The 53,791-nt window shown below is 66.1% G+C and carries 63 protein-coding genes and 1 pseudogene (1 of these 64 only partly in view); 35 read left to right on the top strand and 29 right to left on the bottom strand.

The genetic code is table 11. The features are described from left to right. The 6 genes from MYCSM_RS30890 to MYCSM_RS30865 form a co-directional block, all read left to right on the top strand. Window positions 1-1,302: the final stretch of an ATP-binding protein gene (locus tag MYCSM_RS30890; RefSeq protein ID WP_015310124.1), read on the top strand. The gene continues 1,482 nt to the left of window position 1, outside the view; the window shows 1,302 of its 2,784 coding nt (coding positions 1,483-2,784); its start codon lies off the left edge, out of view; its stop codon occupies window positions 1,300-1,302. Between the two features lie 118 nt (window positions 1,303-1,420). Further along, entirely contained in the window at window positions 1,421-2,086 is a 666-nt protein-coding gene (locus tag MYCSM_RS30885; RefSeq protein WP_015310123.1) for a nitroreductase family protein, read from the top strand. A 136-nt stretch (window positions 2,087-2,222) separates the two neighbouring features. Beyond that, window positions 2,223-2,813 (top strand): sigma-70 family RNA polymerase sigma factor, encoded by a 591-nt coding sequence (locus MYCSM_RS30880; protein WP_015310122.1) that lies wholly within the window; start codon window positions 2,223-2,225, stop codon window positions 2,811-2,813. A gap of 15 nt (window positions 2,814-2,828) precedes the next feature. Further along, window positions 2,829-3,239, top strand: coding sequence for a cupin domain-containing protein (locus tag MYCSM_RS30875; RefSeq protein ID WP_015310121.1), 411 nt, complete (start codon window positions 2,829-2,831; stop codon window positions 3,237-3,239). Window positions 3,240-3,248: 9 nt separating this feature from the next. Next, window positions 3,249-4,109 (top strand): hypothetical protein, encoded by an 861-nt coding sequence (locus tag MYCSM_RS30870; protein WP_015310120.1) that lies wholly within the window; start codon window positions 3,249-3,251, stop codon window positions 4,107-4,109. 22 nt (window positions 4,110-4,131) lie between these two features. Then, entirely contained in the window at window positions 4,132-4,791 is a 660-nt protein-coding gene (locus MYCSM_RS30865; RefSeq protein ID WP_015310119.1) for a hypothetical protein, read from the top strand. A 6-nt stretch (window positions 4,792-4,797) separates the two neighbouring features. Here MYCSM_RS30865 and MYCSM_RS30860 read toward each other — a convergent pair whose 3' ends face one another. Then, window positions 4,798-5,493, bottom strand: a complete 696-nt coding sequence (locus MYCSM_RS30860) for a cutinase family protein (protein ID WP_442928551.1) — start codon at window positions 5,491-5,493, stop codon at window positions 4,798-4,800. A gap of 74 nt (window positions 5,494-5,567) precedes the next feature. Beyond that, window positions 5,568-6,323, bottom strand: coding sequence for an alpha/beta hydrolase family protein (locus tag MYCSM_RS30855; protein ID WP_015310117.1), 756 nt, complete (start codon window positions 6,321-6,323; stop codon window positions 5,568-5,570). A 54-nt stretch (window positions 6,324-6,377) separates the two neighbouring features. On the opposite strand from MYCSM_RS30855, the gene MYCSM_RS30850 reads away from it, so the two are divergent. Beyond that, on the top strand, window positions 6,378-7,295 hold the full coding sequence (locus MYCSM_RS30850) for an HpcH/HpaI aldolase/citrate lyase family protein (RefSeq protein ID WP_015310116.1): 918 nt from the start codon (window positions 6,378-6,380) through the stop codon (window positions 7,293-7,295). Here the strand turns inward: MYCSM_RS30850 and MYCSM_RS30845 are convergent. Continuing rightward, window positions 7,292-8,746 (bottom strand): protein adenylyltransferase SelO, encoded by a 1,455-nt coding sequence (locus tag MYCSM_RS30845; protein ID WP_041315355.1) that lies wholly within the window; start codon window positions 8,744-8,746, stop codon window positions 7,292-7,294. The two genes, MYCSM_RS30850 and MYCSM_RS30845, sit on opposite strands and share 4 nt — an antisense overlap. 49 nt (window positions 8,747-8,795) lie before the next feature. Here MYCSM_RS30845 and MYCSM_RS38775 point away from each other — a divergent pair, with 49 nt between their 5' ends. Further along, window positions 8,796-8,921 (top strand): hypothetical protein, encoded by a 126-nt coding sequence (locus MYCSM_RS38775; protein ID WP_257720721.1) that lies wholly within the window; start codon window positions 8,796-8,798, stop codon window positions 8,919-8,921. A gap of 23 nt (window positions 8,922-8,944) precedes the next feature. Here MYCSM_RS38775 and MYCSM_RS30840 read toward each other — a convergent pair whose 3' ends face one another. After that, window positions 8,945-9,397 (bottom strand): hypothetical protein, encoded by a 453-nt coding sequence (locus MYCSM_RS30840; RefSeq protein ID WP_442928550.1) that lies wholly within the window; start codon window positions 9,395-9,397, stop codon window positions 8,945-8,947. Between the two features lie 137 nt (window positions 9,398-9,534). After that, window positions 9,535-9,747, bottom strand: a complete 213-nt coding sequence (locus MYCSM_RS30835) for a hypothetical protein (protein ID WP_015310113.1) — start codon at window positions 9,745-9,747, stop codon at window positions 9,535-9,537. 286 nt (window positions 9,748-10,033) lie between these two features. Between MYCSM_RS30835 and MYCSM_RS30830 the strand changes: the two genes are divergently transcribed. Further along, window positions 10,034-10,927 carry a mycobacterial-type methylenetetrahydrofolate reductase gene (locus MYCSM_RS30830; protein WP_041315349.1) on the top strand — a complete coding sequence of 298 codons (894 nt, stop codon included), beginning with the start codon at window positions 10,034-10,036 and terminating at the stop codon, window positions 10,925-10,927. 10 nt (window positions 10,928-10,937) lie between these two features. Further along, window positions 10,938-14,903, top strand: a complete 3,966-nt coding sequence (gene hrpA, locus MYCSM_RS30825; protein ID WP_015310111.1) for an ATP-dependent RNA helicase HrpA — start codon at window positions 10,938-10,940, stop codon at window positions 14,901-14,903. 3 nt (window positions 14,904-14,906) lie between these two features. Here the strand turns inward: hrpA and MYCSM_RS30820 are convergent, their stop codons facing one another. Further along, window positions 14,907-16,169 carry a carboxylesterase family protein gene (locus MYCSM_RS30820; RefSeq protein WP_015310110.1) on the bottom strand — a complete coding sequence of 421 codons (1,263 nt, stop codon included), beginning with the start codon at window positions 16,167-16,169 and terminating at the stop codon, window positions 14,907-14,909. 168 nt (window positions 16,170-16,337) lie between these two features. On the opposite strand from MYCSM_RS30820, the gene MYCSM_RS37925 reads away from it, so the two are divergent. Together MYCSM_RS37925 and MYCSM_RS30815 are read left to right on the top strand one after the other, a co-directional pair. Next, window positions 16,338-16,505 (top strand): hypothetical protein, encoded by a 168-nt coding sequence (locus tag MYCSM_RS37925; RefSeq protein WP_015310109.1) that lies wholly within the window; start codon window positions 16,338-16,340, stop codon window positions 16,503-16,505. A gap of 67 nt (window positions 16,506-16,572) precedes the next feature. Next, a complete protein-coding gene (locus MYCSM_RS30815; RefSeq protein ID WP_041312886.1) occupies window positions 16,573-17,697 on the top strand; it encodes an FAD-dependent oxidoreductase in 1,125 nt (374 codons plus the stop codon). Here MYCSM_RS30815 and MYCSM_RS30810 read toward each other — a convergent pair. Then, a pseudogene (locus MYCSM_RS30810) lies at window positions 17,694-17,987 on the bottom strand (cytochrome b); the annotation flags it as partial. The gene MYCSM_RS30815 and the pseudogene MYCSM_RS30810 overlap by 4 nt on opposite strands. A 274-nt stretch (window positions 17,988-18,261) precedes the next feature. Next, window positions 18,262-18,528 carry a hypothetical protein gene (locus MYCSM_RS30805; RefSeq protein ID WP_015310107.1) on the bottom strand — a complete coding sequence of 89 codons (267 nt, stop codon included), beginning with the start codon at window positions 18,526-18,528 and terminating at the stop codon, window positions 18,262-18,264. Between the two features lie 188 nt (window positions 18,529-18,716). Between MYCSM_RS30805 and MYCSM_RS30800 the strand changes: the two genes are divergently transcribed. The 3 genes from MYCSM_RS30800 to MYCSM_RS30790 are packed head-to-tail and all read left to right on the top strand — an operon-like array spanning window position 18,717 to window position 21,936. Then, on the top strand, window positions 18,717-19,925 hold the full coding sequence (locus tag MYCSM_RS30800) for a PP2C family protein-serine/threonine phosphatase (protein WP_015310106.1): 1,209 nt from the start codon (window positions 18,717-18,719) through the stop codon (window positions 19,923-19,925). After that, window positions 19,922-21,481: a sensor histidine kinase gene (locus MYCSM_RS30795; protein WP_015310105.1), complete on the top strand. Its 1,560-nt coding sequence runs from the start codon at window positions 19,922-19,924 to the stop codon at window positions 21,479-21,481. Before MYCSM_RS30800 ends, MYCSM_RS30795 begins: the two co-directional genes overlap by 4 nt. Then, window positions 21,478-21,936 (top strand): response regulator, encoded by a 459-nt coding sequence (locus MYCSM_RS30790; protein WP_015310104.1) that lies wholly within the window; start codon window positions 21,478-21,480, stop codon window positions 21,934-21,936. Before MYCSM_RS30795 ends, MYCSM_RS30790 begins: the two co-directional genes overlap by 4 nt. Here MYCSM_RS30790 and MYCSM_RS30785 read toward each other — a convergent pair. The 4 genes from MYCSM_RS30785 to MYCSM_RS30770 all read right to left on the bottom strand — a co-directional run bounded on the left by MYCSM_RS30785 (window position 21,933) and on the right by MYCSM_RS30770 (window position 24,584). Continuing rightward, complete coding sequence (locus MYCSM_RS30785) at window positions 21,933-22,328, bottom strand: ATP-binding protein (protein ID WP_051073842.1); 396 nt, start codon at window positions 22,326-22,328, stop codon at window positions 21,933-21,935. The two genes, MYCSM_RS30790 and MYCSM_RS30785, sit on opposite strands and share 4 nt — an antisense overlap. A gap of 77 nt (window positions 22,329-22,405) precedes the next feature. Continuing rightward, the gene (locus MYCSM_RS30780; protein ID WP_015310102.1) at window positions 22,406-22,768 is read right to left on the bottom strand and encodes an STAS domain-containing protein; all 363 of its coding nucleotides are present in this window, start codon (window positions 22,766-22,768) and stop codon (window positions 22,406-22,408) included. Between the two features lie 86 nt (window positions 22,769-22,854). Continuing rightward, a complete protein-coding gene (gene lipE / locus MYCSM_RS30775) occupies window positions 22,855-24,102 on the bottom strand; it encodes a lipase LipE (RefSeq protein ID WP_015310101.1) in 1,248 nt (415 codons plus the stop codon). Next, entirely contained in the window at window positions 24,099-24,584 is a 486-nt protein-coding gene (locus MYCSM_RS30770) for a peroxynitrite isomerase (RefSeq protein ID WP_015310100.1), read from the bottom strand. Before MYCSM_RS30770 ends, lipE begins: the two co-directional genes overlap by 4 nt. 50 nt (window positions 24,585-24,634) lie before the next feature. On the opposite strand from MYCSM_RS30770, the gene MYCSM_RS30765 reads away from it, so the two are divergent. After that, the gene (locus tag MYCSM_RS30765) at window positions 24,635-25,066 is read left to right on the top strand and encodes a PPOX class F420-dependent oxidoreductase (protein ID WP_015310099.1); all 432 of its coding nucleotides are present in this window, start codon (window positions 24,635-24,637) and stop codon (window positions 25,064-25,066) included. On the opposite strand, the gene MYCSM_RS30760 is transcribed toward MYCSM_RS30765, so the two are convergent. Together MYCSM_RS30760 and MYCSM_RS30755 are read right to left on the bottom strand one after the other, a co-directional pair. Next, window positions 25,063-25,509, bottom strand: coding sequence for a hypothetical protein (locus tag MYCSM_RS30760; protein ID WP_015310098.1), 447 nt, complete (start codon window positions 25,507-25,509; stop codon window positions 25,063-25,065). The genes MYCSM_RS30765 and MYCSM_RS30760 overlap by 4 nt on opposite strands. An 83-nt stretch (window positions 25,510-25,592) precedes the next feature. Next, a complete protein-coding gene (locus tag MYCSM_RS30755) occupies window positions 25,593-25,991 on the bottom strand; it encodes a heme-binding protein (RefSeq protein WP_015310097.1) in 399 nt (132 codons plus the stop codon). A gap of 413 nt (window positions 25,992-26,404) precedes the next feature. On the opposite strand from MYCSM_RS30755, the gene MYCSM_RS30750 reads away from it, so the two are divergent. Genes MYCSM_RS30750 through MYCSM_RS30740 form a run of 3 tightly spaced genes read left to right on the top strand, consistent with a single transcriptional unit; the run spans window position 26,405 to window position 28,200 of the window. Continuing rightward, entirely contained in the window at window positions 26,405-26,809 is a 405-nt protein-coding gene (locus MYCSM_RS30750; RefSeq protein WP_015310096.1) for a VOC family protein, read from the top strand. Beyond that, complete coding sequence (locus tag MYCSM_RS30745; RefSeq protein ID WP_015310095.1) at window positions 26,806-27,669, top strand: rhomboid family intramembrane serine protease; 864 nt, start codon at window positions 26,806-26,808, stop codon at window positions 27,667-27,669. The genes MYCSM_RS30750 and MYCSM_RS30745 overlap by 4 nt, the downstream gene beginning before the upstream one ends. A gap of 51 nt (window positions 27,670-27,720) precedes the next feature. Continuing rightward, window positions 27,721-28,200 carry a GtrA family protein gene (locus tag MYCSM_RS30740; RefSeq protein ID WP_015310094.1) on the top strand — a complete coding sequence of 160 codons (480 nt, stop codon included), beginning with the start codon at window positions 27,721-27,723 and terminating at the stop codon, window positions 28,198-28,200. Here the strand turns inward: MYCSM_RS30740 and MYCSM_RS30735 are convergent. Next, window positions 28,189-29,136: a sigma-70 family RNA polymerase sigma factor gene (locus MYCSM_RS30735; protein WP_015310093.1), complete on the bottom strand. Its 948-nt coding sequence runs from the start codon at window positions 29,134-29,136 to the stop codon at window positions 28,189-28,191. The two genes, MYCSM_RS30740 and MYCSM_RS30735, sit on opposite strands and share 12 nt — an antisense overlap. A gap of 107 nt (window positions 29,137-29,243) precedes the next feature. Between MYCSM_RS30735 and MYCSM_RS30730 the strand changes: the two genes are divergently transcribed. After that, complete coding sequence (locus tag MYCSM_RS30730; protein WP_015310092.1) at window positions 29,244-29,960, top strand: SDR family NAD(P)-dependent oxidoreductase; 717 nt, start codon at window positions 29,244-29,246, stop codon at window positions 29,958-29,960. Between the two features lie 10 nt (window positions 29,961-29,970). Continuing rightward, window positions 29,971-30,285, top strand: coding sequence for a hypothetical protein (locus MYCSM_RS30725; RefSeq protein WP_015310091.1), 315 nt, complete (start codon window positions 29,971-29,973; stop codon window positions 30,283-30,285). 3 nt (window positions 30,286-30,288) lie between these two features. Here MYCSM_RS30725 and MYCSM_RS30720 read toward each other — a convergent pair whose 3' ends face one another. Beyond that, entirely contained in the window at window positions 30,289-32,199 is a 1,911-nt protein-coding gene (locus MYCSM_RS30720; protein ID WP_015310090.1) for a potassium transporter Kup, read from the bottom strand. Between the two features lie 200 nt (window positions 32,200-32,399). Here MYCSM_RS30720 and MYCSM_RS30715 point away from each other — a divergent pair, with 200 nt between their 5' ends. Together MYCSM_RS30715 and MYCSM_RS30710 are read left to right on the top strand one after the other, a co-directional pair. After that, window positions 32,400-33,200 carry a hypothetical protein gene (locus tag MYCSM_RS30715; RefSeq protein WP_015310089.1) on the top strand — a complete coding sequence of 267 codons (801 nt, stop codon included), beginning with the start codon at window positions 32,400-32,402 and terminating at the stop codon, window positions 33,198-33,200. Between the two features lie 9 nt (window positions 33,201-33,209). Then, the gene (locus tag MYCSM_RS30710) at window positions 33,210-33,929 is read left to right on the top strand and encodes an enoyl-CoA hydratase/isomerase family protein (RefSeq protein ID WP_015310088.1); all 720 of its coding nucleotides are present in this window, start codon (window positions 33,210-33,212) and stop codon (window positions 33,927-33,929) included. Here MYCSM_RS30710 and MYCSM_RS30705 read toward each other — a convergent pair. Next, window positions 33,922-34,587, bottom strand: coding sequence for an O-methyltransferase (locus MYCSM_RS30705; protein WP_041315336.1), 666 nt, complete (start codon window positions 34,585-34,587; stop codon window positions 33,922-33,924). The genes MYCSM_RS30710 and MYCSM_RS30705 overlap by 8 nt on opposite strands. 121 nt (window positions 34,588-34,708) lie before the next feature. Between MYCSM_RS30705 and MYCSM_RS30700 the strand changes: the two genes are divergently transcribed. The 6 genes from MYCSM_RS30700 (at window position 34,709) to MYCSM_RS30675 (ending at window position 39,776) form a co-directional block, all read left to right on the top strand. Beyond that, window positions 34,709-35,665, top strand: coding sequence for a DUF4129 domain-containing protein (locus tag MYCSM_RS30700; protein WP_015310086.1), 957 nt, complete (start codon window positions 34,709-34,711; stop codon window positions 35,663-35,665). Next, window positions 35,662-36,144 carry a hypothetical protein gene (locus tag MYCSM_RS30695; RefSeq protein ID WP_015310085.1) on the top strand — a complete coding sequence of 161 codons (483 nt, stop codon included), beginning with the start codon at window positions 35,662-35,664 and terminating at the stop codon, window positions 36,142-36,144. The genes MYCSM_RS30700 and MYCSM_RS30695 overlap by 4 nt, the downstream gene beginning before the upstream one ends. Continuing rightward, entirely contained in the window at window positions 36,141-37,112 is a 972-nt protein-coding gene (locus tag MYCSM_RS30690; RefSeq protein WP_015310084.1) for an AAA family ATPase, read from the top strand. The genes MYCSM_RS30695 and MYCSM_RS30690 overlap by 4 nt, the downstream gene beginning before the upstream one ends. Before the next feature lie 4 nt (window positions 37,113-37,116). Next, complete coding sequence (locus tag MYCSM_RS30685; RefSeq protein ID WP_015310083.1) at window positions 37,117-38,394, top strand: DUF58 domain-containing protein; 1,278 nt, start codon at window positions 37,117-37,119, stop codon at window positions 38,392-38,394. Next, window positions 38,391-38,828, top strand: a complete 438-nt coding sequence (locus MYCSM_RS30680; RefSeq protein ID WP_015310082.1) for a hypothetical protein — start codon at window positions 38,391-38,393, stop codon at window positions 38,826-38,828. Before MYCSM_RS30685 ends, MYCSM_RS30680 begins: the two co-directional genes overlap by 4 nt. 303 nt (window positions 38,829-39,131) lie before the next feature. Continuing rightward, a complete protein-coding gene (locus MYCSM_RS30675; RefSeq protein ID WP_015310080.1) occupies window positions 39,132-39,776 on the top strand; it encodes a TetR/AcrR family transcriptional regulator in 645 nt (214 codons plus the stop codon). A 66-nt stretch (window positions 39,777-39,842) separates the two neighbouring features. On the opposite strand, the gene MYCSM_RS30670 is transcribed toward MYCSM_RS30675, so the two are convergent. Next, window positions 39,843-40,103: a hypothetical protein gene (locus tag MYCSM_RS30670; protein WP_015310079.1), complete on the bottom strand. Its 261-nt coding sequence runs from the start codon at window positions 40,101-40,103 to the stop codon at window positions 39,843-39,845. Between the two features lie 240 nt (window positions 40,104-40,343). Between MYCSM_RS30670 and MYCSM_RS30665 the strand changes: the two genes are divergently transcribed. Continuing rightward, window positions 40,344-40,745, top strand: a complete 402-nt coding sequence (locus MYCSM_RS30665; protein ID WP_015310078.1) for a hypothetical protein — start codon at window positions 40,344-40,346, stop codon at window positions 40,743-40,745. 78 nt (window positions 40,746-40,823) lie between these two features. Next, window positions 40,824-41,099 carry a hypothetical protein gene (locus MYCSM_RS30660; RefSeq protein ID WP_015310077.1) on the top strand — a complete coding sequence of 92 codons (276 nt, stop codon included), beginning with the start codon at window positions 40,824-40,826 and terminating at the stop codon, window positions 41,097-41,099. Between the two features lie 4 nt (window positions 41,100-41,103). Here the strand turns inward: MYCSM_RS30660 and MYCSM_RS30655 are convergent, their stop codons facing one another. Then, window positions 41,104-41,445, bottom strand: coding sequence for a hypothetical protein (locus MYCSM_RS30655; RefSeq protein WP_015310076.1), 342 nt, complete (start codon window positions 41,443-41,445; stop codon window positions 41,104-41,106). Window positions 41,446-41,573: 128 nt separating this feature from the next. Between MYCSM_RS30655 and MYCSM_RS30650 the strand changes: the two genes are divergently transcribed. Next, window positions 41,574-42,467, top strand: coding sequence for a DMT family transporter (locus tag MYCSM_RS30650; RefSeq protein ID WP_198345134.1), 894 nt, complete (start codon window positions 41,574-41,576; stop codon window positions 42,465-42,467). On the opposite strand, the gene MYCSM_RS30645 is transcribed toward MYCSM_RS30650, so the two are convergent. Both MYCSM_RS30645 and MYCSM_RS30640 read right to left on the bottom strand, forming a co-directional pair. Further along, window positions 42,464-42,739 carry a hypothetical protein gene (locus MYCSM_RS30645; RefSeq protein ID WP_015310074.1) on the bottom strand — a complete coding sequence of 92 codons (276 nt, stop codon included), beginning with the start codon at window positions 42,737-42,739 and terminating at the stop codon, window positions 42,464-42,466. The genes MYCSM_RS30650 and MYCSM_RS30645 overlap by 4 nt on opposite strands. A gap of 27 nt (window positions 42,740-42,766) precedes the next feature. After that, complete coding sequence (locus tag MYCSM_RS30640) at window positions 42,767-44,458, bottom strand: sodium:solute symporter family protein (RefSeq protein WP_015310073.1); 1,692 nt, start codon at window positions 44,456-44,458, stop codon at window positions 42,767-42,769. 129 nt (window positions 44,459-44,587) lie between these two features. Between MYCSM_RS30640 and MYCSM_RS30635 the strand changes: the two genes are divergently transcribed. The 3 genes from MYCSM_RS30635 to MYCSM_RS30625 are packed head-to-tail and all read left to right on the top strand — an operon-like array spanning window position 44,588 to window position 47,552. Next, a complete protein-coding gene (locus MYCSM_RS30635) occupies window positions 44,588-45,373 on the top strand; it encodes a DeoR/GlpR family DNA-binding transcription regulator (protein ID WP_015310072.1) in 786 nt (261 codons plus the stop codon). Between the two features lie 44 nt (window positions 45,374-45,417). Then, window positions 45,418-46,461 carry a galactose-1-phosphate uridylyltransferase gene (galT, locus tag MYCSM_RS30630; protein ID WP_083906442.1) on the top strand — a complete coding sequence of 348 codons (1,044 nt, stop codon included), beginning with the start codon at window positions 45,418-45,420 and terminating at the stop codon, window positions 46,459-46,461. After that, window positions 46,458-47,552 carry a galactokinase gene (locus MYCSM_RS30625; RefSeq protein ID WP_015310070.1) on the top strand — a complete coding sequence of 365 codons (1,095 nt, stop codon included), beginning with the start codon at window positions 46,458-46,460 and terminating at the stop codon, window positions 47,550-47,552. Before galT ends, MYCSM_RS30625 begins: the two co-directional genes overlap by 4 nt. Here the strand turns inward: MYCSM_RS30625 and MYCSM_RS30620 are convergent. The 8 genes from MYCSM_RS30620 to MYCSM_RS30585 form a co-directional block, all read right to left on the bottom strand. Beyond that, window positions 47,541-48,341 (bottom strand): ANTAR domain-containing protein, encoded by an 801-nt coding sequence (locus tag MYCSM_RS30620; RefSeq protein WP_015310069.1) that lies wholly within the window; start codon window positions 48,339-48,341, stop codon window positions 47,541-47,543. The genes MYCSM_RS30625 and MYCSM_RS30620 overlap by 12 nt on opposite strands. Before the next feature lie 14 nt (window positions 48,342-48,355). Beyond that, on the bottom strand, window positions 48,356-48,667 hold the full coding sequence (locus MYCSM_RS30615; protein ID WP_015310068.1) for an STAS domain-containing protein: 312 nt from the start codon (window positions 48,665-48,667) through the stop codon (window positions 48,356-48,358). After that, entirely contained in the window at window positions 48,664-49,149 is a 486-nt protein-coding gene (locus MYCSM_RS30610) for an ATP-binding protein (RefSeq protein WP_041312878.1), read from the bottom strand. Before MYCSM_RS30610 ends, MYCSM_RS30615 begins: the two co-directional genes overlap by 4 nt. A gap of 93 nt (window positions 49,150-49,242) precedes the next feature. Continuing rightward, window positions 49,243-51,432 (bottom strand): SpoIIE family protein phosphatase, encoded by a 2,190-nt coding sequence (locus tag MYCSM_RS30605; protein WP_015310067.1) that lies wholly within the window; start codon window positions 51,430-51,432, stop codon window positions 49,243-49,245. Beyond that, on the bottom strand, window positions 51,429-52,055 hold the full coding sequence (locus MYCSM_RS30600) for a SpoIIE family protein phosphatase (RefSeq protein WP_015310066.1): 627 nt from the start codon (window positions 52,053-52,055) through the stop codon (window positions 51,429-51,431). Before MYCSM_RS30600 ends, MYCSM_RS30605 begins: the two co-directional genes overlap by 4 nt. After that, window positions 52,048-52,461 carry an anti-sigma regulatory factor gene (locus MYCSM_RS30595; RefSeq protein ID WP_015310065.1) on the bottom strand — a complete coding sequence of 138 codons (414 nt, stop codon included), beginning with the start codon at window positions 52,459-52,461 and terminating at the stop codon, window positions 52,048-52,050. The genes MYCSM_RS30600 and MYCSM_RS30595 overlap by 8 nt, the downstream gene beginning before the upstream one ends. Beyond that, window positions 52,458-52,847, bottom strand: coding sequence for an STAS domain-containing protein (locus MYCSM_RS30590; RefSeq protein ID WP_015310064.1), 390 nt, complete (start codon window positions 52,845-52,847; stop codon window positions 52,458-52,460). Before MYCSM_RS30590 ends, MYCSM_RS30595 begins: the two co-directional genes overlap by 4 nt. A gap of 22 nt (window positions 52,848-52,869) precedes the next feature. Continuing rightward, complete coding sequence (locus MYCSM_RS30585; protein ID WP_015310063.1) at window positions 52,870-53,769, bottom strand: STAS domain-containing protein; 900 nt, start codon at window positions 53,767-53,769, stop codon at window positions 52,870-52,872. Window positions 53,770-53,791: the final 22 nt, after the last annotated feature.

Here is a 53,791-nt window from a genome sequence, read left to right as displayed (position 1 = left end):
CATCTCGAAGCGCTCGCCGCTGCGATGTATGCGGGCAGACTTGGTGAGCCGAATCTGCTGGCGGAGGTGGCGACGGCAGGTCGTGCCGCGATCGACCGGCTGACGCAGATACGTCGCCCGGTCGACTTTCTGTTGAGCGGGCTGACAAATCGAATCATCGACGGCCCCGGGGCGGGAGCCGACGATCTCCGTGCCGCACTGGAACTTTGGAACGCCCACGAGGAGTCGAGCGACGACAATGGCCGCAGCTGGCCGTTTCCCGTCGCGCAGGAATCGGCCGCCCACGAACTGTGGGACGACGCGGTGTTGCAGCGCATCGCGACCGAGACCGTCCGACGCGCCCGCGAAGTGGGCGCGCTTGCCGCGTTGCCGCCGGCGCTTGCCTATCGCGCCGGAGCTCATGTGTATATGGGCGAATTCACCTCGGCGGAACGGGTTCTCGAAGAGGTAGACGCGATCGCAACGTGGATCGGCCTCGCACCGAGGAAGTACCACGCGATGAACCTGGCCGCGTGGCGCGGCGTTCCGAGCGATGCGGAAGGTCTCATCGCGTCGGCCAAAGCCGAGGGCGCTGCGAAGGGGGAAGGGCGCCTTGTCGGTCTCGCCATGTTCATTTCGGCGATCCTGTTCAACGGCCTCGGTCGCTACGACGAGGCTCTGCAAGCCGCGCGTGAGTGCTGCGAGTACGAAGATCTCGGGTTTTACGGCTGGTGCCTCTACGAACTCATTGAAGCTTCAGTGCACCTAGGCGACAACGGATCTGCGGCGCCTGCCTTGCTGCTTCTCGAACAACGGGCAGGCGCCAGCGGCACGGACTGGGGGCTGGGTATCTTGGCGGCAGCCCGGGCGATGGTCGCCGACGACGAGACCACAGAGAATCTGTTCGCCGAGGCAGTGCAACGGCTCGAGCGGGCCAACGTCGCGCTTCACGGGGCGCGTGTCCGACTGTGCTACGGCGAGTGGCTGCGGCGGGTGAAGCGCAGGGTCGACGCCCGCCAACAGCTCAACACCGCATACCAGATGTTCGCCAAGTTCGGCGCCGAAGGTTTTGCGGAAAGAGCCCGACGCGAACTGGCCGCGACCGGGGAGAAGGTGCGCAAGCAGCCGACCAAGTCTGGCGAACAGCTGACTGCTCAGGAGGCGCAGATCGCGCGGCTGGCAGGCGACGGCCTGACGAATCAGGAGATCGGTGCGCAGCTGTTCATCAGCACCCACACCGTGGAATGGCATCTTCGGAAGGTCTTCGTGAAACTCGGCATCACCTCGCGCAGGCAGCTGCGCACCATCTCCTGGGCGAGCTAACCGCGGGCCCTCCTGATCCGACGGCCAGCACGGCGTGATCAATGTGACGTCATCCCACTTCGCCGAACCACGGACTTCCAAGGGTTCGCATGCCGCCTGGGATGTTCACGCTGAAGGCATGGATGTATACGAAGCAGTGATGAGCCGACGGGCAGTACGCGGATTCACCGACGAGCCGCTTTCCAGGGAGGTACTCGAGCGCGTGTTGACCGCCGCGGGCAACGCGCCGTCTGGTTCAAACGTCCAGCCGTGGAACATCTATGTGGTGACCGGTACGCCGCTGGCGCAACTCAAGAAGCTTGCCACCGAGCGCGTGGCTGCCGGCGACCCGTGGGATGAGCGGGAGTATGTGATGTACCCGCCGGTGATGAAGCCCCCGTACGGCGAGCGCCGGTCCGCGTTTGGCAGGGATCGCTACAGCGCACTCGGCATCGAGCGTGAGGACTGGGAAGCGCGTACCAGGGCTGCCATTGCGAACTGGGACTGTTTCGGCGCACCCGCTGCCCTGTTCTGCTACATCGACCGCGACCTTGGCCTGCCGCAATGGTCGGATCTCGGGATGTATCTGCAGACCGTGATGCTCTTGCTACGCGCCGAGGGGCTACACAGCTGCCCGCAGATGGCGTGGTCGCAGGTGCGCGAGACCGTCGCCGAGATCGTGTCGCCGCCGAAAGAGCTCATGCTGTTCTGCGGCATGTCGATCGGATTCGAAGACACCACGGTCGGTTTCGTCCGCAACGAGCGCGCACCGCTGGATGAGACGGTCACCTTCATCGAGGGTTAGCGCATCAGTGGGTCGACTACGGACCACGGACTACGGACAACCAAGGGTTCGCTTCACCTCCGGAAGCGCGAGTCTGATCCGGACGGCCCTGATACGGGCTCACCAGCGCAAAGACCATGCAGCGAGGAGATTGATCATGACTAGGACGCCCGTGCGCAGCACACCGGCCCGGGACCCAGATATTGCCGCGCGCTTCGCCGACGAGGTCGAGCCGTTCTTGGACGTCCTTGCGCGCGGGGCGCGGCGGCTGGCCCGCAGCGGCACCGACGCCGAGGACCTGCTGCAAGACGCACTGCTGCACGCGTACGCGGGGTTCGGCACCTTCAAGGAGGGCAGCAATCTGAAGGCGTGGCTGTTCCGGATTCTCTACAACCGCTGGGTCAGCGCATACCGCGCCAAGCAGTGCCGCCCGGCCGAAGTTCCGGTCGACGGCCTCACCGAACGGGATCTCGCCGACAGCGCCGCCCGGCTCCAGCCGGGCCAGCATCGGTCAGCCGAGGCCGAGGTGCTTGATGCGTTGCCGCACAACGAGATCACAGCGGCGATGAAGGCTCTGCCGGAAGGCTTCCGCACCGTTGTGTACCTCGCGGACATCCAGGGCTACACCTACGCGGAGACCGCCAAGATCCTCGGTATCCCGCACGGAACCGTGATGTCACGGGCAGCCCGAGGCAGACAGCGGCTGCGTGTCGCACTGGCCCACGTCGCCCACCAACACGCCGCGTAACGGAGGAACCAACTGATGTCGAAGACCTACGACGCCGAATGGGAGAACGCGTTGACGGTTGTGCAGGAGGTGCAGCCGCCTGCCATTCCCGAAGGCGCCCATGCCATGACCGTCGTCATCGAATACCCGCCGGGCAGTGCCGGTGCCCCGCCACACCGGCATCCCGGCGGGCCCGCCTTCGGCTACATGCTGGAAGGGGAGATGCTGTTCGAACTCGAAGGCCAACCGCCGCGAGTTGTCCGCCCCGGCGAGGCGTTTTGGGAGCCTGGTGGTGACGTCATCCACTACTCCGACGCCAACAACCGCGACGACATGAAGAGCCGCTTCGTCGTGACGATGCTCTGCGTACCCGGCCAGCCCATGCTCACCCTCGTCGACGACGAGGAGCTCGAAGCGCGCAAGCACCTGCGGGCAACCGCCGACTAGGAGCTGACAATGTCACGAATCTTGTTGCAAACCACCATCACTGAGAGTCCCGACGACTGGGACATCGGCCGCTTCTCGCTGTTGGCCGACGAGCTGCGGGCTGAAGGCCACGACGTGACCGCGCGTAACCGGGCTGGCGGCGACGATCCGATTCTGAGCCGTCTCGACGAGCTCGACTACGACCAGCTATGGCTGATGGCAGTCGACCTCGGCGAGGGCCTGTCTGCCGCCGACGCCTATGCCATCCGACGGTTCCGCGAGAACGGCGGCGGCGTGCTCACCGCGCGGGATCACCAGGAATTGGGTTGCTGCATAAGCCGACTGGGGTCGCTCGGCGTGGTCAACGAATTCCACGACAAGAGCATCGACCCGAGCACGATGTGCGATGACCAGGACACCCCGACCATCTCGTGGCCGAACTACCACTCCGGTGCCAACGGTGACTATCAGCCGGTGCTGATCGACGGTCCGGTGCACGAGCTGCTGCGTACCGACCGGACCGCCAGTGGGCGCATCGAATGGTTTCCCGCCCACCCACACGAGGGCCTGGTGTCGGCGACCGGACCGTTCGCGACCGCGATCGCGCAGGGCCGCAGCGCCGCGACCGGTCGCCGGTTCAACCTGGCCGTGGTGCTCGACGGTGAACTCGCGCCCGACGGCCGACCGATGGGCCGCGCGGTCGCCGAGTCGACGTTTCACCACTTCGCCGACTACAACTGGGATCTCGACTGCGGGGCACCGTCATTCGTCAGCGAGCCGCCCGGCAACCAGATCAAGGCGGACCCGTCGCGACTGGCGATCTTCAAGGACTATGTCCGCAACGTCGCCACCTGGTTGCAGCCCGCGACCAATCTGTCGGTCGCGGTCTGACCAGCGGTGGCATCCTGGCTTGATGGGGCTGCTCCTCGTCCGTCTCGTCGAGTTGCTGATCGTCGTCGTACCGGTGATCGGCCTGGTTATCGGCGGCATGAAGGCTTTCTCGGCCGCACGCGCCCGCCAGGAGCAGGCGCCCGAGGAACTTGGCCCCGCTGCACCGCGCACAGCCAACAGCCGTGCCGCACAGTGGCGCGCCATCACCCGGACCATCAAAGAACATGACCGAACGGACACCCGGTGGCTGGACTACGAGTTCGACATCGGCAAATTGCTCGACTTTCCGCTCATGACCGACATGCGTAACCCGATGACAGAGCGCTTTCACCGGGCCAAGTTGAGAGCCGACCTGCTGCGCCCGGCCGAGGCGGAGGACCTGCTCGAAGACGCTGACGCTGCACGCCAGTACCTCGACGCCGTGGAGAATTACGTGACGGCGTTCGAGGTCGCAGAAACCGAGGCAATACGCAAGCGGCGCAACGATTTCACCAAGCCGGAGCAGCAGCGCCTCGCTCGCGCGCGGAGCGCTCTGCGGGTGGCCGTGGATAGTGGCGCGACGCAGCAAGAGCGCGAACGCGCTTATGCGCTTGCGTCCAGGGAACTCGACGGCCTGATCGTGCTGCCCGAGCGCGCTCGGTCCGCGATCGAGCGGGGAATCCTCGGCGAGCTGGACGGATAGCCGCGACTACGTCCTCGACCCGTTGGACGACAAGCGATCCGCTGCGTAGTCCGCGGCTTGGACCGCCATCCCGTTCTCCGCGTAGAGGTTGTGTGCACCGTTGTCGGTGCCGCTCGGCGAACAGACGTTGTCCTCGGGGATGCACAGGTCGAGCGTCTTCCCGGTGTAGAGCTTGCCGACCGTGATCGGCGGAGCGCCGGTGTAGATCATCTGCAGGAACCCGCTCGACGGCTTGCCGAACATCACCACGGCGGCGACGTGCTTTGCGACGTCGGGGGCTATCGGCCCGGTGATGCCCTCGGGCAGGGTGAAGCCATTGGGCACTGCGTCCTCGGTGGTGTACGCCACGACGGCCGCGCCTTGGGAATATCCGCCGAGCACCATCTTGGTGTTCGGGCAGCGTGCGGCGACGTCGCGGATCCTGTTGCTCGTATCGATCACACCGTTGGCGGCCGTTGCGAAATCAAGCGACGCCGGATAGTTGACCGGGTATACCTCCATCGATTTACCGCCGAGCCGACTGCTCAGTGCGTCGACGAACGCCTGACCGGTGTTGCCGACGCCTGCGGGCTCGAAGGTGCCGCGGGCGAATATGACCTCGACGTCGGGACACGAATCGGCCGATGCACTGGGAATACTGATGGCAGTGCTCAAGATGGCCGACGTTGCGATGACCGCAGTACCGAAGATTCGATTGATCAAATTCACGTTGACTCCCGACGTGTCGCTCCGCGAATGAAGCGGAGGGAATACCCGGCGCTTCTGATTACGAAACCCTATTTTAGGTAGGCATCCGCCCACGCGCCGATTATGCGAGCCGCGCGACGGGCCTGGCCTGGCCCGGTAAGCAGGTGCTCGGAACCCTCGAGCGAAACGAAACTTCGTGGGTGGCGCGCGGTGCGGAAGATCTCGCTCGCGTTCCCGATGCCGACAGTGTTGTCGGTCGGCGAGTGCAGGATCAGCAGCGGCATCTTCAGGCCGCGGATCTTGTCGCGCAGGGCCGCCGCCCGCACGTCCTCAACGAACGCTCGCTTGAGCGTGAGGCAGCGCCCGCCGACCATCCATTCGGCGCTCCCCTCGGACAACACCGTGTCGACCACCGCGTCGTAATGCTGCTCGGCGTGGGAGGGGTCCATCGGCGCCCCGATCGTGGCGACCGCCCGCACACCCGGCGACTGTCGGGCCGCGGCGATCACCGCCGCCCCGCCGAACGAGTGCCCGACGAGGATGTCGGCCGCAGTTCCTTGCTCGGTCATGAATTCGCATGCCCGGATGACGTCGTTGACCTTCACGGTGAACGAGCCGTCGCCCCAGTCGCCCTGCGAGTCGCCCAGACCGAGTGCGTCGAAGCGCAGCATGCCGATGCCGTCCTCTGCGAGCTGTTTGCAGATACGAGCCGCGGCAGGCGAGTCCTTTCCGAGCGTGAACCCGTGGGAGAAGACGCCCCAGCCGCGGGGCTCACCGGCAGGCCGATCGATGATTCCCGCCAGAGTCGGTCCGGTCGAGCTTTCAAACGTGACGCGCTCAGCCATCCCGGAGGTTTACCACCCTGCGCTGCCCGATTGCCAGGTCGCTACCGTTTAGTCATGTCTGAACAGGTCACCACCAACGCGCCCGATCCGGCCGACGTCGGGTCGCGCATCGACCCGGTGCTCGCCAGGAGTTGGCTGCTGGTAAACGGCTCGCATGTTGACCGGTTTCAGGACGCCGCACACTCGCGCGCCGACATCGTCGTCCTCGACATCGAGGATGCGGTCGCACCGAAGGACAAGTCCGCCGCCCGCGACAACGTCGTGCAGTGGCTCAACGCAGGCAATTCCGACTGGGTTCGCGTCAACGGTTTCGGCACCCCGTGGTGGGCCGACGACCTGAAGACACTCGCGGGCACGTCCATCGGCGGTGTGATGCTGGCGATGGTCGAATCCGTCGACCACGTGACCGAGACCGCCAAGCGACTGCCGAACGTGCCGATCGTGGCGCTGGTGGAAACGGCGCGCGGGCTCGAACGGATCACCGAGATCGCGTCGGCCAAAGGCACCTTCCGACTGGCGTTCGGTATCGGCGATTTCCGTCGCGACACCGGCTTCGGCGAGGACCCCGCCACGCTCGCATATGCGCGCTCGCGGTTCACCATCGCTGCAAAGGCGGCCCATCTGCCAAGCGCGATCGACGGGCCGACCATCGGCTCGAACCCGCTGAAGTTGATCGAAGCGACCGCGGTGTCCGTTGAGTTCGGGATGACCGGCAAGATCTGCCTCAACCCGGATCAGTGTGCCGTCGTCAACGAGGGTCTGTCCCCGTCGCAGGAGGAAATCGCTTGGGCGAAGGAGTTTTTCGCCGAGTTCGAGCGCGACGGCGGCGAGATTCGCAACGGCTCGGATCTGCCCCGCATCGCGCGGGCCACCAAGATCCTCGAGCTGGCTCGCTCGTACGGGATCGAGGCGTCGCATTTCGACGACGAGCCCGTGCACATGCCTGCCCCGTCGGACACCTATCACTACTAGGTGCCGCAGAACGTTTGGTAGGAGCCGAAGTCGTCGGGCGCGGGTTCGGCGTAGCGATCGAGCCCTGGCCGTTCGTCGTACGGAGCTGTGACCGCGGTGAGTAGCCGCGACAGCGGATCGAGGTCGCCGCCCGTCGCCGCCGCCAGCGCTTCCTCGACCAAGTGGTTGCGCGGGATGTATACCGGGTTGACCCGATCCATCGCGTCGGCGTCCGGGTGCAGCGCACGCCAACGTGCCAGCCAACCGTCGAACCCGGCCAGGTCTACGAACAACCCACGCGCCGGCTCGAGGTCACCGCGCGCCGCGCGGCCGAGGGCGCGATAGAACGATGTGTGGTCGACGTGGCTCTGCTCGAGATGCTCGAGCAGTTCGGTGATCAACGGCGTGATGTCGTCGTCGCCGCGTAGCCCGAGCTTGGCGCGCATACCCGCCGAGTATGCCGCGACGTAATCCCGGCGGAACCCGTCGAGCGACTCCTGTGCAAGAACGAGCGCCTGGTCGAGGTCGTCGGCGAACAGTGGGAGCATCGTCTCGGCGAACCGGGCCAGGTTCCACGCCGCCACCCCCGGCTGCTGTCCGTATGCGTACCGGCCCCAGGAATCGATCGAGCTGAACACCGTCGCCGGGTCGTACGCCTCCATGAACGCGCACGGCCCGTAGTCGATGGTCTCGCCGGAAATCGTTGCGTTGTCGGTGTTCATCACGCCGTGCACGAACCCGACGAGCATCCACTGCGCCACCAGCGACGCCTGTGCGGCGACGACCGCCTCGAACAGCGCGCGGTACGGATTGTCGGCTTCGGCAGCGCCCGGGTGGTGGCGGCCGATGGCGTGGTCGGCGAGCCGGCGCACCAGCTCGGTGTCGCCCGCGGTCGCCGCGTACTGGAAACTGCCAACCCGCAGATGGCTGCTTGCGATCCGGGCCAGCACCGCGCCGGGCAGCGGCGTCTCGCGGATGACGTTGCGGCCCGTAGCCACGACCGCCAGCGAGCGGGTGGTGGGAATGCCGAGTGCGTGCATCGCCTCGCTGATGAGGTATTCGCGCAGCATCGGGCCGACCGCCGCCAGGCCGTCGCCGCCTCGCGCGAACGGCGTACGTCCCGAGCCCTTCAGGTGGAGGTCGCGGAGGGTGCCGTCAGGGCTGGCGAGCTCGCCGAGCAGCAGCGCCCGCCCGTCACCAAGGCGCGGTACGAACCCGCCGAACTGATGTCCGGCGTATGCCTGCGCGACGGGGGTGGCCCCGTCAGGTACCGCGGCGCCGGCCAGGAACCGCAACCCATCGGCGCTCTGCAACCAGTCGACGTCCAGACCCAGATCGGCGGCCAGCGGCTCGTTGAGCACCAGCAGGCGCGGATCGAGCGGCACCTCGGCCTTCCACTGCACCGCCATTTCCGGTAGCGCACGGACGAACCGGTCGTCCAGGACGACGGCGGCATCCGGTGCAAGGCTCACTTCATCCAGACTACGGATGAGGAATCGGCGCCTGACTTGCACTGCGGCGATGCGACGGCTTGCGATCGCGGCGATGTCCGCGCTGGCGCTGACGGCTCTGGCTCCCGCCGTCACCGCTCCGCCCGCGGAGAACCTGGCGTGTGCCGGAGGCGCCCCCGCCGCCATCGCCGAATAACGTTGTGCTGCAGTAAGTTTGGCCTAGTGGCGGGCCGAGCCGGTTAGCGGGCCGCCGTTGGACGCCTGAAGCAGGCAGATCACCGTGCTCGGCAACGGGTTGGCCGACGTCCGGTCCTGGTTGGAATCGATCAGGTAGGTCATCGCGAATGGGCCGCCGCCGGTGTATTGCGCCAGTGCCGCACTGCACTCTCGATCGGCGACGTCGGCGATCGCGGCGTTGACCTCCACGTCGGTGCGCAGATAGACCTCCGCTGCGTGCGGTATCGCGCAGAAGACGACGGACACCATGACGACACCGGGATCGACCGGCGGCGGGTCGGCCAGACAATCGCCTGCCTGCAGGTCGATCCACTTCTTGAACTGCGGGCCTTGTGCGGCGACCGGTGTGGTCGTGGTCTGGGATGCAGAACGCGTTGCGGCCGTGGTCGTTGTCGGCGGCGCCGTGTCTTTGGCGCCGCATGCTGTCAGCATCATCAGCGCGGCCAGGCAGCCGGCCGTGGCACGGGAAGAACCTTCGAAGGCGCTCATCGGATGCTGCCAATTGTGCCCCACGCCAGGCGAATCAAGCCGCCCGCCGGCGACGGTCTGTCGAAAGACCGTCGTGCGCTAGCTCAGTGCGTCGACCACATCCCGTACGGGACGTAGGGGTCAACGCCATAGGGCGTGTAGGGGTTCGCGCCACCGTAAACCGACTGCGGGTACACGGGGGCGGGCGCTGGAACATTCGAGCCGCTGCCTGCGTCTGACAGGGCAGGGCCCGCAAGCCCGATGGCCAGTGCCGCCAGGGCGCTCGTGACCGCGGTGGCAAAGGTGATCTTCTTCATGTGGGGCGCCTCCTTCGCGGTCTTGGCGGAAGCCGGCGAGCCCGGCCTCTCTGATCTATTTTGTTGAACGCGCAGGTAGAAGCCCGTCATCCCGTTGGCAGGATCTCTACGAGCCGTGGCAGGATCGCGCCGAAAAAATCAATAGCTGCCACTTGCGGCGTGGGCGGCGAGCGTCGGCTACCGGCCAGTCGCTAATCTCGATCGCAACAGATGAAATCTGGTGCTGCCCGGCGGCCATCGTCGCCTTCCGGCCGCAGCGGACAGGCATGCAATGAGGAGCAATCTCTTGACCCTCAACACCATCGCGTTCGAGCTGGTTCCGCCGAATGCCGATCTGGGCCCTGAACAGGCCGTGGAGGAAGCGCGCAAGGTGCTGCGCTTCTCCAAGGAAACCGGCATCGACGGCCGGATCGGCCACGTCATGATCCCGGGGATGATCGAGGAGGACGACGACCGTCCCGTCGAAATGAAGCCCCGGCTGGATGTGCTGGACTTCTGGAACCTCATCAAGCCCGAGCTGCCGGGCATGAGGGGGCTGTGCACGCAGGTCACGGCGTTCATGGACGAGGACGCGTTGCGTCACCGGCTGACCGATCTGCGCGACGCGGGCTTCGAGGGCATCGCGTTCGTCGGCGTGCCGCGCACGATGAACGACGGCGAGGGGTCGGGCGTCGCGCCCACCGACGCACTGTCGATCTATGACCAGCTCGTGCCCAACCGCGGCGCGATCCTGATCCCCACTCGCGAGGGTGAACAAGGCCGGTTCAACTTCAAGTGCGGACAGGGCGCGACCTACGGCATGACCCAGCTGCTGTACTCCGATGCGATCGTCGGATTCTTGACCGAATTCGCGAATGCATGCGACCACCGGCCCGAGATCCTGTTGTCGTTCGGATTCGTGCCGAAGGTCGAGACGCGAATTGGGTTGATCAACTGGCTGATTCAAGATCCTGGCAATGCGGCCGTCGCCGACGAGCAGGCATTCGTGACGCAGCTGGCGGAGACCGACCCGGCGCAGAAGCGCAAGCTGATGATCGATTTGTACAAGCGCGTGATCGACGGCGTCGCCGACCTCGGCTTCCCGCTGAGCATCCACCTCGAGGCGGCCTACGGCGCGTCGGCGCCCGCGTTCGAGACGTTCGCGGAGATGCTCGACTACTGGTCACCCGACAAGGGCTAGCCTTGCCGGAGTGTCCGAGCCGTCCGTCTCAGAGTTACGAAAGCGCCTCGACGGCCTGACAATCCGCGACGCCGCCCGGCTCGGCCGACGGCTCAAGAACCTGCGCGGCCGAGTGAGTACCGACAAGCTGCAGCAGATCGAGCAGCAAGTCGCCGCTGCTGAGGCGCTTGTCGCGACCCGGTTGGCGGCCGTCCCCACGATCACCTACCCCGACTTGCCGGTCAGTGATCGTCGCGACGAGATCGCGACGGCGATAGCTGCGAACCAGGTGGTCGTCGTCGCCGGTGAGACCGGATCGGGTAAAACGACCCAGCTGCCGAAGATCTGCCTGGAGTTGGGCCGCGGCATCCGCGGCACCATCGGGCACACGCAGCCGCGTCGGCTCGCTGCCCGCACCGTCGGACAGCGCATCGCCGACGAACTCGGCACACCGCTCGGCGACGCCGTCGGCTACACCGTGCGGTTCACCGACCGGGCCAGCGACCGCACCTTGGTGAAGCTGATGACCGACGGCATTCTGCTGGCAGAGATCCAACGTGACCGACGGCTGCTGCGTTACGACACGCTCATTCTCGATGAGGCGCATGAGCGCAGTCTGAACATCGACTTCCTGCTCGGGTATTTACGTGAGCTGCTGCCACGCAGGCCCGACCTGAAGGTGATCGTCACGTCGGCGACCATCGAGCCGCAGCGGTTCGCCGCCCACTTCGGCGGTGCCGAACATGGACTCAGCGGCGGTGCCGAACATGGACTCAGCGGAGCGGCGCCGATCGTCGAGGTGTCCGGCAGGACGTACCCGGTCGAAATTCGTTACCGCCCACTGGAAGTCGCTGTACGGGCGGCAGATGCCGCCGAATCTGACACAGCTGACCCCGACGACCCGGACCACGACTTGATTCGTACTGACGTATGCACCGCTCCGCGTGACCAGACCGAGGCAATCGTCGACGCCGTCAACGAACTCGAGAAGGAGCCGCCCGGCGACGTACTGGTGTTTCTGTCCGGCGAGCGCGAAATCCGTGACACCGCAGAAGCCTTGCGCGACCTGAAGAACACCGAGGTGCTGCCGCTGTATGCCCGGCTGCCAACCGCGGATCAGCAGAAGGTCTTTGCGCCGCATACCGGCCGGCGCGTGGTGCTTGCGACCAACGTGGCCGAGACGTCGCTGACCGTGCCCGGCATCCGCTACGTCGTCGACCCCGGCACCGCGCGAATCTCCCGATACAGCCGCAGGACCAAGGTGCAACGGCTGCCGATCGAGCCGATCTCACAGGCGTCCGCCGCGCAGCGCGCTGGGCGCTCGGGCCGCGTCGCGCCGGGTGTGTGCATCCGGCTGTACTCCGAGGAGGACTTTGCGTCGCGGCCGCGGTTCACCGACCCCGAAATCCAGCGGACGAACCTTGCGGCGGTCATTCTGCAGATGGCCGCGCTGCAACTCGGCGACATCGACCAGTTCCCGTTCCTCGACCCGCCGGATAAGCGCAGCATCCGCGACGGCGTGCTGCTCCTGCAGGAACTTGGCGCCTTCGATCGCGACGGCGCGATCACCGAGGTGGGCCGTCGGCTTGCGCGCCTGCCGCTCGATCCGCGGATCGGTCGGATGATCCTGCAGTCCGAGACTGAGGGGTGCGTGCGTGAGGTGCTGGTGCTGGCGGCGGCGCTGTCAATACCCGATCCGCGGGAACGCCCCGTCGATCGGGAGGACGCGGCGCGGCAGAAGCATGCCCGGTTCGCCGACGAGCGCTCGGATTTCATCTCGTATCTGAACCTGTGGCGCTACCTGCGTGAGCAACGAAAAGAGCGCTCCGGCAACGCGTTCCGGCGGATGTGCCGCGAGGAGTTCCTGCACTACCTGCGTATCCGCGAGTGGCAGGACCTCACCGGGCAACTGCGCAGCATCGCCAGGGACATCGGAATTCGCGAAACCGACGAAGACGCCGACCCCGCGCGCATCCACGCCGCGCTCGCCGCAGGCCTGCTCTCGCACATCGGATTACGGGAAGGCGAGTCCCGCGACTACAGCGGGGCCCGCAACACGAAGTTCGTCCTCGCGCCGGGGTCGGTTCTCACCAAACGGCCACCGCGGTGGGTCGTCGTTGCCGAACTCGTCGAAACCAGCAGGCTGTACGGCAGGATCGCGGCACGCATCGAACCGGAAGGTATCGAGCGCATTGCCGGGCATCTGGTGCAACGCAGCTACACCGAACCGCACTGGGAGGCCGAGCGCGGCGCGGTGATGGCCTTCGAGCGGGTGACGTTGTATGGGCTGCCGCTCGTGCCGCGCCGCCGGATCAATTATGCGCAGATCGAACCGGAGCTCGCCCGCGAGCTGTTCATCCGGCACGCGCTCGTCGAGGGTGATTGGCAGACCCGCCACCACTTCCTCCGCGACAACGCCCGCCTGCGTACGGAATTGGAGGAGATCGAAGAGCGCGCCCGCCGCCGAGATCTGATCGTTGGCGACGACGACATCCACGCCTTTTACAGCGCTCGGATCCCGGCCGACGTCATCTCGGCGCGGCACTTCGATGCATGGTGGAAGAAGCAGCGGCACCGCACGCCGGAGCTGCTGACGTTCACCCGTGATGACCTGCTGCGCACGGAGGACGCTGCAGCGGACCGGCCGGACAGTTGGCAGGCCGGCGATCTGTCGCTTCCGGTGACGTACAAATTCGAACCAGGTGCGGACGACGACGGCATCACCGTGCATGTGCCGGTCGAGGTGCTCGCGCGTCTCGGCGGCGACGCGTTCGCGTGGCACGTGCCCGCGTTGCGCGAAGAGCTGATCACCGCGCTGATCCGGTCACTGCCAAAAGAGTTGCGCCGCAACTTCGTTCCCGCGCCTGACACCGCGCGGGCGGTGTTGGCCACGCTAGAGCCTGGCGCCGAACCACTGCTGCAATCGCTGCAGCGAGTATTGCAGCGGCTGTCGGGTGTGCTCGTGCCTGTCGACGCGTTCGACCTCGACAAGCTGCCGTCGCACTTGCGGGTCACGTTCGCCGTAGAAACCTCGGACGGCGCCGAGGTGGCTCGCGGCAAGGACATCGAGGTGCTTCAGGAGCGATTGGCCGCGCCTGTGCAGCAGGCCGTCGCAGAAGCGGTGGCCGACGGGCTGGAGCGACGCGGGTTGCGCGGCTGGCCCGACGACCTCGATGAGTTGCCGCGTACCGTCGAACGGATCAGCGGTGGGCACACCGTGCGGGGCTTCCCGGCATTCGTCGATGCGGGCGACGCGGTGGACGTGCGGGTGTTCGCGACCGAGGTGGAGCAGGACGCTGCGATGGGGCCTGGTATCCGTCGCCTGCTGCGGCTGACCGTGGCGTCGCCGATTAAAACCATTGAACGCCAACTGAATCCGCGTACCCGCTTGGTGCTCGGCACAAATCCCGATGGTTCGTTGACCGCGCTGCTCGACGACTGCGCAGACGCCGCCGTGGCGGTGTTGGCTCCCAAACGTGTGTGGAGTCGCGCGGAGTTCGAGGCGGTGCAACGGCGTGTGACCGATGGTCTGGCTTCGACGACGCTTGACATCGTCGGCCGCGTCGAGAAGGTGCTCGCCGCCGCCAACGAGGCGGAGGTCGCGTTGCCGGGCCAGCCATCCGCCGCGCAGGCCGACGCCGTCGCCGACATCCGGATACAACTCGATCGCCTGCTTCCGAAGGGGTTCGTCGCCGCGACAGGGGCTGCGCGTCTCGCTGATCTGACGCGGTACCTCAACGCCGTCGGCCGCCGGCTTGAGCGGTTGCCCCGCGACGCCACAGGCGACCGCGACCGGATGCGGCGCGTGCACGCCGTCGAGGACGCGTATGATGAACTGCGACGGGCGCTTTCGCCTGCCCGGGCCGCAGCCGAGGATGTGCGCGACATCGGCTGGATGATCGAGGAGCTTCGCGTCAGTCTGTGGGCCCAGCAGCTCGGCACCGCGCGGCCGGTTAGCGAGCAGCGCATCTACCGGGCGATCGACGCGATAACATGAGCGCTATCCGAAGCGGAGCGCAGGCGAATCGAGGCCGGCGATACCGTTGTGCGCGAAGCCAGTCCAGTTGCGGCGCATGGTCTCGGCGAGTCGTTCATCGATAGGGCGGCCACCGAGCATCGGCGCACCGACCCACGGCGCCGGGTCAAATAACAGCGGCAGTTCAATGCAATGGCACGCCCCCATATCGGAGGGAGACCAGTCCACCCGGAAAGTTGCGCTGCGGCCGCCGTATTCACGCCACTGTCGGGCGAGCCGACGAGCAGGCTTGCCGAACGCGCGCTGCGTCATCGCGGCCGCGGCCACCCGTTCGGCGATACGGCCAAGCGGGCCAAAGCGTTTCAGCCGCGCAACACGGGCGCTCATCGCCACAAACGGCGCGCCGTCGTTGCGGGTGTAGCCGACGAGCAGCTCCACGCGCTTCGCCGCGTCGGCCAACCATGCATCGACTTCAGCCTCCGAGGGCAGCGGATCGCGGCCCATGATCGGGCCGAACGGCATACCGCTGACCAGTCCGAAGCGTGCGGCAGCGGCCGCTGCCGCGGTCTGGGCATCCAGTACGTCGCCGGTGGTGACGGCCTCAGCCGCCACGCGCATCGCCGCCGTCATCGCCTCGCGCCCGGTGCGCACGCCGAGCGGTGCGCTCTGCATGATCGCGCGGTGGAACAGTCCTACCGTCTGCTGGCACAGCATCAGTGAGAACACCGAATCGCCGCCCGCGGACTGGCCGAAGACGGTCACCCGGTCGGGGTCGCCGCCGAACGCAGCGACGTTGTCGCGCACCCATTGCAGCGCGAGGATCTGGTCGCGAAGGCCGAGATTATCGACCCCGCTGGGGCTGAGATAGCCGAGCACACCGAGCCGATAGCTGACCCTGACCACGATGACCCGGCCGGTGCGGACGAGCTGGTCGGCGTCGTACTTCGGCGCCTCACCTCCACCGGACACGTATGCCCCGCCATGCAGCCACACCATGACGGGCAAGCCGTCGGCGTCGCTGGGCGCCGTCACCGAGAGGACTTGGCAGTCCGGACTCATCGCGAGGTCGGCGACCACGGGGCCGGTGACCCATTCCAATCGCGACGACAGCTGCGGACAGGCGGGGCCGCGCGCGGCGGCGTCGAGGACGTCGGACCACGGGGCAAGGCGTTGCGGCGCCGCGAAGCGGGCGGCTCGCGCGTATCGAATCCCGCGAGCGTGGAGCAGAACGCCGTCGTCCTGCGCCAGCAACGGTCCTGCGGGCGGGTCGAGGCGTCGCGACTGCACTCATTCACCGTAGTGCCGGGCCGCGCGCCGTCCGCGGCGCTCGAATTCTGCCAATCGCCGATCAATTACTGCCAGCGGAATTAACACCCTGACCTCTTGGTTTAACCGGTCAGATCGGCTAATGCAGTTACACGATCGACCGACGCGGACAAAGAAGAAGGCACCAAAATGAAGAAGCTCGGATTCGCCACCATCGCCGCCAGCGGACTGGCTGCCGCGATCATCGGTCTGGCAGGGCCGGCGCAGGCCGACTCGGTCCACCACGACTGGATCTACGACATTCAGCCTCAGGTGTCCGTCCCGCACGTCGACACCGGCGTCCACCAGAGCCACTGACGAACGGAATCTCACTTCAGAGGGGCACCCATAGCGGGTGCCCCTCTTCGTATGTCAGCGTGTGGGCATGGATTTGCGCCGAGTCGTGATTGCCGGTCTCGGCGACAGCGGTGTGCTCACCGCGATCCGGTTGGCCCGGCACGCCGACGTCGTCGGAATCTCAGCCAAGCCTGCGTTGGTCAGCGGCCAGGAGCTGGGGTGGCGCGTGGCCCGGCCGCACGACTGGGCGCGCGCCAACTGGATTTCTTTCGACAAGTTCCGCGGACTCGACAAAGTGCGCACCGTGCACGGCACCCTGACCGGCGTCGACCTGTCCTCGCGTCACGTCGTTGTCCGGCATGACGACGGTTCGACGTCAAAGGAGCCGTACGACGCGCTGGTCATTGCGACAGGAGTCACCAACGGCTTTTGGCGTCGGCCGACGTTTCAATCCGCGGACGACATAGGCGCCGACCTCCGCGCGGCCCACGACCGGTTGGCCGCAGCCGGTTCGGTGATCGTGGTCGGCGGCGGCGCCGCAGCAATCAGCAGCGCAGCCAACGTCGCGAGGTCCTGGCCCGGCAAGCGGGTCGACTTGTACTTCCCCGGTGATCGCGCGCTGGTCGGCCACCACCCCCGGGCGTGGGCACGCATCCAGCACCGGCTTCGCGAGGCAGGGGTGGCGCTACACCCCGGGCATCGGGCCGTGATCCCCGACGGATTTGACTGCGACCGGATCACCAGCGAGCCGGTCCAGTGGAGCACCGGGCAGCCGGCGTCGTCGGCGGATGCCGTGCTGTGGGCGACCGGCCGGGTGCGGCCCAACACCGAGTGGTTGCCCGCTGAATTGCTTGACGAAAACGGCTTCGTCCGAGTCACTCCCGAGCTTCGCGTCCCCGGCCATCCCGGCGTGTTCGCCGTCGGCGACGTCGCTGCGACAGACCCGCTGCGCAGCTCGGCGCGCAACAGAGCCGACGGTCTGCTTGCCCACAACATTCGTGCCGACTTCGAGGGACGACCCCTGCGCACGTACCGCCCGCCGAAGCGGCGATGGGGTTCGGTGATCGGCATCCAACCCGAGGGACTCGAGGTCTTTGCGCCCAACGGCCGCGCCTTCACGTTCCCGGCATGGTCGTTCGAGCGGGTGTTGATGCCGCTGTTCGTCCGCTGGGGCATCTATCGGGGAGTGCGCAAAAACCGTCCGCTGTCTTAAGGCTGGTGTTCGCGTAATGCGGTGAGCGCCTTGCATTCTGACGCGTGCGCCGCTTCCGTCAGCGCCTCGTGCTCGGCGATCGGGTCGGCGGTCAGAAGGCCCCCGGTCCCCGGTGTGCCCGCGGAGCCGAGCTTGTTCATCCGCTTGGGAACTGGCGCGCCTGCGTATTCCAACGGAACCGGTCCCAGTGGCTGGTGCACCTCGATGTAGGCGCCGTGGGGCAACCGCTTGATGATGCCCGTCTCGACGCCGTGCTCGAGCACCGCGCGGTCGCTGCGCTGCAAGCCGACGGGTGATATCGCGAATCGACCGCGTCGGCCTGGCGGACCACGCTGTCAGCCAGTTTCGGACTCATGAGCACCGCTCCCTGATACCGAGGTAGTACTACTCAGGGTAGTACTACACGGGGTCGGTGTATAGCGGCAATTTCGGACGACGATCGATTCCTGTCATCCGCCTTAACAAGTCCCGCGGGTCGACACGAGCGTTCAGCAGAGTCGCGGAAAACGACCAAACAGCAAGAGGGGCAACCGAATCGGGTGCCCCGTTCTGCATTTCGTTCCGCTAGTCGCGAACTATCACCGTGATGTAGCCGAGCGGAATGCCGGTGCGCGCCGCGATGTACTTGCGGGCCATGATTTCGACCGCCGCCCGCCGGCTTGCATGGGCCACCGCGCCGATCTCCGGAATCCGGATGGCCCAGCCGGTGACTTCAGGCCTGACCTCGATTTCGAAGCACTGACCTGCGGTCAGGCCCGGTACGACGCGGCGAATGGAACGGCCGCTGCGAACAGGTTGTGCAGAGACGGTCCTTGCGGACTGCGTGGGCATGATCTCTCCTGGGCAACGAGGAACCGCGGGCAAGCGTACTGCTAAACCGCCAGACCACCTAATCTGCGAAGCCGATGACGTTCCCCGCCCAACACATCGGTACCAGCGACTCGGTATGGTCGGGAGGTTGTCACTAAAGAAGGGTCAGCGCGGCCAGGGTGACGTTACGTAAAAGGACGTGATGGCACATGCGCGCGCCGCAATACCCCCAGGACACACCTGCAGTCGTTCGTGCGACCGCGATGCCTCGCCTGTCGGTGCTGCTGGTCGAGGACGATCGAGCCGACGCGTTGTTGGTCGAGGAACTGATTGCGGACACCGCCGTCGACATCGATTTCGCTTGGACGCCTTCGCTTTCCGATGCCGAGCAGGAGTTGGCGCGCAACCGGCCCGATTGTGTGCTGCTGGACCTGAATCTTCCCGACGCCACCGGCATTGACGCCCTCGAGCGAATCTGCAATGCGGATCCGGCCATCCCGATCGTGGTGTTGACCGGGCTGAATGACGAGCACTTCGGGATCTCCGCGGTGGCGTCCGGCGCTCAGGACTACCTGGTCAAGGGACGGGTCGATCCAGAGACCCTGCGCCGCTCGCTGCTGTATGCCATCGAGCGCAAGCGGGCCGAGCTGACCTCAGTCGAATTGCACGCCAGCCGCCTGCGAGCCGGGGAGAACGCTCGCCTCGAGCGCGGCCTGCAGCCGTCGCCGTTGCTGCTCGACGACCCCGGCGTCGACATCATCACCCGGTACCGGGCGAGCCGCGCGTATGCCCTGTTGGGTGGCGACTTCTACGACGTCGTGCAGACCCCCGACGGAACCGTGCACGTCATGGTTGGCGACGTCGCCGGCCACGGGCCGGATGAGGCCGCGCTCGGGGTGGCGTTGCGGATCGGCTGGCGTGCGCTGACGTTCGCCGGCCTGCGCGGCAATGAGCGCATGCACCAACTCGAGCGGATCCTGCTCACCGAGCGGCCGACGAAGGGAATCTTCGCGACGCTGTTGAGCCTCGCGTTCGCTCCCGACAGCCTGCGATTCAACGCTGTGCGAGCGGGGCATCCCGGCATGTTGATGCATGGAAACAACGACGTGCAGTGGATCGAACCTCCCGCGGGAGCCGCTCTCGGATTGGGTGCGCGCGAGTGGCCGGTCAACGAACTCGAGCTGCCGGAAGGCCACGGCTTGCTGTTGCTCACCGACGGCCTGTTCGAGGGTCACTCCGGGCGCGGCAACGAACGCCTCGGCGAGGACGGGCTGCTCGAACTTGCCCGCTCACTTGCGGCGTTGCCAGGCCCAGCCTTTGTGGACACGCTCATCAGCGAGGTGGAGGGGCGCGCGCGGACGCACGGCGGGCACACCGACGACATCGCCGTGGTGCGTGTCGAGCGGACGCCACGGTGACCGCGCCCGGGGGCGCACGCCGCCTGACCGTGCAGGGCTGGCTGAACGTCGTGTTGTCGGCGGTCGGAGTGGTGGTCTTAGCCGGAGCGATCGCCGGTAGCGTCCTGCTGCAGCGGACCGACGAAGTCTCCCGCGAGCTGGTCGGCAACGTTCAGCCGGCACGCGTTGCGGCTTATCAGCTGCAGGCCGCGCTGCGGGATCAGGAGACGGCGCTGCGTGGATACGCGATTGCGGCCGATCGGCAATTCCTCGAGCCGTACTTCGAAGGGCAGAGGGCCGAACGATCAGCGGCCGACGACATCCGCAGCCATCTGGGCTATCAGCGCGAAGCGGTCGATGACCTTGACGCCATTGAGAAAGCTGCGGCCGACTGGCGAACGGCCTACGCGGACCCGCTCATCGCGGGCACCGCGGGTGGCCAAGACCAATTCGACCGTCTGCGAGCACTATTCAAGGTCCAGAACGAGCATCTTTCGGCGGTCAGGCAAGCCGGCGTCGATGAGCTTGCAAGCGTGCGCGCGTGGCGTAATGGTGTGCTTGGCGGCCTGATAGTCACGTTCTTCGCGATGACAGTGCTGCTTGCCGTGCTGACACGAAGCGCGGTCACCCGGCCGCTGGAGTCGCTGGCCGCGGCCTGCCGGCGAATCACCGAGGGCAATTTCGGCGAGCGCATTGTTCCGCGCGGCCCCAGGGACATTCGGGGTATCGCCGTCGATGTCGAAGACATGCGGCAGCGCATCGTCGAGGAGCTGGAGGCAGCGCGGTCGGCGCAGACGGCGCTCGATGAACAGGCTGTCGAACTCCGACGGTCCAACGCGGAACTCGAGCAGTTCGCCTACGTCGCGTCTCACGATCTGCAGGAACCGCTGCGCAAGGTCGCATCGTTCTGCCAGCTGCTCGAGAAGCGCTACGGCGACAAGCTCGACGAGCGGGGCACGGAGTACATCGCCTTCGCGGTTGACGGCGCCAAGCGGATGCAGGTGTTGATCAACGACCTGCTCACGTTCTCGCGGGTGGGACGGCTCAACGCCACGACCACCGAGGTCAAACTGGACGCCACATTGGACGTTGCCCTCGGCAACCTGTCGACCGCGGTCGAGGAGTCGGGTGCGCAGATCGTCAGGCCGTCAGCGGGATTGCCCCGCATCGACGGCGACCCCACGCTGCTGGTGATGGTGTGGCAGAACCTGATCAGCAACGCGGTGAAATTCCGCCGAGAAGGTGTAGCGCCGCAGATCGTCATCGAGTGCGATCAACGCGTCCGCGACGACGACGCCGACTGGATCTTCACAGTGTCCGACAACGGAATCGGCATCCCGCAGGAGTTCGCCGACAAGGTGTTCGTCATCTTTCAGCGCCTCCATGGTCGAGATGCCTACAGCGGCACCGGCATTGGGCTTGCGCTGTGTAAGAAGATCGTCGAACACCATGGTGGAAACATCTGGATCGACACCTCGCACACCGGGGGCACACGTTTTCAATTCACCTTGCCTGTTCAACCGACGGCCGAGCCGGAACCGAACCCGGCGGCCATGCTGGAAGGAGCTGCCGAATGACCATAGAGGGCCGAGAAACCGACGATGGCCGCGCAATCGATGTGCTTTTGGTCGAAGACGACCCTGGCGATGAGCTGATCACCCGGGAAGCGTTCGAACACAACAAGATCAAAAACACTTTGCATGTCGCCCACGACGGCGAGGAGGGCCTGGACTTCCTCTACCAACGCGGGGCGTTCGAAAATGCGCCGCGGCCGGATCTGATCCTGCTCGATCTGAATCTGCCCAAATACGATGGGCGCCAACTGCTCGAGAAGATCAAGTCAGACCCCGAGCTGTGTCACATCCCGGTCGTCGTGCTCACCACGTCGTCGGCGGAAGAGGACATTCTGCGCAGCTACAAGCTGCACGCCAACGCGTATGTGACCAAGCCGGTGGATCTGGACCAGTTCATGAGCGCGGTCCGCCAGATCGACGAGTTCTTCGTCCAGGTGGTGCGGCTGCCGCAGTTCTAGCGCGGCGCGCCGACCTGGTTCCACTCCAGGCGCACCCGGGTGCCCGTCGATGACGAGTCGACGGTGGCCCGATCGGCGAGCGCCTGCATGAGCGGGATGCCGCGTCCTCTCCTGAGCTGTTTGGCGCCCGCATCGGTCTCGCGCCACGCGCCGTGATCGGTCACCGTGACGGCCAGCGTGGCCGTGCAGTCGTCGTAGGTGGCCTGCACCGCCATCACGCCGGGGCCGTCAGCCGCCGCATATGCATACTCCGCCGCGTTGGCCATGGCCTCGTTGACCGCGAGCACAATGTCACAGGCCTTCGCGGCATCGAGCGGGAAGTGCTCGGACAACCAGTCTGAAAACTCCCGCCGGATGATCGCGGCGTTCTGCGGATCGGCGACGGCGTCCATCCGCGCGAACTGTGATCTGTTACAAAGCGTTTCCGAAGTTGACATCTCGGCCTGTGGCTACCCCATCCCCGGTTCGGTTATGCCGCCAACGCGGCAAGCGCTTCGTCCAAGGTGGCGTGCAGGCCGACAACGTCGGCGATGCCGACCAGTTTCAGTGGTCGGCTGGTCGCAGGTCCGTCGGCGACCACGGCGAACTGGATGTCGGCGGGCAGCTCATCGCGCGCGGCCACCAACACGCCCATCCCCGCCGAGGCAAGAAAGTCGACCGCGCCAAGGTCGACGACCACAGCGCGTGGCGAGTCCTTGGCCGCCGCCGCGATCGCATCCTCGAGTTGCGACGTGGTGAGCATGTCGACCACGCCCGCCACCGCTAGCACCTCGATCTCACCGACGCGTCGCCGTTTGATGGTGCACTGACTGGCTGCGGACTGGCTTGACACGTTCTACCTCCAACATGACTGAAACCGCGCGGGCCAGATGCGCCCCGGTCCGGCGGCTAACACCCGGTTCCCAGTACTTCCGATTCTCAAACATTCACCCCTGAGCGCGGGATTTCTGCTGTGATGCGGTCCAGCAGCGCCGGATAGCGGTTGCCCTCGCGGTGCCTGCCCGGTTTGCCGCTGCTGATCAGGCCGGCCGACAGGGCCCGCTCGGGGTCGGCCCACACCGCGATGTTGACCAACCCGGTGTGGCCGAACGCGGCGGCCGCATCGCGTCCGAATGGCCCGAACCGCTTCGACCCCAGCATGTAGCCGGTGCCCCAGCGCAGCGGCACCAGGCCGGTCGCGAGATCGGGCCGCAGCCTGCGGCACTGGATGGTGGCGGCCCGAAGGGTCTCCGGCGACAGGATGCGCACCCCGTCGAGCTCGCCGCCGCGACGCAGAATCTCGGCGAAGCGGGACAATTCGTTGGCGGTCGACACGGTGTTGGAGGACGGCACGACCCCGGTGAGGAACTGCGGCGTATTCGAATACGGGATGATCTGGTGCATCGTCCCACCCACCGCGGTACGAAACGCCGCAGCGATCGGGGGCGGCAGTGGTTTACCCGTCGGGTAGCTCCGGGCGACCAGCGGAACATCGGCTTCGGTCACGCCGTAGTTCGTCCACCGGAAACCGAGCGGGTCGAGGATCTCGGTGGCAAGCACCTCGCGAATGTTCTTTCCGGTGGCGGCCGAGACGATCTCCCGCACCAGCGGGCCCCACGTCAGCGCGTGGTAGATGTGCACCAGTCCCGGCCGGTAGATCGGCTTCAGGTTGCCCAGCATCTCGCGGGCGTACTCGCTGTCGTCCATCCGTTTGAGGTCAGGCCGCGGCCCGGTGGCAAAAGGCACTCCTGCGCTGTGGGTCAGCACATGGCGGATGGTGGTGCGGTCCTTGCCGTGACTGGTGTAGCTGGGCAGGTAGTCGCACACGCGATCATCGAGGGAGAACACGCCCCGTTCGACAAGCATGTGCACGACGGTCGTGGTGATCGCCTTGGCCGCGGAGTACACACAGAATGGGGTTTCCGTTGTGGCAGCGACCTTTTCGGCCTCAGGCGGATCGTCAGGCCCGTTACCCCAACCGTGTCCGATCGCCCGGTTGAGCACCACCTTGCCGTTGTGCCGCAGGCAGAGCTGGATCGCGGGATGCATGCCCGCCGCATACCAGTGCCTAGCGGCCTGCCAGATGCGCTCGACGGCCGCCGGATCGATGGCCGAATGGTCTTCCTCGCCGATCACCGTGACGGCGTCGAGGTCGCTGGGCACTCGGATACGCCCGTCTGACGTCACGGTTGCGTCCTGTGCAGCGTCGCAGCCAAATGGTGCTGCAGCGGCTGACCGACTGCGCTCATCCGCAGTGTGTAGGTCAGCGCGTCGCCATCGACCCGGATCGAGCGGCTCAGTGCCGTCACCTCTTTGGCCGAGGACGTGCGGCCGATCGCCGTGGTCGTCATCTCCAACTCCAGCGTGGTTCCCGCGATCGTCACCGTGCCCTCCTCGATCTCGGTGACGCCCGTCGGATGGGCCAGCACGAGCTCGACGCGATCAGGCGACGGCGCGCGCAGAAATCCGGTCTCGGCGTGCAGCGGCCGACCGTCGTCGGTCGCGCGTGTCCGCTGGCCGTAGACCAGGAAGGGCTTGCCGACGTGACCGAACGTCACTTCCTCGAGATAGCCGAATGGCTCGATCGTCGGGTACTCGCCCTCGCCGCGGCCCGACCATGTGCCCAACAGGGGAGCCAGGGCGGCGACGTCGGGATGGAGATCGGCCACGACGTCAGGGTACGGAATAGCAGGCAGGCAGTCGCCGGTTGCCGGTTGACATGACCGACACCACATTCGATCCGCACGCTCTGATTGCCGAGAGCCGGCTCGGCGTGCTCGCCACCATCAAGTCCAACGGCCTGCCCCAGCTGTCACCCGTGACCCCGTACTACGACCGCGACGCGGGCGTCATCTACGTTTCGATGACCGAGGGCCGCGCCAAGACGACGAACCTGCGCCGCGACCCGCGCGCCGCGCTCGAGGTCACGAGTTCCGACGGTTGGGCATGGGCGACGGCCGAGGGCGCCGTCATGCTGACCGGACCGGGCACCGACCCGCAGGGTCCCGAGGTCGAAGCGCTGGTGGATTACTACCGCAGCGCCGCCGGGGAACATCCGGACTGGGATGAATACCGCGCGGTGATGGTGTCCGATCGCCGCGTGTTGATGGCTTTGACGGTCGACCGCGTCTACGGCGAGAAGATCCGCTAACCGCCGGGATTGGCGGGCGGGGGCGCACCGCCGGGATTGCGGGCGATGATCTGCCCGAGCTGGCCCAGCGCGCCCATCAGGTCACCTGGCCCCGACTGGGGCACGGGCGCGTCGGTCAGCTGCCAGGCCTGGCATTCGTTGGTGGTGAACGACGTGTCGGTCGCGTCGATCTGAACAATCTGCGCCTTCTTCGACAGCGCGTTGTCGACGATGGTCGTCCCGCTGGTGCGCTTCCAGTAGCAGGCGCCGTCGCCGACCGGGCCTGCCGAGCTGTACGTGCCCGGCTGAATGTCCTTGCCGACCGCGTAGGTGCCGTCGCCGTCGATCGTCGTCTTGGGCCCTGGCGGCGGCGCAGGAGCGGGATCAGCCGAGGCAATCGCGGGGGACGCGGCCCAGCCGAGGAGAACGATCCCCGCGGCCGCAGTTGTGCGTGTCGACCTCATCCGACCAGAGTAGGCGCTAAGCCGTGCTAACGAAAACCGCCCGCTACAGCGTGGGCTGCAGCGGGCGGTCTTCGCGCGTGGATCTACCCGGCCATGAACTCGCCGTAGGCCGATGCCAACTCCGGAGGCAACACCGACACGTTGCACTGACGCTCGGTGTCACCGATCGGCGCCAGGATGCCCTTCAGGTCGTAGTACTCCTGCGGGTTGGCGGTGAAGTAGCCGCGCAGGGTCGACGACGCCTGGTCGCGCGGCTGGCTGAACGCGGCCCCGACGGCCTGATTGGCGCTCGGGTGAGCGTTCAGGTAGGCGCGTGCCGAGCCCAACGTCGTGCTGACGACGTTGGACACCCCGGCCGCCGAGCAATCGGGCGCCGCCGCTGCGGTCGGCGCGGTGATGGTTGCTGCAGCTACGCCCCCGAGCACGCAGCCGGCAGCGACACCGGCGATGCCCCGGCGCGCAGTGATACCACTGAATTTCATGATCATTTCTTCCTTCGAATTGCGATTTGTCGCTGTTTTCCCCGTCCCTGAAAACCAAGGTAGCGGAACTCGAACCGGGCAAATTCGCGCAGCGACGGCCATTCGGCCGCGCCGAAGTGCGTTACAGCAATTCGGCGTGAGATAGCCCGCAATATGCCCCGATTTCGATAAGCCATCGAACAGATCGGGCCGGAGATCTTGAAAACTCTCAAAATTTGCCGCAACGTCTTAATTGATCGTGATTTGCATAGTGACCGAATTGTTATTCGACGGGCCTGGTGTGGGGAGTCGAGCAGTAGGTGCGTTGCCGAACGGCAACCGACAGCGACCAGCGACATCTCGGAGGGGATCTCGACCGCCGCCGTGAACTTCGACCCCCGGGATCAATCTGCTGGATAGGTAGTCTCGGGGCTGTGCGATTCGACCTGTTGACCCCCGGCATCGAAGTCGGCCTTGTGACGACCAACCTTGACGCGATGGTCGCCTTCTACGAGGGGTTCCTCGGGTTGGACCTTCAGGGCGAGGTGGAGTTCCCCGGCGGTTCGCAGCGTCGGTACTCGCTGGGCAACGGCGTAGTGAAACTCGTGACGTATGACCCGCCGCCGGCACCCGCCGCTCCCGGCGGTGGCCGCGCGCAAGCGGGCGTCCGCTACTTCACCATCGGGGTGCAAAACCTGCGCACTGTGGCCAAGGAGTTCGAGGGCTCCGAATACGAGATCGTCGAGCCCGTGACGGAGTTCGCTCCGGTGCCAGGCATGGGGTGGATGTTCGTCGCCGACCCCGACGGCAACTGGATCGAATTGTTCGGAACGTTGTGAACTATCCGGCCACACCGCAGGCGGCGCCCACCTGTTATCGGCACCCCGATCGCGCGACATACGTCACGTGCGTGCGATGTCACCGACCCATCTGCCCGGAATGCATGCGTGACGCCGCGGTCGGTCACCAGTGCGAGGAGTGCGTGCACGAGGGCGCGAAGACGGTGCGCCAGCCGCAGACCGCGGCCGGCGCGCGGCAGACAAAGACCCCGACGCCCGTCATCACCTACACGCTGATCGCGATCAACGTGGTGATGTTTGTTCTGCAAACCGTTTCGCCGAATCTGCAGAGCGACCTCGTGCTGCGCTCGCCGTCCGTCGCGACCGGCGACTGGTACCGGCTGGTGACGTCTGCCTTCCTGCACTACGGCATCGCGCACCTGCTGTTCAACATGTACGCGCTCTACATCATGGGTCCATCGCTGGAGAGCTGGCTGGGCCGACTGCGTTTCAGCGCGCTCTACGCGATGAGCGCGCTGGGCGGCTCCGTGCTGGTCTATCTGCTCTCGCCGCTGAACGCGGCGACCGCAGGCGCGTCGGGCGCGGTGTTCGGACTCTTCGGAGCGGCGTTTGTGATCGGCAAGCGGCTCAATCTCAACGTGCAGTGGGTGGTCGGGCTCATCGTGTTGAACCTGGCTTTCACGTTCGTGATCCCGGCGCTCGGCGGGCAGCAGATCAGCTGGCAGGGCCACATCGGGGGCCTGGTCACCGGAGCGGCGGTCGCGGCCGGCTACGCGTATGCACCCCGCGAGCGCCGAACGCTTGTCCAGGTTTCCGCCACGGTCGCATTGCTGGCGGTGTTCGCCCTCCTGATCGGGTGGCGGACAACCGATCTGCTCGGGCAGTTCGGTATCACCTGACGTTTGCCTGCCGCTCAGCGGTTGGCCATTTGCCCGTGCCAGCGTGGCTTCATGAGCGTGCAGCCGGATGTGTCCCCGCGACCGGTCGACCGCTTTCACCGGCTATCCGAAAGCGTGGTCACGCGCCTGCCGTTGGGCCTGAATTCTCTTGTGGCACCGACATTTCTGGGCTTCGTCGTACTCAACGGCTTCACGTTCGGCGTCGATCTGGTGCTACTCACCGTGCTCCATGGCGCGCTGGGCGTCGCGCTTCCCGTCGCGGTGACGGCGGCCTACGTGTGCGCGTTCACGCTGAGCTACATCCTCAACCGCGTGTTGAATTTCCGCTCACACGGCGCGGTTGGCCCTCAGTTGGCGGTGTACATCATCGTGGTCGCGGTGAACTACCTGGCGTTCATCCTCGGTGTTTCCAGTGCCCTGGCAGCGCTCGGCGTCGAGTATCACGTCGCGCGGATTGTGGCTGGGGTCTGCGAGGCGGTCTACATGTACAGCGCGATGCGCTGGGTGGTGTTTCGACCCTCATCGACTTGAGGGCAGACCGAACACGGAAAACAGGTCCGGGTCGAGAAACACGGTGATCGCGGCAATTCCGTCCTCGCCAGGAGTGAGCACATGTATCGCGTGGGCCTGCAACACGCCCCCGGCATCGCGGCGGTAATCGGCAACCGCCGGTTGGCCATTGGCGGATGTTGGCACCATCAACACAGCGTCGGGTTCTGCGAACGCACGCGCCGAGAGGAATCGCGTCACCGCGTCACGGCCGGTGAACCAGACGGCGAACGGCGGCATCTCAAGCTTGACGTCGGCCCGCAGCAGCGCGGTCAAGGCGGCCATGTCGCCGTTTTCGAACGCCGCGCAATAGCGTTCGACAAGTGCGAGCAGCTCCCGGTCTTCGGGTTCGATGACGTCGTCGTCGCTTGGCGCGACTTCGGCGAGATGGGCCCGCGCCCGCTGCAGCGCGCTGTTGACCGCGGCGGGCGTGGTCTCCAGCAGTTCGGCCACCTCCGCCGCACTGAACTGGACCACATCGCGCAGGATCAGCACCGCCCGCTGGCGAGCAGGCAGCTCCTGCATCGCCGTCACGATCGCCAGCCGAATGCTCTGCCGCGCGGTCACCGCGGCCTCGGGTGTGAACGTGTCCGGAATCGGCTCGAGCCAGGGAAACCCGGCCTTGCTCGCGTCGATGTCCACCTCGGGATCAACGGAACCCGCGCCGAGTCCGGCGGGCAACACCCGCCGCGCGCGGTTCTGCAGCGCCCGCAGGCACGCGGTGGTCGCAATGCGGTACAGCCAGGTCCGTAGGGCCGCGCGTTCCTCGAACGCCTCGTAACCGCGCCAGCCGCGCAAGTACGTTTCCTGCACCAGGTCCTCGGCGTCCTGCACCGAACCCAGCATGCGGTAACAATGCGCAATCAACTCGGCGCGAAACGGCGCTGCCTGTTCGATGAACTCCTGCTGAGCCGGCACGTCGGTCCTCCTACCAATCGCGTCTACTCAATACAGATACGCCCGGTGACGGGAACTCATCGACCAGCACCCGATGAATCCATCGGCTGCTGTGCATCTGACTTGATATGAATCAACCCAACAACACCCTGGCCGGTTCCACCGCGATCGTGACCGGCGCCAGCCGAGGATTCGGCCGCGGCATTGCCGAGGCATTCACTGCGGCAGGAGCCGACGTCATCGGCGTCGCCCGCAGCGGTGGCACCGTCATCGCCGATGCCGCCGACCCCGCAACCGCACACCGGCTCATCGACGAGTACCAGCCCCGCACGGTCGTGCTCTGCGCGGGAGCGGCGCCACAGATGAGCCCACTGCACCAGCAGACCTGGGAGTCCTTCAGCCAGAACTGGAATGTCGATGTGGCCCAAGCATTTCATTGGATCCGGGAAGCGCTGCTGCGGCCGCTGGCGCCGGGCAGCACCGTAATCGCGGTCTCCAGCGGAGCGGCCATCAACGGTTCGCCGCTCAGTGGGGGCTATGCCGGAGCCAAGGCCACCGTCAGGTTCATCGCCAACTACGCCGCACTGGAGTCGCAGCAAGCCGGCCTCGGTATCGACTTCATCTCGGTGCTGCCCACGTTGACACCCACCACTGAGCTGGGCGCCAAGGCGGTGGCGGCATACGCCGAGCGCCAAGGCGTCGACGTCGAGGAGTTCGTGCAGTCCCTTCCGCCGGCGCTGACCGCCGAGCAGGTCGGGAAGTCCGTGTTGGAACTCGCCACTGCAGGGCCGCGCGAACACCGCGCATACACCCTGAGCGCTGCCGGTTTGTCGCCATTGGGCTGAGCAGGCGCGAATGTGGGTATCCGTCAGCATGGCGTTCAAACTCACATACATCGACGGACAAGAAGACACCTACGACGACGACACCAAGTGGGAGGTCGACGACGGTGTTCTCAAGTTGGGCCGCGGAGACGGGGACTGGTCGGTGCTGGTCTCCCCGGGCCACTGGGCGACGATCGAGCTCGGCAAGAGCGCGAAAGACAAGAAAGAAAAGAAGGACGACGACGGCAAAGACGCCAGGGATGAAGACAAAGAAGCCAAGGCCAAAGCCAAGGACGAAGACAAAGACGAAGAGGACAAAGACGAAGAGGGCAAAGACGACGGCTGAGGCTCAGACCTCGATCCGCGAACCGATGATGACCGTGCGGTCCAGCGGCAGTTTGAAGTAGGCGGCGGCGTCGGCGGTGATGTAGGACGTCGCGATGAAAAGCCGCTTGCGCCAAGGCGACATCGTGGGTTCACTGCCCGCCGTCAGCTCCAGCTTCGACAGGAAGTAGGACGCCGTGTCGACGTCGATGTGCCCCTCGGTGTGCGCGGGATCGAGCAACCGCAGCGCCGCAGGGATATCCGGCCGTTCCATGTAGCCGTAGCACGCTTTGACGTGGATGATGCCGTCTCGCTTGTACCCGAGTTCGTCGATGGTAATCCGCTCATCGTCGGGCATCCGGGGAACGGGCACCGTGTCGATCGACATCACGACCACATGCCGGTGCAGTACCCGGTTGTGTTCGACGTTGGCCCGCATCGCAAGCGGCGCGGTTTCCTTACCGCGGTTGAGAAACACCGCGGTGCCGGCCATTCGCACCAGCGGCGGCTCGCAATGCCGTAGACCGTCGACGAACTCGCGCAGCGGACCCTCGGCCTTTTCCCTTGCGCGCGTAACGATTTCGCGGCCCTTTTCCCACGTCGTCATCACCGTGAACGCGACGACGCCGATAAGCAGTGGCAGCCAGGCGCCGTGCACGATCTTGGTCAGGTTCGCCGCGAAGAACATAAGATCTACGACCAACAGGAAGGCCCCGACGCTCAGCACGACCCAAAGCGGCCATCCCCACCGGGTGCGCGCGTAGTAGAAGAACAGCGTTGTGGTGATGGTGATCGTTCCCGTCACCGCCATGCCGTATGCGTACCCCAGGGCGGCCGAGCTGCGGAACGCGAAGACCAGGATCAGCACCGCGACCGTCAGCATCCCGTTGATCCACGGCACGTAGATCTGGCCGATTGCCGATGCCGAGGTGTGCTCGATCCGCAGCCGCGGCAGGTAGCCGAGCCGAGCCGCTTGCGACGCAACCGAGTACGCGCCGGTTATCACCGCCTGCGACGCTATGACCGTCGCGGCTGTTGCCACCAGGATCATGGGAATCCGGGCACGTTCCGGAATGAGTAAGAAGAACGGCGCGCTTACGTTTGACTCATCGGCGAGCACCAGTGCCCCCTGGCCGAAGTAGCTCAACGTAAGGGCAGGCAGCACGAGCCCGAGCCAGCCGTACGTGATGGCTTTACGGCCGAAGTGCCCCATGTCGGCGTACAGCGCCTCGGCCCCGGTGACGGACAGCACGATGGCTGCGAGCGAGAAGAACGCAATGTGGAAGTGCCCCAACAAGAACGTCAGGGCGTAAGTGGGGGAGAGCGCCTTCAGGATCTCGGGATGCCCGACGATCCCGACGATTCCGCAGGCACCGATCGCCACGAACCAAACGATCATCACCGGGCCGAAGAATCGCCCGACCGCCGCGGTGCCGTGCCGCTGGACTGAGAACAGCGCCACGATGATCACTGCCGTGATCGGCACGACGAAATCGTCGAAGTCCGGACTGATGACCTTGAGGCCCTCGACGGCCGACAACACCGAGATCGCCGGTGTGATCATGCTGTCGCCGAAGAACAGTGCGGCGCCGAAAAGTCCTAGACCGGCCAGGAACGTCGCGGCGCGGTGGCCACGTCTGGCGGTCCAGCGGCGTAGCAGCGCGATCAGCGCCATGATCCCGCCTTCGCCGTCGTTGTCGGCTCGCATCACCAGAGCGATGTAGGTCAGCGTGACGATGATCATCACCGACCAGAAGATCGTCGAGACGACGCCGTACACATTGCCGGTCGAGATCGGCACCGGATGAGGGTCGCCGGGGTTGAACACGGTCGCAAGGGTGTAGATCGGGCTGGTGCCGATGTCTCCGAACACGACACCGAGTGCACCGATCACGATCGCCGGGCGCAGCGCCTGCCGAGTGTCCACGGATGCCATAGTTGCACTCGCAGGCATCGGGCAAGAGGAATCGTGCCTGTTGCTCTGGTCATAGTGGTCATCGCGGCATTGCGCGTGGTGCCCACCCGCTGGCGGTGTTGAGCACCCACCTGTATGCGGTGCCGTATGGCGGCCTGGTCACCGCCTCCGGCATGGTCGCCGCAGTTGATAGCCGGGCCCGGCGTTGACCTCAGGGGATCATGGGAGTCATGACCGACGCACTCGACGAGCTGTACGAGGTCAAGCCGGAGGAGTTCACCGCACTGCGCACCAAGCTCGCCGTGGCGGCCAAACAACGAGGCGATGCCGATTCGGCCAAACAGATCTCTGCCGCGCGCAAGCCGACGACCGCGGCGTGGGTCGTCAACCGCGTCGCCATCCGGGACCTGGAGATACGGACGCGCCTTGCCGGGCTGGGCGAGCGACTGAAGGACGCCCACACCGCGATGGACGGTGACCGCATCCGCGAGTTGTCCCGGGAGCAGCGCCGACTCGTCGACGACGTCGCCAGGGCAGCGTTCGAGGAAGCCGAATTCGCCGACCCGTCGGCCGCGCTACGCGACGACGTGGTCGGCACGCTGCAGGCCGCGATCGCAGACCCGGATGTCGCGGCTCGTCTCGGGCGACTGACCAAGGCCGAACGTTGGTCCGGCTTCGGTGAATTCGGCGATACCGCAATGGTTTTCACGACAACACGCAGGCCTGAGGCCACGCGCGAAAAACCTGCAGAACTACCGAAGAGCGAGGAGAAGCGCGACGACAAGCGCCGTGAGCGGGCAGCGTTGGCCGAAGCCGAACACGCGAAGGCCCAAGCGGATGAGGCGCTCACCGAGCTGCAGTCCGATCTCGCGACGGCTCGGTTGCGCCGCGACGACGCCCGCAGGCGATTGAACGATGCCGAACAGGCGTTGGCCGCCGCCGAGGATGCCTACGAGAAAGGCAAGCAGGCCGGCCGCGAGGCAGCCGCGGTGGTGAAGGCCGCAAAGGCGCGGCTGAGGTAGACATCTGTGATGGACGTGCAACTTGCCGACGGTGTGACTACCGTCCGCATCGACCATCCGCCGGTCAACGCCTTCAATCTCGGCCTGGTCGAAGACGCGATTGCCACGGTCCGCAGCATCGACGGACCGATCGTGCTCACCGGGGCGGGTGCGTGCTTCTCGGCCGGCGTCGACCTGCGCGCGCTGCTCGACGGGCCGCCGGAGTACACCGACACGTTCCTCGCCGCGGTGTCGGAGGCGTTCCTGACGGTCTTCGATCACCCGGCGCCGGTGGTGGCGGCGGTGAACGGACATGCGATCGCGGGCGGCTGTGTGTTGGCGATGGCCGCCGACATCCGCCTCATGTCGTCGGGGCTGATTGGGCTGAGCGAGGTGGCGGTTGGCGTGCCGTTCCCGGTCGCTGCGCTCGAGATTTGTCGATACGCGATGGGCCCGTCGGTGACACGCGCGGTCCTGCAGGCCGACAACGTCGACGTCGGCATCGCGGCCGGCCGTGGTTGGATCGACGAAGTCGTCGCGCCCGACGAGCTGGTACCCCGTGCCGTCGAGGTCGCCCGCGCGCTGGGCCAACACCCGGCCACAGCCTATGCGGCGATGAAGGAGCAGCTACACCGGCATGCCCGCGCCGCCATCGACGCTGGCGTCGAGCTGGACGCCGGGGTGCGGGCCGTCTGGAAGTCGGACGAGACGCGAGGCCGGATCTCTGCTTTCCTGGACGCGCTTAAGTGATTGCGCGGCAGCTGATTTCCATGCTGTCGCCTTCGCGGACGGGGAAGTTCACGCTGACGTAGCCGTTGCCGGGATCCCGCACATGGTCGAGGTACGGCCTGGTGTCATCCATCGAGGTGTTGTCCGCGACGACCAGCGCGCCCGGCGACAGCTTGGGCTCCAGGAGCTTGGTCACCGGAAGGTAGAGCTCCTTCCAACCGTCGAGCAGCACGAAGCCGATCGGGCCGTCGATGGCCTCCAGTGTGGTCAGCGCATCGCCTTCCAGGACAGTGATGAGATCGTCGAGCCCGGTCTGGGTGAACGTCTTTTTGGCCGTGGCGACCTTGGCGGCGCTCAGTTCGGTGGTGACGACGCGGCCGGTTCCGTTGTCGCGCACCGCTGACGCGAGGTGGATCGCCGAGATCCCAAGGGACATCCCGAATTCGACGATGGTGGCGGGCCGCGATGCGCGCACGAGCGAGTAGAGCAGTCGGCCAGCGTCGGGGGTCACCGGCATATAGATCTCGCTGAGCGCGTCGGCACGCTCTTGAGCACTGGCGTTGGCAACGCGCTCAAAAAGCTCGCGGTTCTCCCGAAGCCGGGCGAACTGTTCGCCTGCTTCGGTGTACATCCGGTCGAGGGCGGACGCGACTCTGGCGTCCTGCAGTGTGATGGTCACTCGGTCCAACATAGCAGCAGAGCGATATATCGCAACGTATCGCGATGCAACGCTCAGAAAGTCCGGCACAAGCCTCGACGTCCGTGCCAGGATGGGATCAGCCCAGCCGATTGGTGTGCCGATGGCCGGTACGGAGAAGTCCGCAGTGCGAGCGATCGCGGTGCTCGCGCTGCTGTTCGTCACCGCGTGGGCGTTGCGCGGCTATCTGCCAGGCATCGAACCCGTCGCCGATCGACAGCGGCCGTCAAGCAACCCGGCGGCACTGATCGTCGACGTGGCGTTGGTCTGCATCTCGGTCGGGATCATCGCCTTTGCGATCGTCGCGCGGCTGCGAAATCGTCAGGCGCGCCGCCCAGGACCGACGTCGCTGCCGGAGGGGCGCGGCGCCATGGGCCGCCCGACGTGGCGGCTCTCGCTCATCGCCCTTGCAGTGGTGATTGTGTGGGTGTTGCTCGTGATGGTGTTGTCGCGACTGGGGCTCGGTGCCCCAGGAGACCATTCCCCGACTGGCGCGTCGACCGTTGCGGACCCAGGCACCACACCGCCCCCCACGACCAATCCCGTTCCGCCCCAATCTAATTCAAAGGACGAACCGGCTCCTAATGTAGTCGGCTACCTCATCCCGCCAATGCTGATACTGATGGTGCTGGTCGTCTTCGGCACGGTGATCGCGTCGCGCCGGCAGCGGCAGGCCGCGACGTGGGCGGCGGACGGTCCGGTGCCCGAGACCGGCGTGCATCCGGGCGTGGCGGAATCACTCGTGCGCGCGGCCGAAGTCGGGCTTGCCGAGATCGGCGACCTCAGCCGCGAACCGCGTGAGGCGATTATCGCGTGCTACGCGGCGATGGAGCGTGAACTCACCCATGTACCAGGAGCGGCACCCTTGGATTGCGATACCCCTTCTGAAGTGTTGGCCCGCGCGGTTGGCCGCGATGCACTCAACGCCGAAAGCGCGACACGCCTCGTCGAACTGTTCGAGGAGGCCCGCTTCTCGCCGCACGTGATGAACGAGGGACACCGGGATGCCGCGGTCGACGCGCTGCGACTGGTGCTGATGGATCTGCGGAGCATGGCATGAAAAAGCTCGTGGCCGCGGGCATTTTCATCGTGGTGCTCGTCGAGGTGACGGCGATAGCCGTGCTCGACCGCGAGATCGTTCTGGTGGTCGTCGGCGCGATGGTGGCGCTGGTACTGCTGAGCCTGCGGTTCTATCTCGTGCGAGAGGGCGGCGACGACTCAGAAACGCTGACCAACGATGCGGCGGAGTCGTTGCGCCGCTGGCTGTCTCGCACCGAGACGTTGGTCAGCCGCGCGGAGTCGACGCGCAGGGATTGGGACCGCCATCTGCGGCCGATGCTGGCCAGGCAGTTCGAGCTGGCCACCGGGCACCGCCAGGCCGGGAATCATGCGGCGTTTCACGCCACCGGCACGATGCTGTTCGGGACGGAGCTATGGGGGTGGGTGGACCCGCAGAACGTATCCCGCACAGGCGAAAGCGAACCCGGCCCTGGCCGGGAGGCCCTCGATGAGATTCTGCGACGGTTGGAGCAAGTATGAGTCCCAAAGCTGGGCTGCCTGCGGCGACCACCACCGCTCACTGTGAAGCCGTGCTCGACGAGATCGGCCGGGTGGTGGTCGGCAAGCGTGCCGCGCTGTCGCTGATCCTGACCACCGTGCTCGGGGGCGGCCACGTCCTCATCGAGGATCTGCCGGGTCTCGGCAAAACGCTGATCGCGCGATCGTTCGCCGCGGCGCTTGGCCTCGAATTCACCCGCGTGCAGTTCACACCGGATCTGTTGCCTGCCGACCTGCTCGGCTCAACTGTGTACGACATGCAGTCGGGCCGTTTCGAATTCCGCCGCGGACCTATCTTCACGAACTTGCTGCTCGCCGACGAGATCAATCGGACACCGCCCAAGACCCAGGCCGCGCTGCTGGAGTCGATGGCCGAAGGCCAGGTGAGCATCGACGGTGTCACGCACAAACTGCCTGCCCCGTTCATCGTGCTGGCCACTGACAACCCGATCGAATATGAGGGCACGTATCCGCTGCCAGAGGCCCAGCTCGACCGCTTCGCGATCCGACTTGAACTGCGATACCTGTCCGAACAGGAAGAGGCGTCGATGTTGCGGCGACGGCTGGATCGCGGTTCTGCGCAGCCGACGGTCAATCAGGTGGTCGACACGCACGAGCTGCTTGCTATGCGCGAATCGGTCGAGCAGGTGACCGTGCACGACGACGTGTTGCGCTACGTGGTGTCGCTGGCGACCGCGACGCGTCAGCACCCGCAGGTGGCCGTCGGCGCCAGCCCGCGCGCCGAACTCGACCTGGTGCAGCTGGCCCGCGCCAAGGCGCTGCTGCTCGGCAGGGACTACGTGATACCCGAGGACGTCAAGTCTCTGGCCGTCCCCACCATGGCGCACCGGATCAGTCTGCGACCGGAGATGTGGGTGCGCCGCGTTCACGGGTCCGACGTTGTCGAGGAACTGCTGCGGCGGCTGCCGGTTCCGCGAACAAAGAACTGACGGCGTGCTCGAGAACCGCAGCACCGAAGTCGAGTTGCGTTGGCGCCCATCGCCTTTGACGCGCTCGCTGGTGACGTGTGCCGCGGCCGCGTTGACCGCGGCGGTGATCGGCGGCTACTGGCAGTTGGTTGCGTTCGCGGCGCCCCTCGTTGGCGTGCTGGTGTCGATCGGCTGGCAGCGCCACGCACCGAAGGTGCATGTGTACGCAGAGCCAGGCGAGCAGCGATGCTTCGAGACCGAGGCGACGCGGCTGACGGTATGGGCCAGGGTCGAAGACAGCGAAAACACCGATGTGACAGTGCATCTCACGCTCGAAACCGTTGACGGCATGCGGCTGGAAAACGTCGACCCGGTGTCGGCTGCGCGTCAGACGGCGGCTGTCACCGCCGACAAGTGGGGCCGCTATCCGCTGGTGGCTCGGGTGAATGTGGTTGCCCGCGGTGGGCTTGTCCTTGGTACCGGTGTCGTCGACGCCGCCACCGTTTATGTGTTTCCGTTGGCTCCTCCGCAGTCCACCGCGATCCCACGCACCGAACTGCTGGACCGGCTCGGCACCCACCTGACCCGACACATCGGACCGGGCGTCGAGTACGCCGATGTCCGCCGCTATGTGCCAGGTGATCAGTTGCGCACGGTCAACTGGCCAGTCAGCGCGCGGCGCGGCAGCCTGCACGTCACGGAGCGGCTGACCGACCGCGCCGCCGATGTGGTGGTGATGATCGACGCGTATCCGCAGCCGCCCGGTCCGGCCAGCGAGGCCACCGATCGCGTCGCGCGCGGTGCCGTGCAAGTCGTGCAGAGCGCGCTGCGAAGCGGTGATCGCGCCGGCGTCGTCGCGCTCGGCGGCCGCCACCCGCGCTGGCTGGGAGCCGACATCGGGCGTCGGCAGTTCTACCGGATTCTCGACGCGATGCTGACAGCGGGCGACAGCTTCGAGACCACACCCGGCACGCTGGCTCCGCGGGCCGCGCTTCCGCCAGGCGCGATCGTCGTCGCGTTCTCCACCCTGCTCGACACGGAGTTCGCGTTGGCGTTGATCGATTTGCGCAAGCGCGGCCACACGGTGGTCGCCGTCGACGTGCTGGAGGGCGCCCCGTTCGAGGAGGAGCGCGGCGGGCTGGTGGCCCGAATGTGGTCGCTGCAACGGTCGTTCATGTACCGCGATATGCGCACTATCGGCGTCGATGTGGTGTCGTGGCGCGCCGAGTCCACGCTCGATCAGGCGATGCAACTGGTGCCCGACCACCGCAGGCCTGCGCGACGAAGGGCTGCGTACACATGAGCATCCCGAAGACGACTGTGCCGGCCACCCGCGCCGTCTCGACTGCGTTTGGTCTGGTGATGGTGGCATCGGCCGCAGTCCAGGCCGACGGGCCGGCGCTGATCGCGGCCGTCGTCGCGGCGGCTGCGGTGTTGCTGAGCAGTTGGATTCGGCCGGCAGCAGCGATCGCCGTGCTGTGCACCGTCGCGGTGATCATGCTCGCCGACGCGCCGCCGCTGGTGACCGCGACAGCGGGCCTGTGCGCCGCGGCGTACCTCGTGTTGCGACACACCCCGGCGGTGAGTGCGCCGACCGTGCTCGGCGCCGTCGGGTTTACCGCGGCGGGACTGGCTGCAGTGTCGCTTCCGTTCCAGCTGCCGTGGGTACCATTGCTGGCTCCACTGGCGGTGTTAGGACTTTACGTTCTGATGACTCGTCCATTTTGGACGACGTGACCTCGACGCCGGTGTCACAGGCATCGAACAGATCGAGCAGGCTGGCCGGCCCACCGGGACCGTCGAACAGGCAGTCGTTTTTCGACCGCCATCCTCGGCATCCTGCGACGTTGTGCGGCCAGCGCATCGCGGCACGCGTGTGCTCCTTTTCCTTCACGAGCAAGTCCTGGGGGACGGCATCCCACTCCTGCGGTGAGACGACCGCTGGCAAGTCCATAGCGATTCCTCGCTTCGAATCAGTCGGCCGTTCCCGGCAAGTCATATCGGACCAAACGTTCCAATCTGCAGCGCTACAGTAGGTGGGTGCCGCCGCAAGACAGCCCAGCGACGCGGCCCAAGTTGACGTCACGCGGCGCAGCCACCCGCAACCGCATCGTCCTTGCCGCCGCCGAGCTGATGCATGTGCAGGGCGTCGCAGCCACCAAGATCGACGACGTGCTGGCGGCCAGCGCAACGAGTAAATCCCAGTTCTACCAACACTTCGACGACAAATCGGAGTTGGTGTACGAGGTCATCACGATGCGCGCCGATGAGATTCTGTCGTGGCAGCGGCTGCGACTCGAGAAGGTCGATTCGTTTCGCGGGCTCTATCAGTGGCGTGACGCGATGGTGCAACGGTGCGCGTTACGGCGCGGCCTGTGGGGTTGCGAACTCGGTTCTCTGGCTGCGGAATTGTCCGATACCGACGACAAGGCCAGGGCATCGCTGTCTGAACATTTCACCGAATGGCGGGGCCTGCTCGGCGCGGCGCTCGCGCGGATGCGAGACAACGGCGTACTCGTCGCCGATGTCGACGTGAAATCCCTTGCGACAGGACTACTTGCGGCGGTGGAAGGTGGTTACCTGCTGTCGCAGACCGGCCGTGACCCGCGGCTGATGCAGTCTGCATTGAATATGGCGATCGGCCACGTGGCGTCCTACGCGACCGACGGCACAGCAGTGCGATGACGGCCTGACCGCGGCCGGCGACATGGCCGCCAGCCGCGGTCTGGACCTGATCGACCAGTTCGGTGCTTAGTTGTCGCCGGGGACTGCCGTCGGTGCCGGCGGCGCCTTGACCGGAGGCGAGAACAAGTTGCCGCCGGTCGGGTTGATCGACTTCTCCGTCGGCGCCGGCGCAGGTGCGGGAGCCGACGTCGTCGCGCTGGTGGTAGTGGTGGTGGGCGTGGTGGTCTCCGGTGCTTTCTCGCCCTGACCACAGGCGGAGAGCGCGCCCATGGCGATGATCGCGCCCATGCCGGCGGTAGCGGCGAGGCGACGGGTGCCTAACCTCATATTGCGTCCTATCTGTATCGAGAACTGAACTATATCGTCCAAAAAACCAGGTCGTCAACGTGAAAACCGCCATCCTCGCAGACGAAGCGGTCCAACTCGGGGATACCTGTCAAGGCCTGGTCGAGATTGGCAGGAACTTACATCATTCTTATCAGCGTTCTGCCAGCCAGCGTCTCTAACGTCCTGTGCACGAAACGCTCAGTTTTTAGGAAGCACAACCACAGGTTCGGGAGGTCGCACATGAAGAAGTTCGGCGTTTACGCGATCAGCGCCGTCGGTGCGACGGCAGTGTCGATGGCGTTCTTTGGTTCCGGAGTCGCCGCGGCCGACGACTACAGCGGGCAGACATACGGCGACGCGTCGAAGGCCATCAGCGATGCGGGTAAGAAGGCCGTCATCGCCAGCCGGTCCGGGGACACGCTGTCGGACGACCAGTGCATCGTGTCGCATTCGCAGTCAGCGCCGTGGATCAAGGGTGACAACTTTTCTCCCGTCACCGACACGGTGCTGGTCTACCTGAACTGCAACGCCACCGTCGCGACCGCGAAGGATCCCGGCAACTCGGCGGCCAGCCCCGAGGGCCGGGCGGCCATTCAGAAGGCTCAGGAGGACGCGGCCAAGGCGAGCTCCGGGTCCTCCTAGCGCATCGCCTCCCGACCCGGCTGCCCAGTAGGGTGTGACCAGGCATCGACCAGGCATCCACGAAGGGGAGGGGCGCGAATGAAGCTTCAGGTGTTGCCGTACGTCACCGTCGAGATCGACGATCGGCTGCGCCGTCGGTTGCGTCGCACCGGCGAGCGGTTACGGGTCAACGTCAGGGCGTATCTGCTCAGCGCCACCGACGACGTCGACGCGGCCGGCAACAGAGTGCGAGAGCTGTGCGACAGGGCCGTCAGCCGGGTCGACTCGGTTGTCGAGCGGGTCACCGACCGGCTAGGCGCCGACGAGCCCCTGCAGCCGCGCCTACATCTGGTCGGCGGTCGAGAAGCCAGCTAGCGCGCTACGGCGTCCGCGCGCCGGCTCGGCCCCCTACGACAAACGAGCCCGCGATCACAACCAGACCGATCACCGCTACCGGAATGGCCCATGTCCGTCGGCTCGATACCGCGGACTGACACTGTTGGACATAGTCGGTGTGGGGGATGACCTGGTTGAGGATCGGCAGATTGGCGGGGTTGCTGTTATCCGCCTGCCGTGCGGCTGACTGATCGGCGGCGATCCCGTTGCCGCAACCGATGCTGCCGTTGTCCGGACCCGGCACCGAGACGGGCATGAGCAGCCCGATGACGCCGATTACCAGGACGACCGCCCCCACCAGCAAAATCAACCGTCGCAAATTCATGTGCTGTTCTATGCCCAATCGCCTGGGTTCGAAACCATCTGGACAACTCTGACGTCGGGCGCACCACACCCACATATATGTTGTTCTTGTTCGGTGTGGTGGCCGTGGCCCGGAAGGAGCGCGACGCTTTGGTAGGCCATGGTCTGACGGTGTTTCTCGCCGTGCTCGCGGCGGTGTTTCTTGCGATCGGCATCGTGGTGCGCCAGCGCGCCACGATGGACGTCCCCCAAGAGCACGGCGTCAGTTCCGTGATGTTTCTGACCCTGCTTCGCCGTCCGCTGTGGTGGGCCGGCACGGCGGCGGCGGTCGCGGGCTACGTCTTCCAGGCGTTGGCGCTCGCCAAGGGGTCGCTGCTGTTGGTTCAGCCGATTCTGGTTTCCGCGTTGCTGTTCGCATTGCCGTTGAGCGCCAGGCTTGCCCACCGACGCGTCACCCGCGGCGAATGGGTGTGGGCTGTGGTGTTGACGGTCGCGCTCGCGGTGTTCGTCGTGCTCGCCAAGACCCGCCCCGGTGACTACGAGGCGTCGCTGCCGTTGTCCGCGCTCGTGGCGGTGATCTGCATGGCCGCGGTGTGCGCGTGCGTGGTAGTCGCGACTCGCACCATGGGCTGGAAGCGCGCCGTGTTACTCGCACTCGCGGTCGGTGTGCTGTTCGGTGTCGTCGCGGTGCTGACCAAGCTGTTGATGCACGTGCTGATTCACGAAGGCGTGCGCGCATTGCTGAGCACGCCGGTGCCGTATCTGCTTGCGCTGATTGCGGTCTTCGCAACGTTCCTGCAGCAGTCGGCGTTTCACGCCGGGTCGCTGCAGACGTCGGTGCCGACGATGCTGGTGCTCGAACCGCTGATCGCCGTCTTGCTCGGCGCGATCGTGCTTGGCGAGAACTTGGACGTCAGCCACCTCGACGCCGTGCTGATCACGATCAGCACGATCGCGATGGTGTCGGCGACCATCGCGCTTGGTCGCGACGAGGGTGCTTACGAGGAACAGCTCGAGGCAGCGGTGGCGCGCCGCTCGGGCTAGTGCTGCTCGGGTTCCGTTGTCTGCTGGCTGGTTTCGTCGATCTTCACCGGACGCAGTAGTGCCCATCCGATGAACACGATCGACACACCGATCAGCACCAGGCCCACCCACCAGTTTGCGTCGGTGCCCACATAGAGGTCGACGGGGTTGTCGGTCGCGGCACTGTGGTGGTCGCCGAGCAGTCCGGGGGCGAAGCCGGCGATGGTCAGCACTACGCCGTAGATGCCCAACAGCGCGCCGATGATGTTGCGAACGTCGAATAGGTGTCGCATCAGTAGTCCCTTATCAGTGGAATCCAACTAGTGGAAAACGATGTTGAGCATGATGACCATGACCAGCGAAACGGTGGCGAGCGGAACAGGCTTGTAGTACCAGGCCTTTCCGGCGCTCTCGGGATCGGAGAAGACGTCCTTCGACGTCTCCGAGTACACCAGCCCCACCAATTCGTTGGCAGGCTTCGGAGATGTCACCATGGTGACCGCTACGCTGACGGCGATGTCGACGACGAACGCCACCGATGCTGCGACGAACGGCACACCCTGGCCGGGCAGGCTGAGCACACCGACCTTGGACAGAATGAAAATGAAGATCGCAGAAAGGGTTCCGGAGACAAGGCCGACCCAGCCCGCGGTCGATGTCATGCGCTTCCAGAACATGCCGAGGATGAACGTGGCGAACAACGGCGCATTGAAGAACCCGAACAGCGTCTGCAGGTAGTCCATCAGGTTGGAGTAACCCGCAGCGATCAACGCGGTGAAGATGGCCAGGATGGTCGCTGCGACAGTGGCGATCCGACCCACCGCGATGTAGTAGCTGTCGGGTCGGTCCTTGATGACGTAGTCCTGCCAGATGTCATAGCTGAACACGGTATTGAACGCCGAGATGTTGGCCGCCATACCGGCCATGAACGACGCAAGCAGGCCCGCGATCGCGACCCCGAGCAAGCCGTTGGGCAGGATGTCGCGGATCATCAGCAGCATCGCGTCGTTGTACGTGATGTCGCCCTTGCCAGTCGTTTTCAGCCGGATCATGTCGCCGATCGAAGCGGCGGCGATCATGCCGGGCACGATGATCACGAACGGAATGAACATCTTCGGGAACGAGCCGATGATCGGGGCGCGCCTCGCCGCCGAGATCGAACTGGACGCCATCGCGCGCTGCACTTCGACGAAGTTGGTGGTCCAGTACCCGAATGAGAGCACGAACCCGAGGCCGAACACGATGCCGATCACCGACCACACCGGGCTTGCGAAGCCGGACAATGCCGTACCGGGCCATGTGGTGAGCTGCTCGTGCGTAGTCGCGGTCACCTTGCCGTCCGTCATCGTGTCGATGACTTTGTCCCGCAAGCCATTCCAGCCGCCGATCTTGACCAGGCCGAAGATGGTCAGCGGAACCAGCGCCGCGACGATCACAAAGAACTGCAAGACCTCGTTGTAGATCGCCGCAGAAAGGCCGCCGAGCGTGATGTAGCTGAGCACCACCAGCGCCGCGACGATCAGCGACACCCACCGCGGCCAGCCGAGCAGTGCATTGATCACCGTCGCCAACAGGAACAGGTTGACGCCGGCGATGAGCACCTGCGCGGTGGCGAAACTGATCGCGTTCACCAAATGGGCGCCTGGGCCGAACCGCCGCCGCATGAACTCGGGCACGCTTCGCACCTTGGAGCCGTAGTAGAACGGCATCATCACCACACCGAGGAACAGCATGGCCGGGATCGCGCCGATCCAGTAGTAGTGCATGGTCGACAGTCCGACCTGAGCACCGTTGGCGGACATGCCCATGATCTCGACGGCGCCGAGGTTCGCCGAGATGAATGCCAGGCCGGTCACCCAGGCGGGCAGTCGGCGGCCGGAGAGGAAGAAGTCCAGGCTTGTCGAGATCTGGCTTCGGGCGATGAAGCCAATGCCGAGGACGAACACGAAGTAAATCGCGACGAGCACGTAGTCGAGCCAGCCGAGGTTGAGGCGCAGCACGTTCTCTGTCATCTGGTAGTCATCAACTCCTTAGTGGGAGCGGAGCAAGCACATGATCGGTCACAAACAACCAGAAACTAACAGGACGAACCCAGCAAACTGGGCCAAATCAAGAATTTTTGTTTGATATTGTGCGTTCCCATGCTCGCCGCCGAACGCCGATATGCGATCTTGCGGGCGTTGAACGCCGACGGTGCGGTCCGGGTCGCCGACCTGGCCGCCGAGCTCGACGTGTCCGAGATGACCGTGCGCCGCGACCTCGACGCGTTGGACGCGCAGAATCTGTTGCGCAAGGTGCACGGCGGCGCGGTAACCCGGCACAACCGCGGCGAAGAACCGTGGTCGTCGGTCAAGGCCGGTCAGCAGCGCGCGGAGAAGGCGGCCATCGCCGCGGTGGCGGCGGAGACCGTCGAGGACGGCATGACGATCGCGATCAGCGCCGGCACCACCACGACCGAGTTGGCGCGCAGGCTGCGGAGCAGGCCTTCGATCACGGTGGTGACGAATTCCCTGAGCGTTTTCGAGGTACTTACCGATCCCGGCGCCGACCCCACCGACGCGCCGCAGGTGTATCTGTCAGGCGGAGTCCGAACCCCCTCTGATGCGCTCGTCGGCCCCGTCGCCGAGGCCGCGCTCGGCTCCTTCCGGGTCGACGGCACGTATCTCGGCGTGCACGGCTTCGATCCGGAAGCCGGACTGACAACACCGAATATCGCTGAGGCACAGACGAACCGGACAATGATCGGCATCGGCGCGCAGCTGACGGTGCTCGCCGATCACACCAAGTACCGCGAAGTGGGGACAAACGTGTTCGCACGCATGCGTCGGGTTGACAACCTGATCGTCGACGACGGCTTGGACATTGTCGACCGCGGCATCATCGAAGAACACGTCGGACGGCTGACCATTGCCACGGTGCAGCCGTGACCGACCCGACGAGGTGGCCGCTGGCCGACGGCCGCGAGCTGTTGATGTTCGCGCTGCCCGGGCACACCCCGGCGCCGGTGCCCGACCGACGCCCGCTGCCCCCGCGCTCAGATCAGCAGTCGCAGTTGCGATTCGACCGCCAGACCGGGCAATGGGTGATCATCGCGGCTCTGCGCCAAGACCGCACCTACAAGCCGCCCCCGGACCAATGCCCGCTGTGCCCGGGCCCCACCGGCCTGATCAGTGAGATCCCCGCGGCCTCCTACGACGTCGCGGTCTTCGAGAACCGGTTCCCCAGTCTGTCCGGCGCGGGCAGTGCTGCCTTCCATCTTCCGTTCCCTGACGGCGATCTTTTCCAGTCCGCCCCGGGCCACGGTCGATGCGAAGTCATCTGCTTCTCGAGCGACCACACCGGCTCGTTCGGTCAGCTCTCGCCGCAGCATGCGCGCCTCGTCGTCGACGCGTGGCGGCACCGCACCGCGGATCTGATGGCGCGCCCGGGCATCGCGAACGTGTTCTGCTTCGAGAACCGCGGCGAGGAGATCGGGGTGACGTTGACCCACCCGCACGGTCAGATCTACGGCTATCCATATCTGCCGCCGCGCGCGGCGGAGATGCTGCGAGAGGCCCGCGCGTATGCCGACCGCACCGGTGGCAACCTGTTCACCGACATCCTCGCCCGCGAAGTTGCCGACGGCAGCCGCATCATCGCCGGCACCGAATTGTTCACCGCGTTCGTGCCCTTCGCCGCGCGGTGGCCGGTGGAGGTGCACATCTACCCGAACCGGTTCGTACACAACCTGGTCGACCTGACCGACGAGGAGCGTGACGGCTTCGCGCAGATCTACCTAGACGTGCTGAAGCGGTTCGATCGCATGTATCCGACTGCGCTGCCGTATATTTCGGCGCTGCATCAATACTCCAGCTCCGGCGAGCAGCGTGAGGGATACTTCCATGTCGAGCTGATGTCGGTACGGCGCAGCGCGACCAAACTGAAGTTCTTGGCCGGCTCCGAGTCCGCGATGGACGCGTTCATCAGCGACGTGACGCCCGAAAGCGTGGCCGAGCGACTGCGGCAGCTGGCATGAGCGCGATTCGGTACGTGGCGCCTGGCCGGATCAACTTGATCGGTGAACACACCGACTACAACCTGGGTTTCGCGCTTCCGATCGCGCTACCCGAACGCACGGTGGTCACCTACACACCCGAGGACGACACGGCAATTGCGGTGCACAGTGACCGAGAAGACCGCGACGTGTCGATCCCGCTCGACACCGCTCCAGGAGATGTTGCGGGCTGGGCCGGTTACGTCGCGGGGGTGATCTGGGCGTTGCACGACGCGGGCCATCGCATCCGGGGCGGGACGATGTCGATCACGAGCGACGTCGAAATGGGTTCCGGTGTCTCGTCTTCGGCCGCACTGGAGTGCGCGGTGATCGGCGCATTGACGGCCGGTGCCGACGTGCAGCTCGATCGGATCGAGCTCGCCCGCCTTGCCCAGCGGGCCGAGAACGACTACGTCGGCGCGCCGACCGGGATGATGGACCAACTGGCGTCGTTGTGCGGCGAACCGCGCAAGGCCTTGATGATCGACTTTCGTGAGCCGACTGTCGAACCCGTGGCGTTCGATCCGGACGCAGCCAACGTCGCGTTGCTGCTGATCAATTCGCGGGCGCCGCATCAACATGCCGGCGGAGAGTACGCGTCGCGCCGGGCGTCATGCGAACGTGCGGCAGCTGATTTGGGTGTGTCGTCGCTACGCGAGGTCCAGGATCGCGGCGTGGCCGTACTCGCCGGCGTCGCGGATCCGGTTGATGCCCGCCGCGCCCGACACATCCTGACCGACAACCAACGGGTGCTCGATGTCGTTGCAGCGCTTGAAGACTCCGACTTCACGACGATCGGTCAGCTGTTCAACGCGTCGCAAGCGTCCATGCGCGACGACTTCGAAATCACCACCGAACATATCGATCTGATCGCCGACACCGCGGTGGCAGCGGGCGCGCTTGGCGCCAGGATGACCGGCGGCGGCTTCGGCGGATGTGTGATCGCGCTGGCGCCGGCCGCGCAGTCCGACCACATCGCCGACGCCATCAGAAGAGCGGTCGCCGACGCCGGCTACAACGCTCCGACGATCGTCCGCACCAGCGCAGGCCCCGGCGCTCACCTATTGCGGTAGTGGGGCTTCCGAGAGTGCGGCCCACATCAACCGGGCAGCCTCGCGGGTGCGCTCGTCTGGTGTGATCGGCGTTCCGGTGTCGGGCTGCTCGGCGGGCGCGCCACTGATGTGCTCGAGGAGCGCGACGGCCAGTTCCCTCAGCTTCACGTTGAACTCCTGGCTACCGCGGCGCAGCATCTGCCATGCATGGTCGGCGTCGCAACGCACCAGGCCCATGAGCGCACCCTTGGCCTGTTCGATCGCGCCGCGCGACTGCAGAACCGTGATGATGTCGGCGATCGCCGACGCGTTCTCCGCCGCCGTGGTGATCAGCGCCGCAGAGATGAGCTGTTCATAGTTGATCAGGCTGGCCACCGTCGCCGCGCCGGCCGGCTGGGACAGCGTGCAGCAGACGACGACCGTCGCATCGTCGGCCCACACACCCGGCACGGCGGCGGCGCCGTGCACCTGTTCCCAGATCGATTCATGTTGTGGCGCACGGTCGTTCATCGTGGCCACGGTCAGCCCTGGCCAGCGGTCGTCGGTCCACAGGTCGAGGCTCAGCACCGGCACCTGATACGCATGGGCATCAGGAACCGGACCGCCGATTCCTGCGAGCTGCGCTTCGGCGATGTCGGCACCGACACCGATCGCGGCGAGCACGGACGGCACCTCGCCGGCGCGCTTGTCGTGCACAGTGATCGCCAACCCGACCGCATCGAGGTGATCGGACTGTATCCGCTCCAAGATGCGATGCAGCAGCGCCATCAACTGCGGGTGCTGGCGCGGTTGAAAGTGGGTCGGGGCCATGTGTGATCGCGGGGTCAGTCTCGGGTGACCACGGTCGCGACGCGGTCGAGGCCGGAGATGTTCAGCAGCGTGATGATCGGTCCTGTGGCGGGCACGATCAACCCGAGCTTGGTCGTCGCGGCGACGGCGAACAACGCCCGCACGGCCGCGCTGTCGCAGTAGGTCACCTCCGAGAGGTCGACCGTGATGGCGTCGGCATCGGCGGCAGCGCGGTTGAGCACATCGGAGAACTCGTTGACGTTGGCCAGGTCGATGTCTCCCGACGCGGTGACGACCGGCGGTTGCTCGGCCTCGGCGGCGGACAACTGGAACTGACTGTTCGTCATGCCTTGAGCTCCTTGCGCATTTCCACCGTGGTTCCGTGCGGGGTTGGCGTGATCGTGACTGTGTCGACGAGGGCCCTCATCAACCTGCTGCCGTGGCCGCGATGGCCCTGCGGGCTCGGCGGCGGCGCATGCCAGCGGCCGTTGTCCTTGACGGTCAACGCCAGACCCGTGTCCGTGGCCCGTGCCGTGACTTCCACGACGACGTTGCGGGCAGCGCCGCGCACAGCGTGCTCGACGGCATTGGAAGCGGCCTCGCCAACGGCGAGCAGCACCTCTGCGGCGGCCGAGGCATTGACTGCCGCGGTCGGCAACCACCTGCTCAGGTGGGCGCGGATGACGGCCAGACTCGCGGGGATCGCTGGTAGCAGGATGCGCATCGGCGCGGGCTCACGCGCGTCGGCACTGGACACCCCGAAGTTCTCGGTCATCAGCACCTCCGGGACGTCGGGCAGCAGGCCCAGTGATGGCCCGCTTGAACGCATGCGAGATTCCTCGCACCGTCTGCCTCGCCTCGACAGCCGCAAATTGCCGTAGTTGTCATATCACGTGAACCGTCACGGTGTGCATGACATGGCCTATCCGACCGCGAACCGCATGCCGACGGTGGTGCCGTGCGCAGTTCCCTCTAGGTCAACCGCCTCGCTGAGCGTCCGCATCAGCAGCAATCCCCTGCCCCTGGTGCCGGGGTCGGCGGGCGGTGTCTTCCACGAGCCCGAGTCGGCGACCCGAATGTGGATGTGCTGATCGTCAACCGCCCCCTCCACCCGCATCGGGCCCGGATCCTGTCCGCGGTAGGCGTGCTCGGCGCTGTTGCTGCACGCCTCGTTGACCACCAGCACAATGTCCGCGGCCTGCATCTCGGGCACTCCCGCGCCGCGGAGCCACGCAATGAGCTGATGCCGGACATCGGTCAATCGTGCTGGAATCGCGTCGATTTCAATGACGAGCGCCGGGCCCGGATGGCGGTAAAGCACGATCGCGACGTCGTCGTCATAGCCCAGCGCCGGCGCCAGTTCGTCCAGCATCGCGTCGGCCACCGTGTCGACGGGCATCTCCGTCGTCTGCACCAAGACGTCGGCGACGTGAGCGATGCCGGCGTCGATCGGTTCGCCGCGCCGCTCGACCAGCCCGTCGGTGTAGAGCAGCAGGGTCGATCCGCCGGTCAGTGTCGCGGTGGCTTGCGGGCGAGGTTCGTCTCGGTGCACGGCCAGCGGCACTGACCGCGCATCCGTCAACAACTGCGGCTGCGGCGCGCCGTTGGCGAGTACCGCAGGAACGTGTCCAGCACTGCTGTAGGACAACGTTTCGGATCGGGCATCGAGAATGGCGACAAAGACGGTGGTGCAGAACGCATCTGGAATGAACGCCGCGACCGAGTCGAGCTGTTCAAGCAACGTCGCGGGCGATGCGCCGGTGAGCAGCAGCGCCCGGGCCGAGCTGCGCAGCTGACCCATCACTGCCGCAGCGGCCAGCCCGCGACCGACGCAGTCGCCGACGATGATGCCGATCCGGTCGTCGCCAACGGGCAGCACGTCATACCAGTCGCCGCCGATTTCCAGCGGTGACACCGCCGGCTCGTAGCGCACCGCGAAGCCGGGCGGCAGTTCCGTCGGCGCAAGCATGGCCCGCTGCAGCGTCAGCGACGTGTCGCGGGCGAGTTCGAATTGGCGAACATGCTGCATCGCCAGGCTGAGGTGTCCGACGAGCGCGGCGACCAGTTGCCGGTCCTCCGCGCTGACCCTGCGGGGAGCATCGAATTCGAGCCACAGGGTGAGGTCGCGCGTCAGAGTGGCCACGATGCCATGCGCATTGTCGAATGCCGTTGTCCAGCCGATGGTTTCGACCGATAAGGGAAGCCAGGCGCGGGCGTCGTCGAGCGACCGCCGCAGCGGCGGCTCGAGGTCGTACCAGGTCACCGTCGCGGGCGTGCCTGCCAGGTGGACGGCCGGGTCTACGTGCTCGCCCGTCGGCCACGCGATGGCGGCTACCTGCCGCACCCCCAGCGCGGTGCGGCACTCGTCGAGCATGGCCGACAGCACCTCGCGGATGCTCTTCGCGACGCTGACCGCCGTTGCGAGCTGGGCGACGGCGCGCTCCCGTTCGGCCGCGGCGCGCGCGGCGGTGATGTCGCGAATAGTCCCGACGTAGGTGCCCCTGGCGTCGTGGCTACCCGGCGAGGTGACCGCGTTGACGCTCATCGCCACCCATACGGTGTGGCCGTCGCGGTGCCGGATCGGCGCCTCGGCCTCCAGCGTGCCTTGCGCGAGCAGCCGCGCCAGTCGATCGCCGGCGTCGTCGGCCATCCACGGGTGTTGCCACGCGTATGGCAGACCGTCGGCCCCGTAGCCGGTGATGTCGGCGAACGCATCGTTGACCTCGATGACCGCCCCGCTGCTGTCGGAAACGAAGAAGCCCTCCTGCAGAGAGTTCACCAGTGCGGTGCGGAACTCGTCGCGGTCGGCCAGATTGTCGGCGCGGGTCCGCTGTTGTTCGTATCGCTTTGTGCCATCGATGAATCCGCGCGTCGCGACGTCCAGTGCCGCCAGCGTCTGCAGCAGAAACTGCAGCGCGACCGCCGAGTCCTCGCCGGCCGTCAGCCGCGCGTGGTTTTCGATGATTTCGAGGATGCTGATCTGGTTGGCCAGCGCGCGGCGACCGAGCTCGTGGCCGACCGCGAGGGTGTCCTCGCTTTGGTCATCGAGATAGGCGCTCAGCGCGGCGGTGTAGGAGGCGTGGAACTCCGCGTTGGTCTCCGAGCCGGTCATGATGAGACGCCCCGGTGTCGCGCGGCAAGCACCAGCGCGTCATCGGATTCCCTGCTGTACGCGTCGAGAATGTGTTCGGCGATCGCCATCGCCGGTGCGGCGAAGTCGATGCCGCTGACGTGATCTTCGAGGATGCCGTCGGTGGCGATGACGAGCAGATCGCCCGGACTGATCGAGACCTGATGGGTGGCCAGCGCGTGGGGGATGCGATAGCCGACGATGCCCCCGGCTAGCAGTGCGGACGCGCGGATCTGAACACCGGCCGCGCTCTTGCCGATGAGGTCGGCGGTCACGTTGCCGATGCCGATCCAGCTCAGCGTGTCGGTCTCGAAGTCGATGCGGGCCAACGTGATTGTGGCACCGCGGGTGTCGGCGAGGCCGCGATGGCAGCGCTGCAGCAATACGTCGAGCGGCTCATTGCGGCTGCGGTTGACCACCTCGTCGGCGCGCAATGCGGCGGTCTCGGCGGCAGTGCCGTGCCCGAGCCCGTCGGCCACTCCGAACAACGCTGCGGTGCCGCCGAGGTCGACGGCGATCGGGAAGTCGCCGCACACTTCCTCGCCCGGTAACGGCCGGCGCGCCGCTGCCCACTCGATCGGTCCGATCCAACCTTTTCTACGCATTGGCCGGGATCCACTTCCACATCTCAACGACCGTGCCCTGCCCGGGCGTCGACTCGATAATCAGTCGATCCATCAAGCGTCGCGCACCGGGTAGCCCTAGGCCAAGCCCCCGCCCCGTCGAGTAGCCGTCCTCCAGAGCCCGTTCGATGTCGACGATTCCGGGACCCTCGTCCTCGGCACGCACCACCAACGCCTTGCGGCCGTCGCGCTCGGCAACGGCGACCCGGATCGCGCCAGAGCCTGCGTAGCTGGTGATGTTGCGCGCGACCTCGGAAATCGCCGTGGCGATCATCGTGACATCGGTCAGCGAGAAACCGAGGTCGCGGGCGAGCTGATGCCCGGCCTGGCGGGCCGCGACGATGTCGTCGGAGTTCTTGACGTCGATCACGTCTTCGCTCGCCGTCATTCGGCACCGTCGCGCCCGACCGTCGGCTGGCGCGATTCGAGTTGGCGGGTGAGAAATGCGAGCCCCTCTTCGAGGTCCAGCGCGGTGTACATGTCGTCGAAGACAAGGCCGAGCTGAACCATCGCGAACGCAACTTCGGGTTGCAGACCCACGATCACGGTGTCGGCGCCGCGCAGTCGGGTCATGTGCGCGATCGTGCGCAGTGATCTAGCAGCGAACGAGTCCATCACGTCGATCGCGGTGACGTCGACGATGATGCCGTGGGCGCGGTACCGGCTGACCCGCTCCATCAGGTCGTGGCGCAGCCGCTCGGCATCGGAGTCGGTGAGCGCGGCCTGCACCGATGCGATCAGGATCGCGCCCTGTTTCAGGATGGGTACTGGCATGAGTGCGTCGCGCTAGCGCTGATCATCCGTTCTGTTCGCCGGTGCGGGTCACTTCATAACCGAGCAGCCGCTCGGCCTCTTCGATACCGCCCTGCAGGTCGCCGACGGCGTTCATCTTGGACAGGTCGAGCCCGATCGTCACCAGAGTCAGTGCGATGTCCGACGACAGGCCGGTGATGATCACGCTGGCGCCCATCAGGCCCGATGCGTCGACGGTCTGCACCAGGTGGTTGGCCACCGTGGAGTCGATGGTCGGCACACCGGTGATGTCGATGACGACCACCTTCGCGCGGTTCGCGCGGATCGCACGAAGCAGTTGCTCGGTGACCTGACGGGCGCGCTGGCTGTCGAGAACGCCGATGATCGGCAGAATCAGCAGCTGCTCGCGCACCTGAAGAACGGGTGTGGACAGCTCGCGGATGGCTTCCTGCTGCTGGCGGATGATGCGTTCGCGTTCCTGCACGAAGCCGACGGCCACCGTGTTCGCGATGCGGTTGGCGGCGGGCTCGTACGCGTCGAGCACCCGGTTCAGCAGGTTGAAGTCGGTTTGGTACTTCTCGAACAGAGAACGGGCCAGCACGTCGCGCAGCAGCAGCACGATGCCGACCACCTCGTCGGTTTCGACGCCTCGGGGAATGATGCGTTCCGACAGATCGCGCGCGTAGTCCTGCAGCGCTTCGACGCTACCGGTCTCGAGTACCTCGACGTAGCTGTCGTACACCGTGGTGGCCTCGGAGAAGATCTCCTCTGGAGACATCGCGGTGAGCAGTTCTGCCTCGGTGATTCGGCGCGCCCACTCCTCACGCAACGCGGTGCGATTTTGGCGCAGGTGCTGGACGAGTTGGGGGAGCAGTACTTCGCCGACCAGCTCGGCCGGCGGGATGGTGAGGCCAGCGGCAAGATCCGTGGTCGATTCAGACATTGGGTCTCCCAACTCCACTCGC

This window comes from Mycobacterium sp. JS623 (genome assembly GCF_000328565.1).
In the GTDB taxonomy this organism is placed as follows: domain Bacteria; phylum Actinomycetota; class Actinomycetes; order Mycobacteriales; family Mycobacteriaceae; genus Mycobacterium.
Note: the sequence above shows the minus strand (reverse complement) of the source record. Positions and strands in the feature narration are given on the sequence as shown.

What these genes read in the sequence shown, in the direction of transcription:
- MYCSM_RS30740 (WP_015310094.1), top strand. Translation starts at nt 27,721, where the DNA reads ATGAGCGTGCAGCCGGATGTGTCCCCGCGACCGGTCGACCGCTTTCAC.
- MYCSM_RS30790 (WP_015310104.1), top strand. Translation starts at nt 21,478, where the DNA reads ATGACCATAGAGGGCCGAGAAACCGACGATGGCCGCGCAATCGATGTG.
- MYCSM_RS30765 (WP_015310099.1), top strand. Translation starts at nt 24,635, where the DNA reads ATGACCGACACCACATTCGATCCGCACGCTCTGATTGCCGAGAGCCGG.
- MYCSM_RS30835 (WP_015310113.1), bottom strand. Translation starts at nt 9,747, where the DNA reads ATGAAGAAGATCACCTTTGCCACCGCGGTCACGAGCGCCCTGGCGGCA.
- MYCSM_RS30615 (WP_015310068.1), bottom strand. Translation starts at nt 48,667, where the DNA reads ATGACGAACAGTCAGTTCCAGTTGTCCGCCGCCGAGGCCGAGCAACCG.
- MYCSM_RS30660 (WP_015310077.1), top strand. Translation starts at nt 40,824, where the DNA reads ATGAAGCTTCAGGTGTTGCCGTACGTCACCGTCGAGATCGACGATCGG.
- MYCSM_RS38775 (WP_257720721.1), top strand. Translation starts at nt 8,796, where the DNA reads ATGCGACGGCTTGCGATCGCGGCGATGTCCGCGCTGGCGCTGACGGCT.
- MYCSM_RS30610 (WP_041312878.1), bottom strand. Translation starts at nt 49,149, where the DNA reads ATGCGTTCAAGCGGGCCATCACTGGGCCTGCTGCCCGACGTCCCGGAG.
- MYCSM_RS30695 (WP_015310085.1), top strand. Translation starts at nt 35,662, where the DNA reads ATGAAAAAGCTCGTGGCCGCGGGCATTTTCATCGTGGTGCTCGTCGAG.
- MYCSM_RS30865 (WP_015310119.1), top strand. Translation starts at nt 4,132, where the DNA reads ATGGGGCTGCTCCTCGTCCGTCTCGTCGAGTTGCTGATCGTCGTCGTA.
- MYCSM_RS30710 (WP_015310088.1), top strand. Translation starts at nt 33,210, where the DNA reads ATGGACGTGCAACTTGCCGACGGTGTGACTACCGTCCGCATCGACCAT.
- MYCSM_RS30665 (WP_015310078.1), top strand. Translation starts at nt 40,344, where the DNA reads ATGAAGAAGTTCGGCGTTTACGCGATCAGCGCCGTCGGTGCGACGGCA.
- MYCSM_RS30655 (WP_015310076.1), bottom strand. Translation starts at nt 41,445, where the DNA reads ATGAATTTGCGACGGTTGATTTTGCTGGTGGGGGCGGTCGTCCTGGTA.
- MYCSM_RS30850 (WP_015310116.1), top strand. Translation starts at nt 6,378, where the DNA reads ATGTCTGAACAGGTCACCACCAACGCGCCCGATCCGGCCGACGTCGGG.
- MYCSM_RS30725 (WP_015310091.1), top strand. Translation starts at nt 29,971, where the DNA reads ATGTGGGTATCCGTCAGCATGGCGTTCAAACTCACATACATCGACGGA.
- MYCSM_RS30590 (WP_015310064.1), bottom strand. Translation starts at nt 52,847, where the DNA reads ATGCCAGTACCCATCCTGAAACAGGGCGCGATCCTGATCGCATCGGTG.
- MYCSM_RS30785 (WP_051073842.1), bottom strand. Translation starts at nt 22,328, where the DNA reads ATGGACGCCGTCGCCGATCCGCAGAACGCCGCGATCATCCGGCGGGAG.
- MYCSM_RS30700 (WP_015310086.1), top strand. Translation starts at nt 34,709, where the DNA reads ATGGCCGGTACGGAGAAGTCCGCAGTGCGAGCGATCGCGGTGCTCGCG.
- MYCSM_RS30585 (WP_015310063.1), bottom strand. Translation starts at nt 53,769, where the DNA reads ATGTCTGAATCGACCACGGATCTTGCCGCTGGCCTCACCATCCCGCCG.
- MYCSM_RS30800 (WP_015310106.1), top strand. Translation starts at nt 18,717, where the DNA reads ATGCGCGCGCCGCAATACCCCCAGGACACACCTGCAGTCGTTCGTGCG.
- MYCSM_RS30760 (WP_015310098.1), bottom strand. Translation starts at nt 25,509, where the DNA reads ATGAGGTCGACACGCACAACTGCGGCCGCGGGGATCGTTCTCCTCGGC.
- MYCSM_RS30855 (WP_015310117.1), bottom strand. Translation starts at nt 6,323, where the DNA reads ATGGCTGAGCGCGTCACGTTTGAAAGCTCGACCGGACCGACTCTGGCG.
- MYCSM_RS30875 (WP_015310121.1), top strand. Translation starts at nt 2,829, where the DNA reads ATGTCGAAGACCTACGACGCCGAATGGGAGAACGCGTTGACGGTTGTG.
- MYCSM_RS30605 (WP_015310067.1), bottom strand. Translation starts at nt 51,432, where the DNA reads ATGACCGGCTCGGAGACCAACGCGGAGTTCCACGCCTCCTACACCGCC.
- MYCSM_RS30635 (WP_015310072.1), top strand. Translation starts at nt 44,588, where the DNA reads ATGCTCGCCGCCGAACGCCGATATGCGATCTTGCGGGCGTTGAACGCC.
- MYCSM_RS30885 (WP_015310123.1), top strand. Translation starts at nt 1,421, where the DNA reads ATGGATGTATACGAAGCAGTGATGAGCCGACGGGCAGTACGCGGATTC.
- MYCSM_RS30730 (WP_015310092.1), top strand. Translation starts at nt 29,244, where the DNA reads ATGAATCAACCCAACAACACCCTGGCCGGTTCCACCGCGATCGTGACC.
- MYCSM_RS30805 (WP_015310107.1), bottom strand. Translation starts at nt 18,528, where the DNA reads ATGCCCACGCAGTCCGCAAGGACCGTCTCTGCACAACCTGTTCGCAGC.
- MYCSM_RS30880 (WP_015310122.1), top strand. Translation starts at nt 2,223, where the DNA reads ATGACTAGGACGCCCGTGCGCAGCACACCGGCCCGGGACCCAGATATT.
- MYCSM_RS30645 (WP_015310074.1), bottom strand. Translation starts at nt 42,739, where the DNA reads ATGCGACACCTATTCGACGTTCGCAACATCATCGGCGCGCTGTTGGGC.
- MYCSM_RS37925 (WP_015310109.1), top strand. Translation starts at nt 16,338, where the DNA reads ATGAAGAAGCTCGGATTCGCCACCATCGCCGCCAGCGGACTGGCTGCC.
- MYCSM_RS30755 (WP_015310097.1), bottom strand. Translation starts at nt 25,991, where the DNA reads ATGAAATTCAGTGGTATCACTGCGCGCCGGGGCATCGCCGGTGTCGCT.
- MYCSM_RS30720 (WP_015310090.1), bottom strand. Translation starts at nt 32,199, where the DNA reads ATGGCATCCGTGGACACTCGGCAGGCGCTGCGCCCGGCGATCGTGATC.
- MYCSM_RS30815 (WP_041312886.1), top strand. Translation starts at nt 16,573, where the DNA reads ATGGATTTGCGCCGAGTCGTGATTGCCGGTCTCGGCGACAGCGGTGTG.
- MYCSM_RS30840 (WP_442928550.1), bottom strand. Translation starts at nt 9,397, where the DNA reads ATGATGCTGACAGCATGCGGCGCCAAAGACACGGCGCCGCCGACAACG.
- MYCSM_RS30690 (WP_015310084.1), top strand. Translation starts at nt 36,141, where the DNA reads ATGAGTCCCAAAGCTGGGCTGCCTGCGGCGACCACCACCGCTCACTGT.
- MYCSM_RS30640 (WP_015310073.1), bottom strand. Translation starts at nt 44,458, where the DNA reads ATGACAGAGAACGTGCTGCGCCTCAACCTCGGCTGGCTCGACTACGTG.
- MYCSM_RS30595 (WP_015310065.1), bottom strand. Translation starts at nt 52,461, where the DNA reads ATGACGGCGAGCGAAGACGTGATCGACGTCAAGAACTCCGACGACATC.
- MYCSM_RS30620 (WP_015310069.1), bottom strand. Translation starts at nt 48,341, where the DNA reads ATGGCCCCGACCCACTTTCAACCGCGCCAGCACCCGCAGTTGATGGCG.
- MYCSM_RS30625 (WP_015310070.1), top strand. Translation starts at nt 46,458, where the DNA reads ATGAGCGCGATTCGGTACGTGGCGCCTGGCCGGATCAACTTGATCGGT.
- MYCSM_RS30670 (WP_015310079.1), bottom strand. Translation starts at nt 40,103, where the DNA reads ATGAGGTTAGGCACCCGTCGCCTCGCCGCTACCGCCGGCATGGGCGCG.
- MYCSM_RS30600 (WP_015310066.1), bottom strand. Translation starts at nt 52,055, where the DNA reads ATGCGTAGAAAAGGTTGGATCGGACCGATCGAGTGGGCAGCGGCGCGC.
- galT (WP_083906442.1), top strand. Translation starts at nt 45,418, where the DNA reads ATGTTCGCGCTGCCCGGGCACACCCCGGCGCCGGTGCCCGACCGACGC.
- MYCSM_RS30680 (WP_015310082.1), top strand. Translation starts at nt 38,391, where the DNA reads ATGAGCATCCCGAAGACGACTGTGCCGGCCACCCGCGCCGTCTCGACT.
- MYCSM_RS30870 (WP_015310120.1), top strand. Translation starts at nt 3,249, where the DNA reads ATGTCACGAATCTTGTTGCAAACCACCATCACTGAGAGTCCCGACGAC.
- MYCSM_RS30715 (WP_015310089.1), top strand. Translation starts at nt 32,400, where the DNA reads ATGGGAGTCATGACCGACGCACTCGACGAGCTGTACGAGGTCAAGCCG.